This is a genomic window from Leptothoe sp. ISB3NOV94-8A, assembly GCF_043421595.1.
In the GTDB taxonomy this organism is placed as follows: Bacteria; Cyanobacteriota; Cyanobacteriia; order Phormidesmidales; family Phormidesmidaceae; genus Leptothoe; species Leptothoe turfae.
Genome location: NZ_JAXSQW010000001.1, coordinates 6,976,426 through 7,034,096, shown reverse-complemented (window position 1 = coordinate 7,034,096; position 57,671 = coordinate 6,976,426). Strand labels below are relative to the sequence as shown.

Below are 57,671 nucleotides of genomic sequence, written 5' to 3'. Positions count from 1 at the left end.
CTTCAGCCTCAGTGGTACTCAGCTGCGTATTGATAAAATCCGTATGCGGAATAAAGAGCTGATTTTCTATGGTGTGGCACACATCAACCAGTTTCCAGGCTGCAAGTAGTTAAGTCCGAAACCAAACTATCTCATAGGAAATTCAAACTACATTCTGGTCTGTTTCTATGAGCCAGATTTTGGCAGACCCTGGAATTAGGAACACCCTTACAGGTCGCATCCACTCGATCAGTCGAGCTATTTCTTCAACATCACATCTGTAGCATATTTCTACTACTAAACTTAAATATCTAACCCTTCTTTGATTCAGGTATTTCTGAAAAACCGCAAAATCATTGCAATACACTGATTTTAACCAGATTTAGAAGCTTGTTGACTAGCCTCTGGAATCTGTGACGATGATCACTATTTTTCCTCAGCCAAGCTCAGAAAGCCCTTACGAAACCTTCAGTTACCCGTCAGATAAGGTTCAGCTAGGCCCGGCATCCTGGTAATCAATGGAGCAAATAAATAATTCATTGATTTATCAGGGAGCATCAACCATGAAACGCACACGTCTTTCCGCTTTGACTGTTCTGGTTGCATCCGCTGCCCACTGGTCAGTCAACGCTAGCACTCTCGCCCCCATTGCTGCCGCTGCTGAACCCACCAGTTTCAATCTGCAACAGCAACGCCTTGAGGCACTCGATCACCGCACCAAGACCACGGTTCATCACAAAATTCAGGTTGAATATCTCAACAATCAGACAAAAACCATCGAAGCCATCCAAGTGGCTCGTCTGGACGCCCAAGATGATCGAACCAAGGCCATTGAAAATATTCAAACAGAACGGCTAAACGCCCTAGACGCTAGCACTAAAACCGTAGTCCGCTAATGGATACGACTGCCTTATCAAGTTTGGGTGCCCGGTGCAAACTCCGTTTATCGGTGAAGCTTTATTCCCAGGGCACTCTTTCCTCTCCCAACAACCTTCACACACCAACCCAAGCCTCTGTCATACCGACAGAGGCTTTTTCATGTGATCAAACACACAAGGAAAAACAAAAAAGATCACAAAAACCTTTTAGGAATATAGCTGAAGGAGCCTGTTTATATATACAGAGCACCACTGAGCTCTCCTTATCTCTCCTAATCCTTTAAACAGCAAAGTCCATTGCCCCTGGCAGCGATGTCAGGGATTTTTTTAGATAATCGCCAGAATAACTCGCAGCTAGTGCCCTGGCCAGGTAAAGCGACTCGTCGAAACTGACCACCCAACCGTTTTCGCTAATACTAAATCTGTTGAGCGCTAATAGATATCTACGCTATAGACGTCAATACAACACAGCCCTATAGGTATCCGAACACACAAAAATTCTTATAACATCCATTTTTTAAGGCTTTATATTTCTAAAAAAAATTAAAAGTTATTGGAATAATTCAGAAATATACATTTCTTAATAAAAAAGGATGTTTTCCACAGGTTTCTCCACAAGTTTTCCACAGGTTGGGATAAGTTCTCCCCAGATAGGAACCAAAGTCATGCAAATTCAAAACATCTGTGGAAAACGTCCAATTGACCAGAATCAATTCGTTTGAGTAACTGCATGTAAACAAAAGAACAGCTCAACCCTAATCATCTCGTTAGGCCAAAATCTTCTTAGAAAAATCTAAAGAGTGGGGAGCATTGCTAATTTCTGAGAGCTCCTGCACAATAAAGCTCCACTGACCTAAGTGACCTAGTGATTCTTCTTCTGAGCACTGTCTTCAGGGTGCGGCTAGCATTTGCGTTAGCCATGACAGTCCCTTGAATACTAGGTACTAGTTTGTCATACCTATATCTTCTTGAAGGAGCTTTAAATCTGATGCCCCCAGTTACAGCCCCTGTTACTGTCACCCTTATGGTAGAGATTCCAGAAGATTTGCATCTATCGATCAAAGACTATTTAGATACCCATGAAATGTGGAGTCAGGAACGGATGATGCAAGCTGCTCTATCCTTGTTTCTGCTACAGAATGGCGTAAATCACCCCCATATCAATCGACTCTACCTAGATAGCCTATTTGGCTATACCGCCTAATAGTGATGCGATAGCCATCGCAGTCTTATTTACCTGTTGAGTTTCACTCTAGTAAAAAAGTCTCTGGCCAATTGGCCAGAGACTTTTTATGTCTTTGGTGGGAGGGCTAACCATGAAAGTCAAGAGTTCTCTAACCAACAAAATTTTGTTGTCTTAGAGTCTCTACTAACATAAAAGCATTGGCAAACTGTTACTGCTATGCATGGGTTATGTCCTGGTTAGGATCAAGCCATAACTAACTTCCAAGAGTAAATGCTGAATATGACGGTCCATGGAACGTCTGTACATCCAAAATTTGGAGGTTAATTGATTTTGCTTACTTAGATGCTTCCTTAGAGTAGATGCGCTGAAGAGGGACCTAAAGATGAACCCTAATGACTCAGACCAGTGGCTCAAACCAAGTGTTAAATTTTGAATGGGTGATCAACAGGTAAATGCTTGATTTCAGATTTTAGATTTTGAGTGAGTGGTTGAAACAAGCAAGCTGAGGGATGCTGAATGGAGACGTTTGATTGGATCGTAATCGGCAATGGACTAGCAGGTGCATCCCTCAGCTATGAGTTAGCTAAGTTAGGACAATCGGTATTACTAGTGGATGATGGTAATCCAGACAGTGCCACTCGCTGTAGCTATGGGGGAATTGCCTATTGGTCAGGCACAGATGCCACTACTAAACAGCTTTGTAAAGCGGGCATTGAACGCCATCGTCAGCTATCAGATGAGCTGGGTAGAGCAACGGAGTTTCGAGAACTCGATCTACTGCTTACATTTGCACCTGGTGTGGATAGCACAGAGTTGGAAGAGCAGTATAGTCGGTTTGCGATCGCACCCCACTTAATCACACCTCAAGAGGCCCAAGCCCTTGAACCCCAACTCAAAATTGATGCCATTGGCGGAGCTTTCACCGTCAAGCATGGCCATGTCAACCCGATTAACACCTTAGAGGCCCTCAATCAGGCCTTTCGCTGTCTGGGAGGACAACAACTTATAGCATCAGTCACTGGCTTAGTACGGATCAACGATCGAGTCACTGGCATAACCACACCGACCCAGGCCTATGCCGCAGGGAACATTGCCGTGGCCGCTGGAGGCTACAGCCGACGATTACTCAAAAACTCACAGCTTGCCGTTCCGCTATATCACACCCATGCAGAAATTGTTGCTTTACCCACCGTCGAGCAGCCCCTACGTACCTTGATCATGCCTGCGGTAGCCAATCGGTTTGAGGCTGAAGCCAAAGCCAGTGACCCAGTCACTGACGGTCTCTGGGATGGCCCCCCCTATGAAATTGCCCCCCCGATTTTGGATACAGGAGTAATTCAATTTTTAGATAAGTCAACCTATATCGGTCAAATCAGTCGGTTTCGCACAGATTTGGTAACAAACTCCATTGATGCGGCCCAAAGTGACGCTAAAATGCGTCAAGCTATCACTGCACAGTTGCCCTGTTTGAGAGACATCCCGGGCCGCTGGCGACACTGTGTAGTCACCTTTAGCCGCGACGGACTACCGCTAATTGGCCCCATGCCTGGCGTTGCAGGATTACATATTTTTTCTGGCTTTACGAGCCCGTTTGCTATGCTCCTGCCCATTGCCCAACGATTTGCCCAATGGATCGATAGTGGACAAAAAACGACCCCAGATGGCTTGGTAGAAAAAATGCTCGTCACCCGTTTCGAAAACTCCTAACCCTATCGATACAGCAGCTCATTAATATAGGGTTGCCCTAGTCGGCAACCCTGCCATTTAATGCTGTCTGGGCCAGCATATTGAGAACTACTTGGTAGGTGGTGGCACCGTCATAAAAGTGATACTGGACTCGATCCGTGGTGCCTCTAAGATCAAAATCAATTAGACAGCATCAAAACAACAACCCATGACATGTCATCATCGTCTGTATTAATCACTGCTTTTATCTATGATCGCTGAGCTTACTATAGAAAATAAGCTATGATTCATGTAAGTCAGCAGGGCTGTAGGCTCCATTGTTGGCATTGATCATTTGCTGCCCATATCTAGTTCAGGGGTTCAAGAGTCCATGACGGTAACTGCTTATGCCACTCCGGCATTCTGTGACGGTATTCAATATTTTGGTGAGGCCCCTGCTGAAATGGCGGCCTACTTAGACACGGCTGCCATTGGTGAAGGGGATGTTGCGATCGCATCCCCCAGTGATCCTAAAGCCGTATATCAGACTGTTCTGGCTGCGGATGCCCTGCGCTATTTAACGCTACAAATGACCGCCAGCAAGCAGTCGGGTCACCCCGGTGGGTTTGCCAGTGTTGCTGATGAGATTGCAGCCCTGATCATGCTCGGCTACAAGAACTTGATTACAGAGGTGGGCCACCATGCCCCTGGTTTCTACAGCACTGTCTTTTTAGACCGCTCGTTAGAAGCTATGGAGATTAAGACGGTCACTCAACTTTGCGATCGCTTCCGCGAAACCCACGGTTTACTGGGCCACTTATCGGGACAGATCCCAGGCCTGTTAAATCCTGCCGGTCCTCTAGGTCAAGGCCAACACTTTGCCATGGCTGGAGCCAAGCTCAACCCAGGCACCCTCTTCCCCGTCACCATTGGTGATGGCGGTTTGGGCGAGCCTTACATCATGAGCAGTATGGCCCACTTCAACACGGCCTATCCCCAGTCCACCAACTTCCTGCCCATCTTGGTGTGGAACGGATTCTCCCAAGAGCACCACAGCATGGTGTCAACCCAGTCCAATGAAGCCATGATTGCCTACTGGCAAGGCAATGGGTTTAAAGACGTGATTTTGGTTGATGCCAAGGATTATGACGATGCCGATCAGCCAGGTCCCTATGTAGACAGCACGGCTTTCTCACTAAAGCAGCGCATGGCCTTTACCCAGGCACTACTAGAAGCGACAGATAAAGCTGCAAAACAAGCACTTTCTGGCACTCTCACCGTTCTCATCGTTAAGCAGCTGAAAGGGGCAGGGGTACACAAGCGTGGCGCTAAGTCCCACAATCTCTATCCCGGAGACACCCTAGACAAAGACTATATTGTCAGCGCTTTGCAAACTCGGGCATTACCTGCTGTTGGGTGGGAATTGGTGCGCACCAACTTTGAGCGATCCAACGGTGGTCCCAACGTTAAGACGGCGGTTACAGAATCAGAACTTGCTTTAGCAGACTTAGGCCAGCTCCCCCTCAACGAGTTCCCAGTGGGGGGTGATAAACAAGTGGCCACCACTGCCATGGGCTTACTGGTAGGGCACGTGGGTCAGCAAGACTCTAACTTTGTTGTCACCAATGCAGACGGTAATGCCGCCTCGGGAATTAACAATATTAACCAGGCCCTGAAGATTGTTCACCCCACCACAGATGATCTATACTTCCAAGGCCCCAATGGTCAAGTTTATGAGCCCCTAAGCGAAGATGCCTGTGCTGGCATGGCCGCTGCCCAGGCCCTATTCGGGGGTCGTAGTTTATGGTGCTCCTATGAGTCCTTTGTCATTAATGGCTTGCCCATTTGGCAAACTGTCACCCAGGCCATGGCAGAGTTACGCAGAAATACCCCCTCTACCATCTGTCTGTTTACTGCAGGAGCGCTAGAACAAGGACGCAACGGCTGGACCCACCAACGTCCAGAAATTGAGAACTACTTTGCCGCTATGATGCGTAACGGCAATGTGTTTCCCTTGTTTCCTGTTGATGCCAACAGCATTCAAGCTTGTTATGAATGGGCTGTAGGCACCAGCAATAAAGGCATTACCATTACAGCCAGTAAATCTCCTTTACCCATTCGCACCACGCTGGCCCAGACCCATGAAGCCTTAAAAAGTGGTGCCATTGTCCTTCAAGAAACACCAGGGGAGAAAACTATTGTCTTTGCTGTTGTGGGCGATATGATGCTGCTGCCAGTTATGGAAGCGGCTGAAACCTTAGCTCAAGCAGGCATTGGTTCTAAAGTTGTTGCCATTGTTAGCCCCAGACGACTCTATCGTTCCACCGACGTTGCTTGGGAAACCTGCCGCAATGGGGATGACACATTCTTAAGTGATGAAGACTTTGCCACCCTATTTGCAGGCGATGCTCTGTTGGGTGTCACAGGTGGCTCTAGCGCCATGTTGGAGCCGGTCATGCTACGCAGCACGCTACCCCGTGATGTGATGGCATGGAAGCGTGGTGAAACAACAGCCAACGCTGGTCAGCTGTTTGCCTTTAATGGGTTAACGGCAGAAGCATTGGCACACCGGGCAAAATCCCTAATGGCTTAAGGGAGGGATTAGTAAACATGGATCGAGGAGGAAGGTTTTCCTCCTCGGCCTAAAAGGTAGTGATGATGGTTTACTTGCTCGCATATACCCGATAGCGAGGATTTTCATACACCACTGGTAAATCGACAAGATGTTCAGCATTCGTGACAGCATACTGGCCTTTGTACTTGTCCATCAGGGCCTTTATTTGGGTGGCATCTAAGTTGTTGTAGGCTGCAGTCAGATCATTGCGGATAAGACGGCGAGTATCTTTACGCAGGTCGACATAACTCAGCAGGTCGATACCGCCACCTAGATCCGTAATGCGGGTAAACCAGGCATCAACATCTGCAGATGAAGCACTGGGTACAAATCGAAACTTAGCGACTGATGGATGGTCAGAAAGCCAGGGTAAAGCACTCAGATCAACCGGAGATGAGACAACAACGTCACCATCGGGAACATGTTGTTTAAGCCAGTTAGCCGTGGCAATCATTTCGGGATTTACGCCTTGGGCTTTACTAGGAAAGGTTTGCAAAGCCATGCCTTTGTCATAAAACCGGGTGGCCTCAACACCAAAGCCAAAGAGAATTACCAAAGTAATTGCGATCGCACCCATGGGATACCGAAACAACAGCTGTTCTAGAGCCAACGCCAAAAAGAAACCCGTGCCTAACGCCAGCATCAAGTCGCCAACACGAAACGGGTAATATTGCAGAATTTGGCCATTGCTATCAAACGGAGCCACTAATAGACCCGCGCCAAACAAGATGAGCGTACACAGAATAAAGCACACAAAGTCTGCACGATGCTTGGCAATGGTCTTGTCTTGCGGTGTTTGTTTGGGGTGCGATCTCAAAACATAAACAACACAGCCTGTAAAAACCAGCAAATAAGCCAGCAAATATAACCACTCATCCTGGGGCCAGGCAAAGGGGTTCACATGATGGGGGTTACGCAAAAAAGAATAGATATAGGACGGAGAGACTCCCCCCCCTTCAACCGGTCTTAGCAACTGGGTGAAAACAGCTATCCAGGCAAAGATCCCCGTCACCAGATAAATGGGAACTGCCGCCAACCAACGGCGGCCATCCAGCAAAACCTTGGGCTGACGCCATAACAGCCACAACAAAATAGCAATGGATGCCCAGCCACCCACCAACGCATGGAATGATGCAGCAATCCCTAACAACGCCACCATGCGCAAATATCGACCGGAAAACATGGCCGACAGTGCCATAAAAATAGCGCTATAGGCAAAAATCTTAGGTTCAATGCTCCCTAGTAACCACTCCCCAGCGATTACCCCCTGGGGCCTACGCACATAAACAAACAGACCAATGGCCACCAGCAGGGTTAGCAAACGAATCCCCAAACTGCGTGCTAGGGTCCACAGGCCAATCGCTAGGGCAAGATAGCCCAGAATCCGTCCAATGATGGATGTGGCTAAAAATCCAACCGTCGCTGTGAGGTGACCAAATATAAGTTGAAACAGCAGCCGATAACCGGATGGCTCACTGTAGTAAATATCGTTTGCCAGCCAGGTGGGGTCTGCAAAATGACGAGCCATGGGCAAATGATGTAACTCATTGACCGAGCCCATATTGCGGATAAATAAAAACTTGAGACACAGAAACAGCGTAATGGTGGCAACGGGCAGTACCCAGGTTTGGATTGCAGACTGTTTCTGACTCAAAGAATTCACAGGTATCTCAATTGAACAAGCTCACCTGAAATCCTACAGTCTCAGGCGACGCCAGTGTACCATTCACATTTGAATACATTGGCTAGCTGATACCCCATTGGCTGAGCGAAGCCGAAGTCAACAGGGTATCAGTAACTAGCTGGGCGAAGTCGAAGCAGCCTTAATTCGCTAGCACACCAGGCCAATTGGTATCAGCTTTGGCAATGTAACCAGGAATATCTTGGGCCCAACGCTGTTGAATCTTATCGTTGTAGTTCAGATATAGTTTGCCATCGACAATCTTCCAGGCTGTGGGTTCAATGGGGGCAGTGCTACCCTGGCTGACGGCATAGGCGCAGAAACCACCATACTGGGGGGCATATTCCTCAGGGTTAGCGGCAAACAGATCGCGGTTCTCTGCTGACGCAAACTGCCAGGTTGCACCTTCCCAATCATGGGTAAATTCTTCACTACCCGGCGTATAGTCACCCTCAGTAAAGTAAGCCACGGGATCGGCTCCACGAATCGCAACATTATCTTCAGCAAATACGGCATAGGTGGGTGCTGCAGCCTGTTCGGTGCCCGCTGGAGCCGTTGTAGATGTAGTAGTGGATGTGGCACAGCTAGCCAACAACATTGTGCTAGCAAGGGCTAGAGGAAGCAGAATTGAGCGTTTCATCGCACAGTGAACTAAGGGTCACTTCAATTAATACGCACTCAACCTGAAAACCGACTGAGAAATATAACTTAATTGGCTGAAGTTCTGGGTTATTAGGTATTGGTTATGAGTTGTCTATCGATCTTGCCAGTGGGCATTGGAGAGTAAAAAGGTCTGACAGTCCCTGACTGAGGCAATGGATTAGTAAACTTCATAGTTAGCAGGCTGTCAGCTAACTCTTTATCGACTGCTGTGGTTAATTGGATGGGCATACTTTTTTTCAGTAATATTGGCTCAACAAGTACATTCGAACTAGTACAATTGCAGTCTGGTGAGGCAGTAGCGGCAGTATGGCTGGAACATGGACATCTGAGCAAGTGCTGGCACTGTCGCCAGATGCGGGTTCCACAAAGCGAGGGAAATCCCTGGCCAATGTGTCCAAGTGGCAGTTGCTGGGTCATGCGGGGCAGGCTGTGTGGGGTGAGTGCAAGGGCAGTGGTAAAAAGCCCTATCGCACTCAGATTGACCTGAGCGAACCGGCCTTTCGCTGCAGTTGTCCTAGCCGCAAGTTTCCTTGTAAACATGCATTGGGTTTGTTTCTGCTCCTGGTAGAGCAGCTTGAAGCGTTTGGCAACGATCCTCCCCCCGATTGGGTAACTGAGTGGTTAGAAAAACGCGCTCAAACAGCAAACCGTCAGCAAATTAAGCACAAGAAAGCGGCGGCGGACCCAGCAGCCCAGGCTAAGCGAGCCGAAAAAAGAGCGGCAAAAATTGAAGCTGGACTAGAGGACTTAACTCAGTGGTTGGCGGATATTATTCGCCAGGGTCTGGCGGCTTGGCCAAACCAGCCCTATAGCTTTTGGGATCAGGCGGCAGCCCGATTAGTGGATGCTCAAGCACCAGGATTAGCCCGACGAGTACGCAGTCTAGGTAGCATTCCCCATTCAGGCCAAGGTTGGCCCGAGCGCATGCTAACGGCACTGGGGCAGTTGCATCTGCTGGTGGAGAGTTATGGCAGATTAGATAGTTTGACACCCGCCATGCAGGCGGAGGTGCGATCGCAAATTGGCTGGCCCCAAACCCAAGATGACTTGCGGCTGCGGGTGGAAAAAGCGGATCCGCTGGTGGACTGTGTTGCTGACACCTGGCAAATTCTGGGCAAAGTTGTGATTGAAGAAGACAAGTTGCAAATGCAGCGTACCTGGCTGTGGGGTTCTGAGAATCAAAAATCTGCCCTCGTGCTGAACTTTGCCCATGGGCGACAGCCACTGGATGTCAGCCTGATACCAGGCAGCAGTTTCAGCGGTAACTTAATTTTTTATCCAGGAACTGGGCTACAGCGTGCTTTTATAGACCTGCGGGAAAACACCACCGCCCAAGTACCACCGCCCACTGGAAACACCATTGCAGCTGCCATCGGTCACTATGCCCACAGCCTCAGTCAAAATCCCTGGCTAGAGAGATTTCCCCTAACCCTGGCCCAGGTTTGGCCTCTCCCCAGAGAAGATAGCTGGTGGTTACGAGATGCAGCCAGGAAAGTTCTCCCCATTGCACCCGGGTTTCAACGCGGGTGGGAGTTATTGGCCTTAAGCGGTGGCTATCCGCTAACGGTCTTTGGCGAGTGGAATGGCAGCACATTTCTGCCCCTCAGTCTTTGGTCTGGGCAGCAATTTCACCCCTTAGGAGACTGACAATGGAATACTGGAAAACCCTCTTAAACACCGCCTTAATCGGCACCGATCGTCAGTCTCCTAATCCTCCTAAAACGGTAGGTACACTGACGACGGCCCTGGGTCAACTCAATTGGCAACAGCCTGAGCGCTCTATCTTGTCAGCAGCTGGTGCTATAGCTCTTTATCAACAGGTGGGGCAACTACCGATAACGGTAGATTGGGCATTACTAGACCCCTGTGCTGATGAAGATTTACCCTGCTGTTCTGCTCAAACCGCCAGACATTTAAATACTATCTTGGCCGAACATCCAGCCATCATGCCGGAATTGTTGAGGCTACTCACGCAGTCTCAACAGCGTGTCCCAGAACAGTTGTTGCCTAAACTCCTCCATTTTGGGCGACAACGATCAGAACTTCGTCCGCAGATTACAGCCGTTATTGGTAAGCGAGGTCAATGGTTGGCCAGCCAAAACTCAGCCTGGGAATATGGCTCAGCCCAAAGAATGACTGAGTTCCATGCAGATTCAGCCGCTTGGCGCGAGGGTAGCCGTAGTGAGCGGGCTTTATTTTTACAACAGTGGCGCGAGACAGATGCTGATGCAGCTAGAGAAGCGCTAGAAGCTGTGTGGTCCTCAGAGTTAGCCAAGGATCGAGCAGCCTTAATCTCTTCCCTGGCCTGCAATTTATCCATAGCCGATGAACCTTTTTTAGAAAAAGCACGTTGCGATCGCGCCCAAGCTGTACGCCAACAGACCGTTGGGCTACTGGTAAAACTGCCAGAGTCTCACCTATGTCAGCGCATGGCCGAACGAGTCAGTCAGTTTATATCGCTTCAAGCCAGTACTTCAGAATTAACTATCAAGGTGACTCTCCCGAAAACATTTGAACCGGTGTGGGAAGAGGATGGAATCACATCCAAAACAGTAGCTGGGCTGGGAGAAAAAGCGAGTTGGCTATATCAGATGCTCACCAGTGTATCCCTGCACCATTGGCATGGAAAACCAGCCGCCATTGCCTACGCCATTAAAGAACACCAATGGCAAGACATGCTGCTCAAAGGATGGGGCGTCGCCGCCCTACGCCAACAAAATACGACCTGGGCCAATGCCCTAGTTAAGGAGTTTGACCTGCAACAGATCGATGAACGGTTGTTGTCAGACCTGTTGACATTATTAACGATCGAGCAGCAGGAAACAGCCTTAAGGGAGAAAATACCCAGCCAAAAAGATGACATCATCCATTGGCTACATCAAGTGTCTAGATGTTCTCAGACGTGGAGTTTAGAGTTCAGTCAGCTGGTGTTAGAGAAAATTCTCACGCTAGCTAATAATAGCGATCGCAACAACTATGGATTGCATTACTTATTAAAAGAAATAGCCATTGTTCTACATCCCGATTTGACCCCAGCCATTGCTGAGCCCTTAACTCAGATGCCTGAAAACGACAGTCGGTTTTATTGGATAAAAAGCGCATTGGATGAATTCCACGAACATATGCATTTTCGATACGAAATGCATCAGGCATTTAAGCCCAGCGGTTAACCAACCCCACTTACACCCCTCCCAAGAGGGGAAAAGTCATCCTATGGCAACTCTACTCTTTACCTTCTATTCTCCACTTTTTATCTAACCCTCCCATGCCAGCAACAAAATCAACAGCTCAGTCCGCTAAGCATAAAACCTCCAAGTCAGAGACAGCAGAAACTATTCTGCGGCAACACGCAGAGGAACAGTTTGCCAATGAACTAGCAGCCCTGGCTGACGCTGATGACCGACAACGACCGCCTAATTGGCAGCTGTCGCCCTGGGCAGTGGCCACCTATCTAATGGGTGGAACGCTGGATAGCGGAGCGGAGATTTCCGCTAAGTATGTGGGCAGTCGACGGCTGATGGAGGTTGCGATCGCCACACTTGCCACCGATCGCGCTCTGCTCCTTTATGGCATTCCTGGAACTGGCAAATCCTGGGTGTCCGAACACCTAGCCGCTGCCATTGCCGGAGACTCCACCCTACTGATCCAGGGCACAGCAGGTACCAGCGAAGAAGCCATTCGCTACGGCTGGAACTACGCCCAGTTGCTAGCCAAAGGACCTTCCATGGATGCCATTGTACAAAGCCCGCTGATGAACGCCATGGCAACTGGCAAAATCACCCGCGTAGAAGAACTCACCAGGATTCCAGCAGATGTGCAAGATACATTAATTACAGTCTTATCAGAAAAGACATTGCCCATCGCTGAACTGGGGGAAGAGGTACAAGCCCAAAAAGGATTTAACGTTATTGCCACCGCCAATAATCGGGATAAAGGGGTAAATGAACTCTCCAGTGCCCTCAAACGACGCTTTAATACAGTAATTCTGCCCGTACCTAGCCAGGTAGAAGAAGAAATTCAAATCGTACAAACCCGTGTGGAAAGTCTAGGACAAGCGTTAGAGTTACCGGCTGAAACACCTGCTCTCAATGAAATTCGACGGATCGTTACCATCTTCCGAGAGCTGCGTAATGGAGTAACCGAAGATGGTAAAACTAAACTGAAGTCTCCCAGTGGCACCTTGAGCACAGCGGAGGCAATTTCTGTTGTGAATAGTGGTATGGCCTTAGCCGCTCACTTTGGCAACGGCAGCCTCGACGCTGAAGATTTAGCAGCAGGCATACAGGGCGCAGTCGTAAAAGACCCTGTACAGGATGCCGTGGTCTGGAAAGAGTATTTAGAAATCGTGGTGAAGGAGAGAGATGGATGGATGGATATTTATCGCGCTTGCCGGGAGTTGGCTTAAATCATTATGAGCATCCATATTTTTGGCATTCGTCACCACGGTCCAGGCTCTGCCAAAAGTCTTTTAAAATCACTCCACACCCTGCAACCCGACATCGTTCTCGTAGAAGGTCCCCCCGAAGGAAACGACGCTCTTGCTCTCCTTGCCCATGAGGACATGCAACCGCCTGTTGCCCTACTAATCTATGCCCCTGAACAGTCAGAACAAGCCGCCTACTATCCCTTTGCAGTGTTTTCACCTGAGTGGCAAGCTATCCAGTACGGGCTAAAGCAGAATATTCCCGTACGCTTTATGGATTTGCCCCAGACACATCAGATAGCGGAGCGGCTAGCGCAACAGCAGCCTAATGCAAAAAGTGAAGGAGAAAGAAGTGAAGAGGCAAAGAATGAAGATTCAGACAGAGCATTAGAAGCAAAGGGTCAGTCTGATGGTTCTCCCAATTCCCAAGCTCCTGTTCGATCAATTCCAGCAGACCCGTTAGCTTGGTTAGCTGAAGCAGCGGGCTACAGTGACAGCGAACGCTGGTGGGAACATATGGTGGAGCAGCGTCAGGATAATACCGAGATTTTTGAGGCAATTTTGGAAGCAATGTCGACGCTGCGGCAAGAAATTGAGCAAACCCATCCATCAGATCCTGAAAATCCACGAGATCGTCGAGAAGCACAGCGAGAAGCCTATATGCGCCGCACGATTCGTCAGGCCAAAAAAGAAGGATTTGAGACAATCGCAGTGATTTGTGGTGCCTGGCATAGTCCGGCTTTATGTGAGCCCTTACCAGCTCAAAAGCACGATAATGCCTTACTTAAAGGGCTACCCAAGCTCAAGGTAAAGGCCACCTGGATTCCCTGGACCTATGGAAGATTATCCAGCGCTACTGGCTATGGGGCTGGTATTCACTCTCCCGGTTGGTACGACCATCTTTGGCAGTCGTCCCGCCCTCAAAAAATAGCCATTGGTTGGATGACCCAGGTAGCAAGATTATTACGCCAGGAAGATATTGATGCTTCTTCTGCCAGTGTGATTGAGGCAGTACGATTGGCGGAGGCCCTGGCTGCGATGAGAGAGTCTGCGATGCCGGGTCTGGACGAACTGAATGAAGCCACCCAGACCGTACTTTGTTTTGGTGATGCAACGCCCATGCAGCTGATTCACCAAAAGCTGATTGTCAGTGAGCGGCTAGGGCGGATTCCAGCAGAAACACCCTTAATTCCGCTGCAGCAAGACCTACAGCGCTTACAAAAACGCTTGCGACTCAAACCAGAAGCCAATGAACGCCTTCTCACCCTAGATTTACGTAAAGACATAGATCTAGAACGTTCCCATCTGCTGCACCGTTTGAGTCTGCTAAATATTCCATGGGGCCAACCCCAAACCACCAGCGGTAAGGGCACCTTCAAAGAAGCCTGGCAACTACGTTGGCAACCTGAGCTCAGCCTTGCGGTAATTGAATCGGGACGTTGGGGCAACACCATCGGAGCAGCAGCCCAGACCTATGTCAAGTATCGGGTAGATATCGCCCCTGATTTGCCAGCGTTAACTAATTTGCTAGATAACGTACTGCTGGCCGCACTGCCCGATGCTGTCACCTATTTGCTGAGTCAACTGCAGGCAATGGCAGCAGTGTCCAGCGATATAGCCCACTTGATGGCAGCACTACCACCGTTGGCAAATGTGTTGCGTTATCGTGATGTGCGCCAGACAGATGGGACGATCGTGGCCCAAGTGGTAGATGGATTAGTGGCACGGATCTGCATTGGCTTACCGGGAGCCTGTGCGTCTTTAGATGATGATGCGGCAGCGGCCATGCTGAAGGCGATTAATCAGACAAATAGCGCGATTAAACTACTGCAAAATGGGCACCATGGCAGGGCATGGTCGGCAGTGTTGTTAGTGCTATGCGATCAACAATCGCTCCACGGTCTCATCGCCGGACGCTGCTGCCGCTTGCTCCTCGACGAAGGCAGCCTAGAACCAGAAAAGGCTGCTCAGCGCATGGGCCTAGCCCTTTCCCTAGCGAATGAGCCGCCACAGGCTGCCGCTTGGGTTGAAGGCTTTTTACAAGGTAGTGGCTTGTTGTTGCTCCACGACGACATCATTTGGCAAGTCCTAGATGACTGGGTGACTAGCTTAACCAATGAGCAGTTCACTGCCCTATTACCACTGTTGCGTCGCACCTTTACAGGTTTCTCACCACCTGAACGACGACAAATGGGAGAACGGGTGCGGGCTGCGGGCTGCCAACAAACTCAAGTCACTGCCGTCACAGATTTTGACACAAAGCGTGCTGAATCAACTCTGCCCCTCATCGCCCAGCTTCTAGGTCTGCAACTATAATCGCAACCCCATGGTCAGTAACTCTCAAGACACAGGTAAAACAGAACGGCTCAGACGTTGGCGATTGATCCTCGGCGGTGGAGATGCTGATGGTATCTGCAGTGCTGACGGTGAAGGAGGGCCGAACTTAGGCAGTGGTGATATGGCTATGGATCAGGCCCTCGCCGCTCTCTATGATGACAAACAAGAACGCCGAGGTGGACTAGGCGGTTCTGCCCCTAAAGTAGCCCGCTGGCTCGGGGATATTCGGCAATATTTCCCTAGCTCAGTGGTGCGGGTGATGCAGCAGGATGCGTTAGAGCGATTGAACCTGCATCAAATGCTGCTGGAGCCAGAAATGTTGTCAGCGGTTGAAGCGGATGTGCATTTGGTGGCTAACCTAATGGCGCTGAATGGAGTGATTCCAGAGAAAACTAAAGAAACAGCCCGTTTAGTGGTGCGTAAAGTTGTCGATGAGCTGATGCAGAAGTTGCAGAATCCCATGCAGCAAGCGGTAATGGGTAGCCTTAACCGCAGCCAGCGCAACAACCGTCCTCGCCATAGCGAAATCGATTGGCATCGCACCATTCGAGCTAACTTGCAACATTATCAGCCAGAGTATTCCACCATCGTTCCTGAGCGGCTCATTGGCTTTGGCCGTAAACGGTCTGCCCTCAAAAGTATTATTCTGTGCGTTGATCAAAGCGGATCGATGGCTCCTTCTGTAGTCTATGCCAGTATTTTTGCCGCTGTATTAGCATCTATTCCTGCAGTGAGAACCCAGCTAGTGGTATTTGACACAGCAGTAGTCGATTTAACCGAGTTATTGCAGGACCCGGTTGATGTTCTCTTTGGCACTCAGCTAGGTGGTGGCACAGATATCAACCAGGCCCTTTCCTACTGTCAGAGCCATGTGCGACAGCCACAGGAGACTATTTTGGTATTGATCAGTGACCTGTATGAAGGTGGCAACAATGACGCCATGATTAAGCGTGTGGCATCCTTGGTTGCATCAGGTGTTCAAATGATTACCCTCTTAGCTTTAAGCGACGAGGGTGCTCCATGTTTTGATCATCGCAATGCAGCAAAATTTGCGCGTTTAGGAGTCCCAACATTTGCCTGTACTCCTGATCAGTTCCCTGATTTAATGTCTGCGGCCATTAGTCATAGCAACATTAGCCAGTGGGCAGCCAAGGAGGATATTGTGACAGCTTGATTTATTTACAGAACGTTCTCCCAAAGAAGACAGGGGCCAAAAGTTAGGAGTCAGTAAGTTCCTTGCTACTGACTCCTGATTACGTTCGGCTAAGACTTTGACGGTGAGGATTCGATGGTGAGTTCAACCAAACCATTCATGTCGAAGTCTGATGCTCCACCTAACCAAGATTTCTCAACTTAAGTTGATACCCTCAGCATTGAAGAGAGTCTATTGTTTCAAGGACAATAACCTTTCAGGCTGTTTTGTAGTGCTAGATGTTTCTTCAGGAAGCGTCTGAATAGCTTGATCGCAAAAATGCTTTACAAACTCTTGGGCTTCAATCAGATTATTCGGATATCTAATCTGCTCCCAGATATAGCCATGGAGATTATGGATATCTTGATAGTAGAAGCCATGTTCTGCAAGGTAAGTAACGACGTCCCACAGAGCCTGGTTTGATCTGCTGGGTGAATGAAACTTAACACCCATTTGATAAGCGGTATGACCACAGTGGGGGCATAGCCGAATAAACCCTGGAAATTTACCTGGGCGTTTAAATGTGGTGTGGCAATCAAAACAAGCGAAAGGGGCGATGCCATGCATGGGAATAAGTCCTTTGCTGTCTTTAGTATGTGACCTCCTGACGTTCTTATTATGGCGCAACTATTTTGCTTAGATCATGACAAATTAATAACTTGTCAACCAAGCTAGATAGCTGCATTTTTGTCATAGCATTGTCCCCAGGCTATGGAAAGAGGTCTTGAGACTGATGCATAGTTGTCCCATTCACCTAAGCACAGCGCGTAATTAGCTTAGGATAAATTCTCTCATCTCTCAATCCGTGAATGGACGGAACATAAGGATTTCCAACAGATCCGTGTAATCTCTGATGCCTTTAGGGGAAGTCTCCTGCGCAGAATAATTACTAAATCTGTTTCAGCATTGAGTATTATAAGCATATGTCATGCATGCCAGTCATCGTCGATCTAGATAAAACAATTAAGCATTACAGAAAATGTCAGTTCACTGGAATTTTGTCGATTAAGGCTGCGACGATGGCTCCATGGCTTCTATACTTTTTAGCTGGACAAATAGTTTGGGCTAATACGCGCACCCATGCCCAACGTCGTTGGCATAGGCATCTTTTAAAGCATTGCCCAGAATTAATTAAGCAAGACTCTGGTGTGGACCTAACCTACAATGAACTAGCCAGATTAGTGATGCGGAAACAATTCAGCAGAGAGCGTTTTTCTGAGCTTGCCGCAGGCTGTATTTCAGAAATTTTATTCGATATTGTGCAGCAGGGAACTCTACATTTTCAAACATCTAGAAAGCTACTAGTGTACCAAACAAGTCCTCGAGATGCAGCCAAATTCCCATGCATTAGTCTGCAACATCTTCCAGTATGGGAACAAGCACAACAGGACTGGAAGATGTGGAAACAGGCAAACTTAATTGATATTTTGCCTAATCAAGCTCCTACGATCAAACAACCTCAAAAATTACAAGAACATACATCATCAGCCACATTTCGAGCTTTAACAGGTTTGCTTGATGGTCAACAAACACTCCGAGATTTAGAATTAAGGGTTAAACAACCTTTGACCCCTTTGACGCTATCTATCTTGCCCCACATACGCAATAATTTTATTCGCATGGTTGCCATTGATAAGCTGGATGATCAGGCGGCCTCTGCCCATGGCTCTTCCTCCGCTTATCAAACTGTCGGTGTTTCACGCCAGACTACAAATACTTCTTCCCATGAGGTTTCATTGAATTCATCGGTCAAGCCATCTGGGAATAGTCCTACGGTACTCTACATTGATGATAGCCCTGCAGATAGCCAGGCCATGGGACAAATTGTTCAAACTGCTGGGTATCGCTATGTGAATATTGCAGATCCCTTACAAGCGTTACCACAGCTTTTAGAAGTCAAACCTGAGTTAATCTTTTTAGATTTAGTCATGCCCATTGCCAATGGGTATGAACTGTGTGCTCAGATTCGGCGAATTTCTGCGTTTCGAGATATTCCGATCGTCATTGTTACCAACAATGATGGTATTTCGGATCGGGTACGTGCCAAAGTTGTAGGTGCCTCCGGTTTTATGGGGAAACCGATTAGACAGACGCGAGTATTAAAAGTACTCAAGAAATATATGCAAAACAATAAAAATACAGCACCCACTTTTCAACAACAGTCTCAGCTTTCTCCTTCAGTCTGATAGCAGAATATCTAAGATTTGATATAGAACATTTAGTTTGCAAATTCCTTTGATACGCAAATCTACCCACTAGTTTGAGAGGTTCTATGGTAACAGCTTTAATTGTAGAAGATAGTTTGACGGATAGAGAACATCTCACCCATTATCTCCAGCAGTCAGGGATAACGGTTGTAGGTGTGAAAAGTAGTGAAGAGGCCCTACTGGAGGTCCAAACTAAGTTACCTGATATGGTTTTCTTGGATATTGTTCTTCCAGGGCAAAGTGGTTTCGAATTCTGTCGCGATCTCAAGACCAACGAGCAAACGCAAAATATTCCCGTTGTCATCTGCTCAACAAAAAGTACAAAAGCTGATAAGCTTTGGGGCTCAATGTTAGGAGCTGATGCTTATTTAAGTAAACCGATTGATCAGCAACAGCTGGCGGTCACACTGCAACAAGTGATGAGTTAGGTAGAAATCCTAGATATACCTCCAGCATGAACACACTACAGTCTCCTTTGCAGGAACAACTAGCTCAAATTGATCCATTGGGATTAGACCCAATTCCTGAAGATACTCGTCAACGTTTTCTACGGTTTAAGCTTTTAGAAGAACATAGAACATTATTGTCGCTACAGGCTATTGCAGAAGTCCAGCAGTTAAAGACCTTAGACATTTTGCCCATTCCTGAAGTATCGAATTCTATGTTGGGGGTATGCAACTGGCGCGGTGAGATTCTCTGGCTTATTGATCTCAACGCATTAGTCGGCAATCGTCCCTTGTGGCATCAAGCTCCGTTGCTTGAACAAGCTATGGTTATTGTGGTGCAAAGAGCCCCAAAAACTATCGGATTAGTCGTAGAACAGGTGGATGATATAGAGCTGATTGAGCCTCAGTCAATTTGTCCGAAAACAGATCTGTGTGCCCCAACTTTGGCTCCCTATGTGACGGGCTGCCTTGCTAATCACCAAGGCGTTATTCTCGATACTGTAGCCATTATTGAGCATATGTATCAGGCCCCTCCTTAGGTAAGTATCTCTTCGCGAAACCAGCGGTCTGAGCATATCTATAGCTGCTTTAAAGCATTGTAAGTTTACTGAGTTTTCCTATGTCAAATGCTGCAAATACCCACCCAGATAAACACTCTAAAGATTTAGAGTCTAGTCTTGATCTAGATCTCTCCCTTGAGAAGGTTGACCTGATGTCTCCTGAGTTGATATTCCCTGATCAGGACCTAACTCTGGAGGAGATCACTCCAGATGAGGATGTTCTAGAACGATTGCCTGAAACGACAACACCTCTGTCCTTGGCTATGGATTCTGTACCATTTGCTCCTTGTCAGGGTAGACGGCCATTTGCGATCGCGAACACCATGGCCCAAGCCAGTAACCTGGAAAACCTTTATCAAATTACTGTTACCGAACTACGTAAACAGATTGCTGTAGACCGAGCCCTTATCTATCAATTTCAATCGGCTACTCATGGTACCGTTATTGCCGAATCCCTCACTTCTGGCTATAGTCCAGTTTTAGGGGAGCTACTAGCCGCCTTATCCTTTGGTGAAACTACTACTCAGCACTATCAACAACAGGCTGTTATCAAGATTAATAATATTGCAGAAGAAGCCATCACACCTTACCAAGCCCAACTTTTTCAACGCCTTCAGGTCCAGGCTAGTCTTGGCCTACCCCTCTTTTTAGAAAATCAGCTATGGGGCTTGTTGGTCGTTCAAACGTGTACAAGACCTCGTCAATGGACGGATTCTGAAATTGCTCTACTCTATCAAGTCGGTACTGAACTTATCCTCAAGCTTCAACCATTGCGGTTTCAATCCGAACGGCAATTGATCTTTAGTCTGAGCGATAAACTCCGTCAAGCATCCGATCAAGAAACCATCTTTCGGAGTGTCACTCGAGATGCTAGAAAGCTCCTAAATGTAGATCGCGTTGCCATTTGTCAGTTTCGTCAAGACTATAGTTTTCAATTTGTCTTCGAATCAAAAGTGGGGCAAGTAGCCTCGATGCTCGATGTTGTTTTAGCAGATAGCCATCTGCAAAAGCATGAGGGAGGAATCTTTCGGCAATCTGACCCATTTGTTGTTAGCTATGTCCAAAAGGATCCAACGCTCACTCTTTGTCATGTTGAGAATTTAACCGATTTTGACATAAAAGCCTGTGCCATTGTAGCCATTTATCAGGGACAGAAACTGTGGGGTTTGTTGGGAGCCTATCAACATAGTGGTGCTCGATATTGGGATGACAACGACGTCAAACTACTGACTCAACTTGGTAATCTTGTCGGGATTAGCCTACATCGGACAGAACTTGTGGAAGAAATGGCCAGAGCATCCACAAATCAGGAGGCCTTACCTGACATCATCAATAAAATTAGCAACACGGCCTATACTGAAAAGATTTATCAAACAGCGGTGCAAGAGGCTCGTAATCTTCTTAATGTAGAGCGCGTCTGCATTTACAAATTTCGCCCAGACTATTTTGGTGATTTTATCTATGAATCTGGTACCGGTGGGTGGCCATCATTGGTAGGAAGCGCTTGGGAAGATAGCTACGTTCAAGAGAATCATGGTGGACGATTCCGCAACACTGAGCAACCGTTTCTAGCAGATGACATCTATACCGCTGGATTAAGTGAATGTCATATTCAGACTTTAGAGCACTTTGGCGTTAAATCCTTCTTGATTGTGGCCATTAGACAGGGAGGTAAACTTTGGGGGCTATTAAGTGCCTTTCAACATAGTGGACCTCGCCATTGGCTGGAAAGTGATGTCAAAGCTTTACAAGACATCAGCCGCGAAATGGAGGCGAGTCTGAAAGGGGCTGATTATGTTGCCCAGTTGCAAGAGCAATCGGCTCAGATGACTAAAGCGGCTCAAATTGGTCGTGCAGTGTCCGATATTATTCCGCAAATCTTGCAAGCACAAGAAACTGAGCAAATCTTAAAGGTGACACAGCGAACAGCACGGCAGTTACTGAAATGCGATCGCGTCGCCTTCCATCGATTCAATCCTGACTGGAGTTCTGAACTTCTCTGTGAATCGAGTATCCATAGTCAGAGCAATGCAGATTTAAAGGAGCGTCTGCATGCAATTTGGCCAAAGCACAATTTGCAGAAAACACAAGGAGGTCCCTACCGCAATCAATCCAGCCTGGTTGTCAATAATATCTATGCCGCTGATCATGCGCCATCAGAAATTGACATGTTGGAGGAATTTGGCATTAATGCCTATATGACAGTGCCCATCTTTAAGAAAAATCAACTCTGGGGTGTGCTGAGTGCGTATCAAAATGAAAAACCACGTTCGTGGGCTGAAGCTGAAGTTAATGCCCTCAAACAAATTGGCCTACAGGTAGGGACTGCTATGCAGCAAGCAGATTACTTAAAGCGCCTGGCTCTTACAACCCAGCAGGAGCAACTGATCAGTAATATTATTGATCGTCTCCGCAAAACAACCAATTTACCTCCAACCCTGAAAACAGTAGCCCGTGACATTCGTGAAATGCTTCAGGCTGATCGAGTGGGAATGTACCAATTTGATCCAACAACTAACTATAGTGTCGGTGAGTTTGTTGTAGAAGACGTTGCTCCAGGGGTACGATCTGCGATGGCCGCCAAGATACAAGATCATTGCTTTGCTGAAGGTCAGGCAGAAAACTATCAAAAAGGCCGCTATTGGGTGGTTAATGATGTTAAAACCCTGGATCTACCCAATTGCTTAGTCGATCTACTGGCTGACCTACAGGTCCGGGCCAGCTTAGTCGTTCCCTTACTCAAAGGCGATGTGCTTTGGGGCTTATTTGCCATTCATCAATGTCAAGGGCCTCGCGAATGGCAAGACATCGAAGTAGAGTTTGTTCATCGGATTGGAACTCAGTTCAATTTAGCGCTACAGCAGGCTGATTATCTAGAACAACTACAGGAGAAAAATATTGCGTTAGAGGCAACCGCAACACGAGAAAAGCAATCCAAAGAAAAGTTACAGCAGCAGGTTATGCAACTATTGACGGACGTACGCCCAGCTTTAGAAGGCGATCTGACTGTACGTGCCCCTGTCACAGATACTGAAGTAGGCACCGTTGCCAGTGCCTACAACAATACGCTGCAAAGTCTCCAAAAAATTGTTCTAGAAGTACAACAAGCTGCTGCCCAACTTGGGCAAACCTCTCAACTTAGCGAAGCATCTGTCAGCTCCTTAAATACAGAAGCCCAACAGCAAGCAACCTCACTTGAGCGAGCGCTAATGCGGGTACAGGAGATGATGAACTTTACTGAGACCGTTGTCAATGACGCCCAGCGAGTAGAGGTTGCTGTCCAACAGGCAAATCAGACTGTACAGGTCGGTGATACAGCCATGAACCATACGGTGGACGGTATTATGGCTATTCGCTCTACGGTGGCCGATACCAACCAACGCATTAAGCAACTGAGTGAGTCATCGCAAAAAGTCTCTAAAATCGTTAGCCTGATTAGTCATTTCACCACTCAAACCCAGTTACTAGCGCTTAATGCCTCTATTGAAGCTACCAGGGCCGGTAAGTATGGGCGAGGATTTGCCGTCGTTGCTGACGAAGTACGCTCTCTTGCCCGCCAATCTGCAGAGGCAGCTACTGAAATTGAGCAACTGGTTCAGGAGATTCAAGTCAATACAGCAGAAGTGTCGACGGCAATGGAAAACGGTATTCAGCAGGTAGCTACTGGAACCAATCTGGTCAGAGACGCTCGCCAAAACCTAACAGCGATTGTAGAAGCGACCGGTCAGATCAGTGATCTAATCCAAGGAATCACTCAAACCACCCATCAGCAGGCTACTGACTTCAAAGAAGTGGCTGTCAGTGTGACTGAAGCGACCGAAATTGCTAACCAAACATCGCATAAATCAGAACAATTGACTCAGTCAATTCATCAATTACTAGCTACCGCCCAGACCCTCCAGACAAGTACAGGTAAGTTTAAGGTCAGCTAAGAGAGATTTTTGGGTTTCTGTTTTTGATTCTTGGTACCAGTCAACTTGCGGTTTTAACCAATCATGACTTCAGCTTCAGCACTTAACCAGCAGGTTCCTGCCTACTTTCTGCAAGAGGCTTCTGAACTACTACAGCAAATAGACTATGAGCTGCAAACTCTACGTCAGGGGTTTGGTGTTCAGAAAATGCACAGCTTAATGCGGGCAGCTCATACCCTAAAGGGAGCGGCGGCTAGTGTTGGGCTGGATGCCATCAAAACCACAACCCATTCTCTAGAAGATGCGTTCAAAGCATTATGTGCCCCTGATGCCAATTTGACACCAGTTGTAGAAGGACTAATTTTTGAAGCTTACGATTGCTTGCAACTTCTACTGTCAGTTCAGCTGACTAATTCTGAAATTGATGAGTCAGAAGTGCTGGACCGCATGGCCAGTGTTGTGACCCAACTGCAAGAAAACCTGGGCGATCAGTTTGGTCAGGATGGTTACCTGCCGACATCGACTGACCTGGGATTTGATATGACCCAATCCATTTTTGAAATGGGTGTGAATCAACGACTCGATGAGCTGGAAAATGCTCTTAAAAAGCCTGATTCAGAGAGTTTAAAAGCTCTTCTGCAATCCCAGGCAGACGTATTTTTTGGCTTAGCAGAGTCTTTGAATCTACCGGGATTTGGAGAAATTGCTCGGGCTACCGTAACCGCCGTAAAGAATCAACCCAATCAGGTGGTGCAGATAGCTAAGATTGCTCTCAAAGACTATCGTTCTGCTCAAACCTTAGTATTACAGGGCGATCGCAACCAAGGTGGAACGCCTAGTAGAACGCTGCAACAGTTTTCTAAACAGAATTCTTCTAAACGAAGATCTAAAAAAAGCAACCAGCATCGCCAATCCAAATCCTTCTCAACTCACCAGAAACCATCTAAAAGCTGGGTTAATGGGCTATGGACATGGTTAAGCCAGCCCATTGGCCAGACTAAATCGCTAGCCAACAATTCCTCCCAGTTGGTTAAACCTGAGTCAATAGAATCCCTAGCATTGCTAGAAAATGCCAGCCGTGATCAGATAGTCATTGTCCAGACTCCAGATACTATTTGGGATACCCCACCATTACCAGATACGGTTGCAACAGATGCTAAGCAGCTCCCATCTCCAGCAGCACAGATTCAAAATGATGTCTCTGGTTCAGAACCCAGTCTTTTGTCGCAACAGCAGGCAGAACAGTCCGAACCCATTGTGCCTGCCAATGAACTACCCCAAAACACAGCCACCCTGCGAGTATCTATCAATCATCTTGAACAGCTCAACCACACTATTGGAGAACTCTTAACTCAGCAGAGCCGTCAGGCACTGTGCAATGAGCACATGACAGCGGCTATGAAGACCCTTCTGACTTGTGTGAGTTTCCAACAGCAGCAGTTACGTAAACTTCAGCGTCAATCTGCCTACGCCTCCACAGCGCTTCAAACATTGCAACTCAAACCAGCTGAACAACAGTTTGATGCTCTAGAATTAGATCACTACAGCGAACAGCAGCTGCTGGTACAGGCGACGCTCGACACGATGGTGCAGCAGATGGAAAGTGCTGAAGCCATGGAATTATTTATCCAGCAAAATAATCAAAGCTTGGAAAAGCAACAGCGCCTGGTCAATGATCTACGTGAAACCATATTAGAGGCAAGAATGCAGCCCCTCGGAAATGTGCTGCATCGCTTCCATCAAGTTCTAGCTCGTTTAACAACACAGCACAGTAAGCTGGTCACCTTAAAGATCGAAGGCGAGGATGTTCTTGTTGATAAAGCCATTGTTGATAAGCTGTATGATCCTCTACTCCATTTAGTACGCAATGCCTTTGACCATGGTATTGAGTCACCGGAAATGCGTCAGCAGCAGGGCAAGCCTGAAACAGGAGAAATTAAACTCTCTGTTAAACAAATAGGTCGAAACCTAGTTATCAAAATTCAAGATGATGGACAGGGGCTCAATCTTGATGCCATTCGCCACAAAGCCATTGACAATCAACTCATTACAGACATAGAAGCTCAACACTTAACAGCAACCCAAATTAGCGATTTAATTTTTGAACCCGATCTATCCACTGCTAGTCACATTAACGATCTATCTGGACGTGGCGTTGGGCTAGATGTTGTTCGCACCCAAATCCAAACTCTACGGGGTACAGTTACCGTGACCCATCAGCACGGGCAAGGAACCTGCTTTACCATCAAAATCCCTGCCAATTTAACCATTGCGAAACTGTTACTCTGTCGCGCCAGGGAACGATTATACGCGCTGATGACAGATACTATCGAACAAATTTTAATCCCCCGCGCTGAGCAGTTAAAAACTCGGAATAACAGAAAAGTGCTCAGTCTCCAGATTGAGGAGAAAGACCAGTTAATTTTAGTTGTCCCACTATCGGAAGCCCTTACCTATAATGGTTTACTCCCAATCCCCCAGCAGCCAGACATTAATAAAACCTCAGGCATCTTACCAGTTATTTTGATCCGATACAAAAATCGTTTAGTAGGTCTAGAAATAGACCATCTGATTGGAGAACAAGAGTTGGTCATTCGCTCTTTAGGCACCCTTGCAACAATGCCCAGCTATATTTATGGCTGTAGCATTCTTCCAGATGGTCACCTTAGCTTAGTGATAGATGGCTCTACGCTCATACTAAAAGTTCTCCAGAACTTTTCTCAACATGCAATCAAAACAAGCAACAGTAAAGGAGAACAAATAGCACCTCGAAAATCCCATGTTACTAAGCAAACTATCCTGATTATTGATGACTCGATTACGGTTCGTAATACCCTTACGAAAGCTCTACAAAACGCTGGCTATTGGGTCTTGCAGGCCAAAGAGGGTAACGAAGCTCTACAAAAGCTCCAGCACACTGATGTGGCCGCTATTTTATGTGACCTAGAAATGCCTGGCATGAATGGTTTTGAGTTTTTAAAGGCTCGGCAACATACGCCTAAAATTGCTTCAGTGCCTACCATCATGCTAACGTCACGTACCGGGATGAAACATCGGCAACTGGCCCAAGAATTAGGTGCCACTGGCTATCTCACAAAACCATATATAACACCACAGTTATTGACAACACTAACCAATGTTTTGGAGCAACAGCTAGAGAAGAATTATGGGTAAAAATACGTCGAAAATCATAAAACTTGTCACCTTTGAAGTTGCCGATTATTGGTTTGCCTTACCAATGAAGGCGATCTTAAAGATATTGAACTGTCCATCATCCAATGAAGGTGGCATCATTCCGCTCGGAATTGTGCAACTGGGTCCCCATACAATCCAATTGTTGGATTTACATAGCGTATTTTGCCTAGATGCCTATGCCACATCACCACGCAAAGCTCAGTTTTTAGTAGTATTACGGGGTATTCAAAATAAGCTTTGGGGGATTGCCTTAGAGTCACCTCCAGATTTGGTCGAATTGCCTATTAGCGAATTTCAAGCCGTATCTACAGACAGACGCTTGACGCCTAAAAAGCAGTGGATCAGTCACATAGCTATGCTTTCTGAACAGGAAAGGAATCATACTCTGTTATTTTTAGATCTAAAAGCCGTGTTTCAACAAAAACTAGCCAACTCTTAAGAAAACAGTTAGCTCCATCTTCTCCTTTAGGATTCATTGAATGACGATCCAGAGGCATCAATACCAAGTTCTTTTTTGCTCTTTTTTAGATCCTTCCACAGCTTCCTAATCTGCAAGTAAGCCTCCATCGAAGTTAGCTTACCACCGGTTTCCAGGGCACAAATAATATCAACACGTTGCGAGAATTCTTGCAGGTTCGCATTAAAAGCCAACCGTTGTGGAGAAAACTTGCCATAATAACGACTGCGAGGATATAAGAAATCATCTATTTCATGCTGTTTATATGATTCAGAATTATTCATCTTAGGATTCTTAATAACTACACTTTAGGGGGCTAGCAAACACCTAAACTCCTTAGGTATGAACTAACATTTCGGAACTGTCGGCATGCTATTCAGATATAATTGCCGTACGTGATATTACGCAGTGAGTAAAGTAAGGAGTTTCCTCGTTACGTCGTCGTTGTCTATAGAGCCCAAAGTTAACAATTTAACCAACAATCTGTCGATAACGAAAAATTGACATTCCTGCTTATTGGAAGCTGATTACTATCACAGTCAGAAAAAATAAGGAAACTCAACTCCTTGCGTTTCGTAACATAATGTGACAGCCCTTCTAAGGGAAAAACGTTTTACTGGTCACAGTATTATATATACGTATAGACGGTTGAGTATAAAAATAGCCTCAGTTCCTTAGTGAACTGAGGCTAAGAGTAAAATCTACACTAGTTTTTCGGTCGACGGCTTCTGCTTTATCAGCCTTGTTCTATAGAACAGGAGACCTAAAACAGGTCTTGGTCAGTCACTGCCCCCTGGCTGCTAGATGAAACTAATGTGGCATATTTTGCTAGCACACCTCGCTTGTAGAGAGGTTCGGGCGCTGTCCACTGCTCCCGTCGCTTAGCAAGTTCTTCATCAGAAACATTTAACTGCAACAGTAGTTTCTCGGCATCAATGGTAATGGAATCGCCTTCTTCTACCAGACCGATGGTGCCACCAACTGCCGCCTCAGGCGCAACGTGGCCAACAACCATACCATAGGTACCACCTGAGAAACGACCATCGGTAATCAAACCAACCGAGTCTCCCAGGCCAGCACCAATGATGGCTGAGGTGGGTGCTAACATTTCTCGCATACCTGGCCCTCCCTTAGGACCTTCATAGCGCACAACAATCACATCGCCTGCTTTGATTTTGCCTGCCAAAATCGCATCTAGACAATCTTCTTCAGACTCAAATACCCGCGCAGGACCAGTGATAGTAAACTTTTTGATACCGGTAAGTTTGGCCACCGCACCTTCCGTGGCAAGGTTGCCCTTTAGAATCCCCAGGTGACCATGGGCATAGAGGGGTTGGTTAAAGGGACGAATCACATCCTGGTCAGGGCTGGGCTGTTCGGGCACATCCGCTAGCACTTCTTCAATGGTTTGGCCGCTGACGGTAAGGGCATCACCGTGGAGCAACCCTTGTTTGAGTAACATTTTCATGACTAGGGGAATACCGCCTGCCTTGTGTAGGTCAGTGGCCACATAACGCCCGGAGGGTTTAAGGTCACAGAAAACAGGAACGCGATTACGGATGACCTCAAAGTCATCAAGGGTGAGCTCAACACCCATGGTGTTGGCAATGGCCAACAGGTGCAAGACAGAATTAGTAGAACCACCTACCGCCATAATTACAGAGATGGCATTTTCAAACGCTTTGCGGGTCAGAAGCTGGCTGGGTAAAATCTGATTGCGGATGGCATCTACCAGTACATAGGCCGATTTTTCAGTACTGTCGGCTTTCTCTGCATCTTCGGCTGCCATGGTGGAAGAATAGGGCAGGCTCAGGCCCATGGCTTCGATGGCGGATGACATGGTGTTAGCGGTGTACATACCGCCACAGGAACCAGCACCAGGGCAAGCGTTTTTCTCAACGGCCATCAGGCGCTCTTCGTCGATCGTACCGGCGCTGTACTGACCAACTGCTTCAAAGGCACTGACTACGGTGAGGTCTTCGCCGTCGAGGTGGCCGGGTTTGATGGTACCGCCATAGACAAAAACGGCGGGGATATTCATGCGTGCGATCGCAATTATTGCTCCTGGCATATTCTTATCGCAGCCACCAATAGCCAATACACCATCCATACTCTGACCGGTGCAAGCGGTCTCAATAGAATCAGCAATCACATCACGGGAAACCAGAGAATACTTCATCCCCTTGGTACCCATGGAAATACCATCACTGATGGTGATAGTGCCAAACATTTGCGGCATTGCCCCAGCATCCCGCAGAGCTGCTTCACCCCGCAGAGCCAGAGTATTAATCCCCATATTACAAGGGGTAATTGTGCTATAGCCATTAGCTATTCCAACAATGGGCTTATCAAAATCATCATCTCCAAAGCCCACGGCCCTCAGCATGGCACGGTTGGGTGAACGCTGTACCCCTTGGGTAACGACGCGGCTTTTACGGTTGTCGGCCATGGTTAATTCCTTAGCGATCCATACAGACCCTAATTGTTACAGATTAGGGCAGGAGACAAATTATGCTACGGCGGCTAAAAAATATTTTCATTGCCCTTTACGATTGAGCCATCAATGGATCTATATCAACATCCGTCACACAGGGCTCTAATAAATAAGTAATCATGGGTCCTTTACCTTTGATGACGATTGGACCACGCTGATGAAACTCATAGCGTTCATCCAACTTCTGTAGACGTTGATAGGTAGCCTCGCTAATTTGAATGCCATTGGGCACACCGTGGGATTCCATGCGACTCGCTGTATTCACCGTATCGCCCCAAAGATCATAGGCAAACTTCTTTAGGCCAATCACACCAGCCACCACTGGACCGGTATGAATCCCGATACGTAAGGCAATATCTTGACCGGTTTCAGCATTAAAGTCCGCCAATGCTGTTTGCATTTCTATGGCCATGGCAGCAACAGCTGCTGCGTGGTCAGCCTGGGGTTGTGGCAACCCTGCTGCCACCATGTAGGCATCACCAATGGTTTTGATCTTTTCTAAACCATGGTTCTCGGCTAACTGATCAAAGCGAGAGAATACTTGGTTGAGTAGATCAACAATGTTGGCTGCTGGCTGGGTCTCGGTAAGCTGGGTGAAGTTAACAATATCTGCGAATAATACTGTTACCTCAGAAAAACTTTCAGCGATAATATCTGGCCCCTGTTTCAATTTCTCAGCCACTGTTCGAGGCAAAATATTCAGCAACAGTCGCTCAGACTTTTCTTGGGCCTCCAACAGCTCACGATTAGTGGCAAAATTTTCCCGTGATAGTTTTTCATAAAAGTAAACCGAGCAGTTGCAGATACAGCAGATCCAAAACGTGTTGAGCAACAGGCTAGCAGCAGGCAAACCAGGGGTTACCACCTGTAACCCTAAAAGGGTATTGACACCAAAGTAGTAAACAATTACCCCCAGCTGAGAGATTAGATGGAGGGGCCAACCCACTGGCACTAGAGTAGCTTGAGTAATAAAGGAGAGTGCCCAACTAAAAAGATCAGGCTCGGCAATGGGGGTGTTGCTAGCTAAACCAGTGTAGGTTTCATGGAACCGATGCAACAGACTAATGGACCATGATGCCAGCAAAAAAACACCAATAATGCGACGAGGTCGATAGATATTTTTGCGAATTAGCCATAGGCAGAAGAACAACAACCCCATCCGTATTAGATTCGTGATGATCCAAAGCAGTACAAAGGGATCGTGCCCCTCAGTAACGTACGTCAGGGTGTCTAAGGGCAAAAATGTGACAAAATAAAACAGGCCAAACAGAATACCCAACCGCAACCGCCGCTGCATAAATTGATGACGCCAATGGGCATAGGATGCAAATTCGTGGATGGGCTTTATTCGGGAAAAACCAAACATGGTAGAACAGCCCAGAAGCTGGGTGCTGTTGAGTTAAAGAACAATCAAGCTGACAATCTACAGGCACGGTAATTGTGGCACATAGATTCAAACCATATGTCTGCTGATTCCTCAGACCATGTCATTTCTTCACACCCATTCGCCAGACGTCTGTAACTTTGTCGCATATCGCAGAATTTGCCAAATTTGTAGCAAAATACTCGCCCCCAGAACAATGTTCTGGGGGCGAGTATCTAAGAACTTAGAGTCGTGGTCTGAATCTATGCGGCAACTTTCATTTTGCCAGCTGTACCCATAGCCATCAGCATGTGATACGTGATCAACAACTGAGTCAGAGCTAGGGGATAGCTCTGTAGAGTTTCACCAGTGGTGCCAACAATCTTACCGACTTCCTGGTTGCCCTCCAGACTACAGAACTGCCCCAGATAAGGAACATCGCTACAAAGAATGCGCTCAAGCTGCTGCACCTGGTCAGGGGTAGCATGACCATCAATAGATAGCACGTCTACGGGCTTACCCATATCACGCTCTAGACCCAGACGAATGGCTTTACCTAAATCACTGTCTAATATATCGGTAAAATCGGGGTGCGGGATCGTGGGACGCAACACCAAGTTTACGTTGAGCAGTAGATCGTTAGCCTGCTCTTCAGGCGCATCTGGTGGATAGAAAGTAACAATTACATCAGCCCACTTACGCTGGGGACGGATGAAAGCCTCAGAGTCAGGCTCGCGTGCAGCTAGTGCAGCTAATACGGCAGCCTCATCATAGCCACGCTTGCGGGTATCACGCTTGATTTTCCACTTGGTGCGTAGGTCTTCGGGGGGCGCAAGGTAAACCTTTACGTCATAGGCGTCGCGAGCAATCTTACTGGAGTAACCCAGCAAGCCTTCAACGATAACAAACTTCTTGGGCTCAATGTACTCAGGAGCATCAAACTCACCAGTAGTGTGGTTATAGATGGGCTTAAGTATAGGTCGGCCTTGGCGTAGTAGCTCTAGATGCTGTTCAATGATGTCAACGTAATTGCAATCGGGGTGAAGTGCAGAGATCCCCATTTCCTTACGCTGTTTACGGTCGTAACGATGGTAGTCATCGGTACAGATGGTCGTCACATCATGCTCACCGAGTACCTGGGCGATCCCACGGGTTAAGGTAGTTTTACCAGCGGCACTGTCTCCGACAATACCGAGGATAATTGGGCGCTCTGCCATGGACGTATCTCCTGCTTCTTTAGACTTTCTTAAACTCAGTCGTTAGTTTTATCTTATGCACCAACGGTACTGGGCTCAAGATTTTGTGTCAGAGAATACGGCTTGCAAACACCAGAAACCATTGAGTAAAAATACTCATAATCATTGAGAATGAAAGCATACAAAGGTCACTACGAGACTTAAAGTATGTAAAAAAAATTTAGATTTCATAACCTAAATAGGGTTTAGTCCGTAATGCAGTCTAGTCCGTGACAAAGGACACTTTCAGGCGATTACGTCCACGCTTAGTCGCCAAAGCTAGAAATTCTTCCGCTTTGCTAAGTAGCAATTGCTCACTTTCGGTCGGATGGTCAGGGTCAGTGACCACGCCACCGATATTGACGTCGATATTAGTCTGCGCACCATCCTGCAGGGTTATCGGTGCATCGGTCAGGGCTAATCTAAGATTTTCTGCATATTTCGTAACGGCTTTAACATCTAAACCAGTGAGGCTACAGGTAAATTGCCCTTGGTTATTGCTAAACAGCCAGGAATCTACCGTCAGGTTTTGCTGTAGCACCTGAGCGATCGCATTCCATAGGGCCTGATCTTGTTTGAGGTCGCTAGGCTCAGGTTGCTTACGCTGGGGCTGAATCAGCAGTAGCCCTACGGATTGAAACTGATGATGAAGCGGCTGCATTTTCATTCGCTGGAGTAGGGCTCGAATGACACGCGAAACCACCGCATCACTAACTAAACCAGTGGTGTGATCCAACAGATCCAGGGATTCCAAAAGGTGGTGATAGCTCTGGCGTAGATTTGCGTTTTTACGCGCTTGATTGTTGACTTCTTGCTGCTTAGCTAAAAGCTGATCTTCTAAGCTATGGGCCTGTCTTTTCCCACGGGAAATGCGCCATTCTCGCTTGAGAAATGCCGGAATGGTGACTAACAGTCCGAAAAGAACGCCCAAGCCTGATGCCAGCAACAGAGCAGTGGCCAGGTGCTGCTGCTCTAGTTGCCAGATAAAAAAGTTGATGTCGATCAGCTGGTCATTTTGCAGGGCGAATGCGATCGCAAAAAACGCCACTACCAGAGCAAAAATAAGAAATAGCGCCATAGCAGAGGTAACCAGTAGTAGGAGTTGACCCAAGCCTAGTGAAACCGAGCATGCGTCCACATCCACCAAAATTGAGAATTTCTTCAATTTTCACACCCGGTGGTGGGTTGTTCCAGTCCCTGCAAAATCAAGATAGTTGCATCAAAATCATAGGTAATGTGTTGCACGAGGACATCTGCGATGGCTGAGTTAACTGGTCCCTGGCTAGGGTCTTACTGGCAGGCAAACTCCCCCACCCGGTTTGAAGCCACCTTTGTCCAAGCGAACAATAGTATTAGTGGTCGCATTGTGGATGATGGGCCCTTAGGTGAAGCCCAGGTACACGGACAAATCACTGGCCGCTATGTGACGTTCACAAAAAAATATTTCAACACTCCCAGTTACGCTATCCAATACACCGGAACAGTGTCAGAGGATGGTGATCATATCAATGGCCACTGGCGACTCGATTCTAAGCATAGTGGCGAATGGGAAGCCCACCGCAGCGATAACGATCTCAGTAAAGAACTACGTGCAATATTGTCCAAAAACGCACCAGAATTGGCAACTACCCCAAATTAATTACCCTCCTGTAGGGTCGTTGCATGCAACGACCCTACAGGGGATAGATAGTTTCTAGACAAAATCGTTATTTGTGGAATGTGTCCTATAACTTCAGCATTACCTGAGGCAAAATTTCAGCGGGCACCTTATTCAGGGCATTTTGCTGGCCATCTAACCCTAGCAGTTCATAGTGGGCAGAAACATTGCGCACCAAGGCTTTGAAGATGGGCTCATAGCTAGATGCCGTTTTGGTAATTTGTTTGAGGGCAGTGACGTAGTGCACTAAGGCACGGTCCAGGTTACCGACAATCAGAGCTCTGTTATCGGTAGCTCGGGCCATTCTGTCATAAATACTGCCTAAGCAATGGCGAATCGAAGCGAGGTCAAGATTATTGGGCGCTAATTCTGAGGCTTTGAGGGCAGCTTCATAGGCAATTACAGCATTTTGCTTATAGCGCCCTTCAGGATCGGCTGGTGCCTCAGGATGGTTTGCTAATTCCCAAAACGCTGTGCCCAAATTGTTATAGGTACTGGCACAGGCCGTCGGATCAGTGCTGGGGGTACGATAATTCAGCGCATCCCGGTAAGCGGCAATGGCATGTTTGAGTAAAAATATAGGACGTTCATGACGCGACAAACTCCAGTAGGCAATGCCTAAATTGTTTTGTACCGCTGCATATTCTAATGGGGACGTTTCGGGGTGATGACAGCGCAAAGCCTCGTTATAGGCGGCAATTGCCCGATGCAGCTGGGGCTTGGGTTGTTCATAGTAGGCCAGCTTCCAGTACACGGAGCCCAGGCTGTTCTGCAAGGTGCCATATTCTTCAGGATTGCTATCTGCCGAGCAAAATGGTAGAGCCTGACGATAGGCGGTGACAGCGTCCTTCAGGTGGGTAATGGAGTCGTCGTAATTGGCTAAGGCACTATATACTGCCCCCAAATTGCCGTACAGGCGGCTGGTGGTTTCTGCATCACCATTGGCACTCAGGCCTTCTCTATACAGCTTCACACTGCGGTTCATGCCCTCAACCAGGGCCGAACGCTCACCTTGGAGCTGAGCGTTGAGCCAGTGCAATGTGCCTAAATCATTGAGACCAGCAGCCCGTTGAGTATCCTCCGTTGGCAACCAGTTTAGGTAGAGTTCAAAGGTTTCAATGGCGGTTGCCAATAGATTGGGGGTCATTTCCCCAGCTTCAATGCGATCGCGATAATGATTGCCAAGGGTATGGTAAGCCTGGGTAATCTCCTCAGGTGTGGCCCCCTGCTCTTCTAGCTGAGCGAGTGTTTCCAGAGGATGCTCCAGGGTAGTCACGTCTACGATTACGGATGGGCTCTGTTCTGGCTCAACATCAGTAGCCGCAACATTAGCCGCTGCGGGCTGCTGGTCTCTCTGAGCCAAATCCTCACTGAGAATCTGCCAGATATCAGCATTTTGAGCAGTGGACACCCCTCCATAAAGCGCATCCGTCACCTGGTGGCCGGTATTAGCAATCTCTGGAGCAGAGGACACAGGCTCACCCACAAAGGTGAACACACCACTACGCCACTGCCAAAACTCAGGGGCAGACTGTTGCAATGTGCGATACCAGGGCCATGACAGCCACAGCACCAAGCTGCTTTCAAGGTGGGGGAGCAAAGATTGAATATTTTCAAGGGATCGCAAAAAGTGATTTTGCGATCGCATCGGCTGGTGGGTCATCGCCTCTAAACCAACAATCTGTAGATGGGGTGTGGGTTTGGGCGCTTGCTTTAGCCAATGCACCAGCTGTAGCATCAAATCGGGCTGACTCGGATCAAAGGCAAGCTTCGCTAAGGTTACTGTCCCAAAATCATCCAGGGTATTATCCGCTGCTGTTAAATCCGCTTGCAGTCTGGAGACCAGCTGTGTCTTCAATGTGTTGCTATCGCAGACCGCAATCAAAAGCTGGCGTCTGAGATTAAGCTGGAGTGCTGTTTTAAGCCCTTCGTACTGACGTTGATTTAACCCCAAAACTTTGCGAGATTTGAGTTGTGTGGCCACCATAGCGTAGGAAAAATGTGTGTGATGTTGAAGTGGGGCAACAGAAGTGGAGGCTTAGGCCTTGGCAGTATCCGACGATCGGAATGCTTACGTGGCCCGTGTTATGCCCTAATAAGCACAACAACTAAGTACCAATCTTTTCCCTAAAAAAAAGTCAACATCAGGAATAAGGTGACGAATTGGATCATAGGTAGTTGATTCTGCCTGAGACCTTTACGCTACTGTAAACTTGATTTATCACACCACCCGCGACGATACCGTTTTTCAATGGTGCAGTCCAATCTGTTTATAAGGTGAACTGAACGCTCATCCATGTCGATTACGGTAAAGTACTCCATCCGTCAGCATCAAAACTCTGTCATCTGTGAGTTGGCTGACATCATTGAAGAGACCTGGCAACACCATCTTGTCCTCTCGCCTTACAATCTCCCCAACGATCTGGGCTATGTAGAAAGCCGTCTAGAAGGCGAACGACTTGTCATTGAAAATGCCTGCTATCAAACCCCAGAGTTTCGTAAACTTCACCTAGAACTAGCGAAGGTGGGTCCCAATCTCGACATTCTGCACTGCGTAATGTTTCCTCGCCTTGAGTATGGGCTACCGATGTTTGGCTGTGACATTGTCTGCGGTCGCGGGCAAATTAGTGCAGCCGTTGTGGATTTATCCCCCACTAATCCCAACGGCTTGCCCATTGCCTATACCCATGCCCTTAAGGGTAAGGGAACAAACGGCTATAGCCATCCACGGGAACTCCCTAGCTGGGGCCACATTTTTTCGGACTATTGCTGTTTTGTAAAACCCATAGGTCCTCAGGAAAATCATCGTTTTCTGGAGCAGGTGCGCTACTACCTGACCTTGCACTGTAAACAAGCAGTTGCCATGACTCCCACCCCCCATAAACGGGCTGAGATCTTGGCAGGTCAGCGCAACTACTGCACCCACCAGCAGCAAAATGACAAAACCCGTCGCATTTTAGAAAAAGCATTTGATCCTGTCTGGGCTGAACGCTACATGAAGACGGTGCTATTCGATCTATCGGAGGAATAGGTCTGTAAAATTTCCGTAGTTTTTTCTGTAAGTTATGCCTTCAATATCAGTTCCCCTGAGTTCAGAAATCGTTGTTACGTCTCCAACCGTAGGGCAACTGATTGTCTTTACAGGCCCCAGTGGCGTGGGCAAGGGAACGTTACTACGCCAGTTGCTCAAGCATCATCCGGACATTCAGCTATCGATTTCAGCAACCACTCGCCAACCTCGTCCAGGTGAGGAGCATGGTAAACATTATTACTTTGTTTCACGCCCGGAATTTAAAGCCATGGTTGAACAAAATCAACTACTGGAATGGGCTGAATTTGCGGGTAATTTTTATGGCACCCCGCGTCAACCCTTAGAAGCGATGATTTCCCATGGCAATGTGGTGATTTTAGAAATTGAGTTGGAAGGGGCCCGTCAGGTGCGCGCCACGCTACCAGAAGCACAGCAGATTTTTGTCTTGCCCCCCAGCCTCCAGGAACTAGAAGATCGCATTCGTCAGCGGGGTCAAGATTCGGAAGATGCGATCGCAAAACGTCTGGCGCGGGCCAACGTTGAAATTGAAGCTGCTGAAGAGTTTGATATACAAATCGTCAACGACAACCTTGAACGAGCCACCCGTGAGTTAGAAAAGATCCTATTTACTCCGCGTGTCTTGAAGGAGGAACACCCGCCATCACCACAAGAGACTCAACTACCGACTTAACCAGGGGCGCAGTTACCGTTGAACCATAGGCATCTTCACCCAGAGGTTCATCGATCACAGCCAGCACCACATAGCGGGGATTCTCCCCTGGCACAATGCCCACAAAGCTAACGATGCGACCATCGCCATATTCACCATATTCATTGGCTTTTTGGGCAGTCCCTGTCTTACCCGCTAGCCTATAGTTGGCGATGCGAGCCGTTTTACCAGACCCAGATTCCACAACGGCCTCCATCATTTGGAGGACTGCCTGGGTCGTGTCTTTAGAAAACACTTGTTTGGCAGGTGGTCGCTGAGGCTGCCACGTGGGGTTTCCTTCCTGGTCAATCAGCCCCCTGACCAAATGGGGTGTTACCAACTCACCGCCATTGGCCAAAGCAGCATGGAGCTGTACCAACTGCATCGGATTGAGAGAAAATCCTTGGCCAAAGGACGTGGTTGCAGCTTCCACTTCACTGTTAACAAACTGAGAGCGACTTTTGAGCTGGGCGGTGGCCTCGGCAGGAAGCTCAATGCCCGTTGCATTCCCTAACCCTAATTGTGCCAGCCAGTCGTAGTACGTCGAGCGTTTTAACCGCTCCATAATGTGAACCATGCCCACATTGCTGGAATGGCGCAAAACATCAGTGATGGTGATGGATCCCCGTCCTCCCACGGCTTGATAATCAACATTTTGAATCGTCCATCGGTCATATTGCAGACGACCTTCGTCATAGACGTAGTCACCAGGAGCAATTAAGCCTTCTTCGAGTGCGATCGCAACATTGATAGGCTTAAAAGTTGAGCCCGGTTCATACAGATCGCTGATCACCCAATTCCTAAACTGCGCAACATTCGCCTCATAGTAGCGATTAGGGTCATAGGTGGGCGTCACAGCCAACGACAACACAGCCCCATTACGGCTATCCATCACAATTAAGGCCCCCCGCTTGGCCCCATATTGACGGACAGTTGCCTCTAAATTTCGCTGAGCAATGCGCTGCAAACGACTATCCACAGTCAGCTGTAGCCTGAGCCCATCACGATTAGGCAACTGTTTCGGCGTATGGGGCAATGGCACATTATCCAGCTTATACAGCAGCCGATCCTGGAGCATGTACTCCAAGCCAGCCTGGGGTTGCCCTTCCAAATTGATATACCCCACCAGCTGAGACATCAATGTTTGCTGTGGATAAAAGCGCTGCTGACTAGGCAACAATTCCAAACCATCTAACCGTAGATCACGAATACGCTTGGTCAGCTCTTCTGAAACATCTACAGCAACCTGAATACCCGTTTCCTGCTCTTGAAAACGCTGCAGCAACGTATCTTGGGGTTGACCCAGGGCGCTTCCCAAGGTTTCAGCCATCTCCTGGCGAGAGCGACTAAACAGCATGGGGTGAGCATAGATGGTATAAACAATCCGATCCACCGCCAACACATTCCCCTGACGGTCCACTATCGGACGTCGTGATGCCCGAGGAACCTGGGGTACATTTTGTCGCTGTTGCTCAGCCTGGAGCTTAAGTTGGTCACCAACCACTAACTGCAACCGAGCAAGACGCGCACTTAGGCCAAACATCACCAACACCATAAAGGCCCAGACCGTGACAAGGCGAAATCGTGGCGAAGACGTATGACGAGGGCGACGACGACTAAACGGACGGCGCTCCGGACTAGATGGCTGCGTAACCATAGATATTAGGCGAGCACAATAAGCATACAGAAGGCGCTCACATCAAAAGACCTCACTGACCTAATAACCCAGGGGATGGGGCATGGGAGAAGGAGCTTCAGGCTCAACAGAGGGCTCAACTGATGGACGCGCCGGAGCAGGTGACAAGAAGATAGCACGCTTAGGCTCAAACGGCTTAAACCCAGCAGAGGGAGACTCAGCCTGCTCAGCCATATTATTTTTCAACGTTGCATTGGCAGTAGTGACCTGTTGGATCGAGGCCTTGAGCGTTTCCAAACGCTGAAATGAACGAGATACGGTTTTATCTAAATAAACTGTCCAGCTATAGACCACTAAGGCCGTTGCAACTAAGCCACCGGTCAGAACAGTAGACCCCTGCTGCACTCCCACTAAAATTTTGAGGCCGAGCGGCAGCCGAGGCGCTCTAGGCAGTTGCTTGACCTCAGCAGGCGCGTGCACCTCATTGGGCACTGCTGCCACAGACGGAGCACCCGAATTCGCGGCAGCCTTAAAAGGATATCTCGCCACCGAGGATGAAGCTGTCTTATTGACGGGATGCAGTAATACCAGATTTCGCTTCTTAGAGCTCTTAACGCTATTACTCTTATCTCGATCAGCCCTAACGGCAAAACCCACTCGTTTACTCCTCACTTTAAGCGTCGCCCCATGCGCCAGAGCGATGATCACTCAAAACGCACTGTGGTTACCCACATTCAAATAAAGATCTACAGGCTTCCATAAGCAAACCACAGATCCGAACACAGACAGAACAAACCTGCCCACGCTCCACCAAAAAATAGCAGAAAAGGTCAACTTATCAAGTATTTTTTGGCACTCAATGTAAAATCACAGCCAGCCAGCCTGACTATTTCTGCCAAAACCATCCCAAAGTAAAACTAAGAATAGCTGATTTGCAGTTTATAAATTGAGCCTCATGCTACAGGAGCACTTTCCAAAGAACAAGCCCTCAAAAATATCTGATAGCGACTTTTTAAATTGATAGGAAGTTTTAGTCAAGCAACTGTAGAGCTTAAAGCGAAAATGGGCAGTATTCCTGGAGGAATACTGCCCATTTTCTAAGCAATTGAGAACTTGATTAGCTTAATAAGCAATCAACTCTATTCAGCTGCAACTAGTTCAGTGCTGCCCCGACGACGACCGCGAGTCAAACTATTAAACAGCATCTGACCAATAGCTTTAACCAAGTTACCCTCAAGCTCTTGGAATAAACGCATGTTGATCCCAAAAGCATCGTTAGCTTCCTCTACAATGCGATCAGCCATCGCCTCATCAACAGGGGCGGCATCAATAGTGCTGCGGTACTTATTCTTAAACGCGCCCTCATCGGGAATCGTGGGAAATTCGTAAAACGCTACACCTTCATCATCCGCCAAGTTCATGGCACGTTGGGCAATGCTCTTAAGGATCTGGCCACCCGATAGATCACCTAGATAGCGAGTATATGAATGACCTACAAGCAATTCAGGTGACTCGTTAGAAATTTCACGAATCCGATCAACATAAGATTGACCCACTGGAGAAATAGAAACTTGCTCTTGCCAGTTAGGACCGTAGTAGTAAGCTAAATCAGTCTCAAGGGTTTCTTTACGGTATAGCTCAGGGTAGTAGACCGCTGAAACTACCGGATGATCCTTGTGGCGCTCCAACTCTTCTTCCATTGCAGCGTACACATAGTAGAAGTTAGCCACTAGCTTACGGTAGGACTTCTTCTCAACAACGCCACGCAAAAAGCAACGAACAAAGCCCACATTCTCGGCCATTGTGTGCGCTTTCTGCGTACCTTTCTTGAGCTTCTCGGCTAAATTGCTGCTCATACTAAATATCTCGACGTTAAATGAATTTAATATCGTCCGCCGTACGCGTAGGACGACGAGCTAAACGAGTTTGAACGGCTTTATAGAGTTAACAACGTCTCCAAAACGTATCTATCAAGCCTGTTTGGGAGATAGGGACATCGCCACAATTGCTACCGTAGACCGTTTTGATGAGCCAATACATTACATTTTTTTACGCAGAAGTCAGGCAAGCCACAGTGATTTTTGGTCCCAAAAAGCTAAAAACCTATTTCTGCATAGGATTCATGACAATGTGTCAACGTGTCTTTTTTGTAGCATTTCGAAATCTTTTGAAATTTAGGCCAAAGATTTCTGAAAATTTAATTGCAGTCTGGTTACAGAATGATTAGCCAAATATAGGTCCATACCCCCTAATCAAAAAAGCGATCAAGGGCTGCTTTCAATTCAGTCAGCTCAGCTTCAATATTGCCTTCAGTGACTGCACGGCTGATGCATTCACTCAGATGTTCGTCCAGAATGAGGCGTGCCACCCGATCAAGGGCTCCTCGCACCGCAGCAACTTGTACTAATACATCTGGACAAGGTCTACCTTCATAAACCATTGTCTTGATGCCACGCACATGCCCCTCTATACGAGATAGGCGGTTAACAATGCGTTTTAGAGATTCCTCACTATGGGTGTGGCCGTGGGCGGCATGGCCATGGCCATTGGCATCATGGGAATGGGAAACAGCGTCTGAAGAGGTGCTCAAGGGCTAAAACAAGTAGGTGGGCTAAAAAGAGTCAAAAAATAACGAACACCTCCACCGGAGATGTTCGTTAATTATTGTTACGCCTGCATCAGGTTTTGTCATCCTGGTTAGGTTCTATGTATTCAATGCCGCAGCCAGCCTAACTACCAGGCTTAAGACCAATGACGCTGGAAAAACGCATTCTATTGCCCCTTTAACCAACGAGCAACATCCTTAGCGTGGTAAGACAGAATTAAGTCAGCCCCAGAGCGCTTAAAGCTCATCATGGTCTCCATTACCAGCTTTTCTTCATCTACCCAGCCATTTAAAGCTGCTGCTTTGACCATGGAGTATTCTCCAGAGACATTGTAAGCAGCTACCGGTAAATTGCTCGCTTCTTTGACGCGCCAAATGATATCCATGTAGGCAAGGGCTGGCTTCACCATCAGCATGTCAGCGCCTTCGGCAATATCTAGCTCAATTTCCTTGATCGCTTCTTTACCGTTAGCTGGATCCATTTGATACGTGCGGCGATCGCCAAATTGGGGGGCAGATTCAGCCACATCCCGGAATGGGCCATAGTAAGACGATGCATACTTGGCGGCATAGGACATAATCGGAATATTCTCAAAGCTGGCATCATCAAGCCCTGAGCGGATAGCTCCTACAAAGCCGTCCATCATGCCAGATGGAGCGATGATATCTGCCCCTGCATTAGCCTGGGAAACGGCTGTTTTCTTAAGCAGTTCTAGCGTGGGGTCATTTAGCACTCGACCCGTCAAGTCTCCCACCTCTAGATAGCCACAGTGTCCGTGGGGAGTATATTCACAGAGACAGGTATCTACCGCCACGATCAGGTCGGGAACAGCCTTTTTGACGGCTTCTGTTGCTTTCTGTACAATGCCGCAGTCATGCCATGCGCCGGTGGCATCATCATCTTTTCCTTCAGGGATACCGAACAAAATAATTGAGGGAATCCCAAGGTCGTAGACTTCCTTGGATTCCTCTACAATTTTGTCCACCGATAGCTGATAAACACCGGGCATGGACTTCACTTCATTAGCAACGCCCTCACCAGGAACCGCAAATAGCGGATAGATGAAATCACTGGTGGTAACAACATTTTCGCGAACCATACGGCGCAATTGTGGATGGCTGCGCAACCGGCGGGGGCGATGAGTGGGAAACATGTCAGTTCTTAAAGAAAGCCGTATAAAAGGATTAAGTAAACAGTCTAAAACCTGCTCGGCTGTCTACTTTCAGTCAGATTAGAAAAAGTAACGTTCTCGTCAAACGATAAAATAAGCCACCGTCGCCGTGAGGAATATGTAGGTGTTTGCAACGGCAGAGTTGCTGTGGGCGTTAATCGGCTTGATTCTAACCATTGGAGGCACATGGCTAGAGGTCTTTATTACCAATGGGCCTTGGAGTTGGGCCAACGGTGTGGAGGTGTTTTCTTTAGGCGTGAGTTTTCAAGTGGGAGCTGTATTGCTTATCGGCTGTTTGGGGGGGCAAAATGCGGCTGCGTTGTCCCAGGTCGCCTATCTGAGCTTGGGCCTTTTTCTATTCCAGGCCTTTGATCTGCAAGTATTTACCCAGGGTGGTGGGTTGAGCTATCTCAGGGAGCCCAGCTTTGGCTACTTGTTGGGCTTTATCCCGGCAGCATGGGTTTGTGGATACCTCGCGTTCTGGGAAACCCTGAAGCTAGAAACCCTAGCCTTAAGCTGTTTAGGGGGGTTACTAACAATTCATGCAGTGGGATTGGTGTATTTGCCCCTAGCCTATGTATTACAGTGGACAGGCGACAATGCGCCATCATTAATAGAGGCCATTTTCACGTACTCGATTGCACCTTTCCCAGGACAGCTAATTTTAGTCTGTGCAGTTTCAGTACTGGCCTATGGTATGCGTCAGATCATGTTCTACTAGCTTCAGCACCGTCATAGCAACATGGGCAGATTACGGAGAAAACAGATCAATCGCCTGTTTTGGGTGGCTGCTTTTATCGGACTCTTATTAGACCAAATCACCAAACATTGGGTTGTCCAGAACTTTAATTTGGGCGAATCGGTCACGATTATTCCGGGGGCTCTAAATTTTACTTACGTTCTAAATCGCGGTGCGGCCTGGAGTATTTGCAGTGGAGAAAACTGCCGTTGGATACTGCCGTGGTTGTCAGTTATCGTGAGCATTGGAATTGCTGGCTATGGTCTCTTGTTTCGGATTGAAGATCGCTGGGAGCGGGCCGGATGGGGATTTATCTTAGCCGGAGCCTTGGGTAATGGCATTGATCGCGTCAAAGCAGGGGAAGTAGTGGACTTTATTCAGGCCTTTCCCATTACCCGATTTCCGGTCTTCAATCTGGCAGACATCTGGATCAATGTAGGGATTATTTGTTTGTTAATTGCTATTTTGTTGACACCAAAACACGAACCAAAACGTCCCTAGACAAAAACTACGGGAAAATCACGCCACCTTTTTATAAGCGGCCTAAAATAGGCCGTATTCCTATCCGCAATTCTGGGTGTGTTAGCTGTAGCTGTAATAGCTAGATCAGGGGTCAATGATTGAGGGGTTATAGTGAACCCATATTTTGAACATCCGCATTTTCAAACACTCTACGTCTAAGGATGACTCAGCCACCCCGTCATAATTCATCGACGACGCCTCCTCGAACCATCTTGGGCACGATGACCCAGGTGATTCAGAATGTGGCTCGGGTAGATTTCAACAAACTGGCGTTAAAACCAGGTGCTCGGGTACCTAAGCTGGTGGTGGACTATGACAACCAGCGACAGGTGTATGACCTGGTGGGCGATCATTATGTGCTGGGGCGTAGTTCTAAAAACTGTGACATTGTAGTGCGCAGTCCACTGGTGAGTCAGACTCATTTGACCTTGACTCGCGATCGCAACCAGCCTGGCAACCCGTTTGTTCTCAAGGATCAAAAATCCACCAACGGCACCTACTGCGGTCAAAAACGACTGAAAACCTTTAAGCTCCGAGATGGCGATGTGCTGAGCTTAGGTCCCAACGAGCTGAGCGATGCCGTTACGGTACGCTTTCAAAACCCAGCACCCTGGTATCTCAAAACCATTCGCTACGGTCTCTATGGCATCACTGGCAGTGTTGCTCTGACGGTCTTTTGGGTAGTTGCGCTTGAATGGCCCAAAATTCCGATTCGACCCATACCCGAATCAGTTCAGGGACCTGTCTCCATCCTTGGCAATGAAAATGGTGATCGTGTGCTGCTGAATCCCATCACGAACCAGGCGCACATCGAAAAAACCAAACTGCGGGAATATTCCAAATATTTGCCTCAAGCCGTAGTCGCGTCAGAGGATTCTCGCTATTACTGGCACCTGGGTGTGGACCCCTGGGGCATTGCTCGAGCGGCTAAAACCAACCTGAGAAGCGGCACCATTCGAGAAGGCGCTAGTACTCTGACTCAGCAAATGGCCCGAAACATCTATCGGGAATATGTGGGCAGTGACGATAGCGCCATGCGCAAAATTCGCGAGATGATCGTCGCCCTCAAGCTGGAAACGTTTTACAGCAAAAATTACATCATGTTGCTGTATCTCAACCGAGTGTATTTAGGCAATAACCTCTATGGTTTTGAGGATGCCTCCCAGTTTTACTTTGATAAGTCTGCCAAAGACTTAAATATCCAGGAAGCCGCCACCCTGGTGGGCATTTTGCCCGCGCCCAATGCCTTTAACCCCGTCCAGAGCTACAATGACGCGCTAGACTACCGCAACCGTGTGATTGAACGCATGGTGGCCCTCGGCATGATCAGCCAGGAAGACGGCCGCCGTGCCCGTCGCTCACGCATTGAGATTAGCCCCAAAGCACGGGAACAGCTCCAGAGCATTCGGGCCCCATATTTTTATAGTTATATCTTTGATGAGCTAGACCAGGTTCTGGGCATCAGCTTTGCCCAAGAAGGTAATTTCTATGTAGAAACTAGCCTGGATTTAGCGATACAAAGCCAGGCAGAAACGTCCATGCGCTCAGGCATTGCCAACCTGGGTGGCCAGCATGGTTTTTCCCAGGGAGCCCTGGTCACCCTGAAAGCATCCACGGGTGAAATCCAGGCCCTCGTCGGCGGCGTAGATTATAGCCAAAGTCAGTTTAATCGAGCTTCTCAAGCTGTTAGACAACCTGGTTCCACATTCAAAATTTTTGCCTATGCCAGTGCTCTAGAACAAGGCATTCCCGCTAGCACCAGTTTTAGCTGCAACGATATGAGCTGGGGTGGTCAGTTTTATCAGGGGTGTCGTTCGGGTGGTGGTGCGCTCGATATGTACGATGGCTTTGCTCTATCAGAAAATGTAGTCGCCCTACGGGTCGCGCGTGAGGCTGGTCTAGACAATATTGTGAACTTGGCCCAAACCATGGGTATTGAATCGGAATTAGACCCTGTACCAGGGTTGGTGCTCGGTCAAAGTGGGGTGACACCATTAGAAATGACTGGATCGGTGGGTGCGATCGCAAACAATGGTATCTGGAATCGTCCCCACGGGATTCAGCGCGTGTTGGATAGCAGTGACTGTGAAGATAATAATGATCCCAGTACCTGCCGGGTCATTTTCGACTTTTCCCTTGATAACAGTGCCGATCGCGATCGCGATGTTCTTAGACCCAACACGGCTCGCACCATGACCTCTTTTATGCGAGGCACCATTAATGGCGGCACCGGTCGTAGCGCCTATTTAGGGTTAGGCGAGGCTGGCAAAACTGGCACCACTAACGATGGCGTTGACCTTTGGTTTGTGGGCTTTGTCCCTAACAATGATTTAGTCACTGGCATTTGGCTGGGCAATGACGATAACACCCCCACCAACAGCAGCAGTTCACAAGCCGCCCGGCTCTGGGGCAACTACATGGGCCAAGTTGTGAGATAAACCATCCCCTCATAAACATTTACCGTTTTTGAACAATTTAATTCGTTTAAACTGAAGCGTTGTACACAACATTAAAGGGTGAATGCAATGCTCGACGAACAGGCCAAAAAGACGATGCTGCGCAAAATTCCCCATGCGCTCTATATCTGTGGTGTCAAAGACGGCGAAGAAGTCAATGGCTTTACCGCTAGCTGGGTGATGCAGGCATCCTTTGCCCCACCGTTGGTTGTCAACTGCGTTAAAGCCGATTCCACCTCCCACGCCATGATCAAAGCTAGCGGCGTCTTTGCCCTCAGCATCTTAGAAGATGGCCAAAAAGAGTTAGCTCAAAACTTCTTCAAACCCCTACGTCGTGTCGGCAACAAATTTGAAGACATCGAATTTTACCCTGGTCCTGAAACCGGCTGCCCCATCATCAAAGACACCCTGGGCTACGTCGAGTGCAACGTGATCAGCACCGTTGAACATGGCGACCACACCGTCTTTGTTGGCGAAGTCATCGGCGCAGGTATTCATCGTGAAGGCGATGCGTTGTTGCTATCCACGACCGGCTGGAACTACGGAGGGTAGTGGAATTTTGAGTTTTGAGTTTTTAATTTTGAGTTCAAGGAATTAGCAAGGTCTATACCCAATAGAGGCAAAGAACTAAAAACGCAAAACCAAGGACTCTTTCACCCCAATAACATCGATTGTTTATTCTGCAATACCCATGCCCTTAATCAAAGTTCAAACCTCCGTCGAAGCCCCCTCTAAAGGCGCTGTGGAAGACATGCTCAAACAGCTGTCAGCTAGCCTGGCAAAACATTTGGGCAAGCCTGAATCCTATGTCATGACTGCATTTCAACCCAGCACTCCCATGACCTTCGGAGGTAGCACCGCTCCCACCTGCTACATCGAAATCAAAAGTGTTGGCACCATGGGCAGTAAAACTAAAACCATGAGCCAGGAGTTTTGTGCCCAGGTACAGGCCGCACTTGGGGTGCCTCCTGATCGCACCTACATTGAATTCGCCGACTCTGCAGGTGCAATGTGGGGCTGGAATGGTAGAACCTTTGGTTAATTAAAAAACAGCCATTTTAACAATGGCCCTAGACCGGTTCATCTTTTAGAATCAGCCATTGCAAAAACGCAAACAAAGGATCATTCTCAATTTGATCTACAGGCCTAAAGCCATCACTAAAATTGGCTTTAGGTTTTCTTTAAAAAGTTTTATCGTGGTTTTACGGTAGTGTGCCTAAGAATTGGTTACGTTAGATTTGTTATTGCAACACACTCTATATTTAACACCTTATGTGTAACCCACCCCGGCAGCAATGTCGGGGTTATTTATTGGGTTTAAATAATGACATTCATTATCTATCCATCACCATTTAAATGCGTAAAACATGATAAGTAACATTAATTAAAATCGTTCAGAATGGTGATCTAAGTCACAATTTACACACTTATTTCTGAACACCGACTAATAAAAAATAAACTTGATATATTCAAGCAACAAAAAGTAGATCCCCCTTTCTACATTGGTTTCAAGGATAGAGAAAACAAATAGCCAGATGACTTTAGCCAGTCTTTAAGCAAATTTACGGGGTATTTACGGTGTTGGGTACAGAAATTAATTACATTGAATATGTGCTTAGGGCACACCTTATATGAAACCCACTATGTGTAATCCACCCCGGCAGCAATGTCGGGGTTATTTATTAGATTCAGATATCTTTGAAAGTAGAGCTAAAAAGTATCAAATACATCAATTTTGATGCATTCAAAAACATGATCTAAATCACAATCAATGCTGACTTGACATCAATTTAAGGCGTTCATAAGAACGTGATTTAAGTCACAAAATTAGTAAGCGTCCCCTGAGCGGAGTCGAAGGAGATGCTGGCTGGGGGTGTTGGCTTCGACTTCGCTCAGCCAACGGCACTGATGAGACGGTTACCCAAATTATGCTGATCTGCGATTTTCCAGAGTTCCCCGAGTAACACCAAGTTGGTTAGATAGCTGTAGGGTTTGCCAAAGCTGACGCCCAGTTATGTCCCCCCTTAGCAGCTGTTGATAGCAGCTAAGAATCTGCTGGACCTGGTTCGGTGTCTCGTTAAGAAAATCAATGCGAAAGTGACGTGCTCCCTGCTCAATCAGGCGAGGGATAAATTCTGCACCGGTTTGGGCAACGCCATTGTAAAGAGTGTTTCGGCAGCCTGCATCAGCCTGGAGAACATGCTCAGTGCCCGTGCGATCGCACAGTACCACCTCATGTTTCTCGCACGGGCGACCACAGTTGGAAAAGTCAGTCCCATCAGATAGAAACGCACAGAAGACACAGTGCTCCATATGGAACATCGGCATATGCTGATGCACCGTAATGTCAAACCAATCAGCGGGTGTGGCAGTCAGCAGGTCCAGTAGCTGCGAGATATTCAGGTCATAGCTAGCAGTCAGTCGTTCTAGACTAAATCGAGTCTTGAAATAATCTGCCGTAATCGGATTAGCCACATTCAGGGAAAAATCTCCGATGCAGGGCTGGTGGGCAAAGAATTTTAGATGGTCGTAATTGCGCACCAGGTAACCATCGGCGTCCGACTGGTGCACCTGTTTGAGAATGTATTGTTCGCCTGGCTTGGTAATCCGAGGTGGAGCAACATAGATTTGGGCCTTAGGATTCAGCTCACGGGAAAGCGCCACTGCGTCCCGATAGCGCACCGGGTTTTCCAGCTCGCAATAAACCGTCGTAATATCCGCCGCCAAAACCGCCCGAAGTTGAGCAAAATTACGAACAAGAGGCAGTAACGTAGGTTGGATTGAGTCCCCAAAACCCAACAAACCCGCAGATTGTTCCGAAACCCCGACACCCGACGCCTCCACCAATTGCTCTGCCCTGCCGCACCCCAACCCCCCCGGCAACAAATCCCCATAGGTATGCGTTACCTCCAGCTTCCAAGCCTGCGGCTGCATCCGCTGCTCCAACAATTGCTCCACCAAATCCCGACGTAGGCGATTCAGCTCACTCACTGGCACCATCAGCCCTGCCGCCAGATAGTTAGTCAAAGCACCTAACTGAAATGGAGTGTTCCCTAACCGAGAAAGTTGTTGTACCAACTTTTCAGACGTCAGAGGCTGATTACGAGCCAATTCCAGCCGCTTTGCAGATGTAGCCCTGGCAATGTGGCCTTGGGGATCGGTGGCGATCGCAACCACCGGCTCTCCCTCCACACCATGCACTTCGATATCAATGGGCTGCTGAACCTGGGGCTGCTCACCGCTGTAGCTCTGGCGTAGGACCTTATCTAGCTCTGGGTCAGAGGTTTTCCAAACTTTATAGCCCGGTTTAACCTGACGCAAATCAATGCCGTGCTTAGAAAAGCTCAGACAGACAGTACGCCCCCGATCTTCCACCCCATAAATCCGCCCACCTTGGTCCGTATCGGGATGCCCAGAGTCAAACACAATGCCATCCCCAGCCTTAACCGGTACCTTGGGCCGTAGCTCCACCTGCTGCCTGGTCACCCGCACCACATCCCCCAGGTATACTCCCCGCTTCTTAGCAAACCGGGCATGGACTAATTTCTGGTTATTGATACCGCGAAACCAGCCTGTATACAGACCCCGGGAAAAGGCCATCTCCAGGTTATAGCGTTCATCTGCCGTTGGCTGATAGGAAATGGGTCGATTACCTAGCTTCAGAGATACCTTTTCTGTTGCGATCGCTGGAGAGACCGTCTGCAACGCCCGGTCTAATGCTTGACGATAAACACGGGTAACGTTGGCAACATATTCTGGGGCCTTCAATCGTCCTTCTATCTTCAAACAGCTCACCCCAGACTTAATTAAATCTGGCAACACAGGCAGTCCAGAGAGATCTTGAGGGCTGAGAAGATATTGCTTATCTCCTAGATCAACAAGTTCTCCATCAACCTTCATATCGTAGGTCATACGGCAGGCCTGGGCACATTCACCTCTGTTGGCTGACCGTCCACCGAGAGATTCACTGGTCAAACATTGCCCTGAATAAGCAACACATAGAGCTCCATGAACAAACACCTCTAGCGGCAATGCAATATCTTTTGTTTGTTGTTGTATTTTCTCAATATCTTTAAGAGAACATTCTCTTGCAAGAACAACTAACTGGGCTCCAAGATTGTTGGCAAACTCCACCCCCGCTGCTGAGGTCACCGTCATTTGGGTAGAGCCATGAATCGGAAAGTCAGGGGATAAATGGCGAATTAGTCGGCACATGCCCACGTCTTGAACGATGGCCGCATCCACCCCCGCAGAAATCATGGTGCGCAGGTAGCGTTCTGCTGCTGCTAGTTCGCCAGGAAAAATCAGCGTGTTAAAAGTGACGTAGCCCTTCACACCACGGCTGTGGAGAAATGCCATGAGTTCGGGCAGGTCGGCTTCGGTGAAATTTTGCGATCGCATCCGCGCATTAAACCGATCCAGGCCAAAATAAATCGCATCGGCACCATTCTCCACTGCAGCTTTAGCACAGTCCCATGTGCCTGCTGGCGCTAGTAATTCAGGGCCGTAACACATCGTCATACTCAAACCTATGGAACACCGAACCTATCCACTATTATGGCTTCCGCCATAAATCGCCAGCCTTGGTTATATCAGGCCATCCCCACAATTCCAATAAAATTTTCCAAAATAAGGGTATCAACATTGAAGGACTGAGTCATGAAAACTAGGTGGTTAGCGCTATCAATCGGCACAATCGCAGCAATAGCATTAACCCACACCGCCCAGGCTGTTGAGTTAGCCAACGGCACCACAGCTTTTTTACAACCCCCTCAATTCCTCAATGCGTTTACGACCAACGACTCAGTCATGCGTCGTAATGCCACGTATTTCTTTACCCTCGATCTGCCTGCCAATGCAGATGCCGCCTTGCAACGTGTGGTGATTGAGCCCCAAAATCTAACCCGCCATCTCCAACCCTATCGACTAGATCAGACCGTAGCCTTTTCAGAAACAGCCGGAGACGAGAGAAGTGAACTAGGTTTGGGTAATATTTCCGTCAACGAAGACACCAAAGCTGTAACGGTAGAATTTAATCCGCCCGTTACACCAGGCAGACAAGTAACCATCGGCTTACGTCCACAGCGTAATCCACGCTTCGATGGCATCTATGTATTCCGAGTGATCACTGTTCCAGAAGGCGACCAGCCTCAATCTCACATTGCTGGCCATGGGCGTCTTTACTTTATTGATAACGATAGCGATCGCCTTTACCCTTAGGCCGTATTCAGAGGGGAAAAACAATGTAGAGACGGTGCATGTAACGCCTCTACACCGTTAATTTTCATCCCCTATTTACCAAGGGCTTCATCCAATACCTTTCGAGCTTCTTCTGCACTAGCTCGCGCATCACGATAGCGCAAATTACTTTGGGCAAAGGTTTTAAGCACCTTAAAACCATTCTTTAATTCTTCCAGCTGCTCATCAGTAATGACATCATCAGTAAACAGTAAATCTACTAATTCTCTTACTTTCAAAGCTTCACTGCGGGATCCCTGCACCTTAATTTTTAAGTTAGCCAAGCTACTCAGGATCTGCACCGCATCAACAATTGCATTTTCCTCAGCGGTGGGTTCTGTCTTTTGTTCTTTCACTTCAATAAAATCCTTTGGGGTAAAGCCGTCATCTAAATCAGCCGTTAGCTTACCATCGCCCATCATCTCTAGAAGCTGATCCATTGCCTTTTCACGGGCTTTTGCCGAATCACGTCCAGAAACGGTGATCAATACATTTTCGGGACTTTGAGGAATCGTGTATTGAACCATGGGATAGTATATTTGTACCCACCAACAGTATCAATAATACTACCGGATAGTGAACCCCACAGCAAAAAGCTCTTGATCTAACGACCAAGAGCTTTTCAAATCTTAAAAGTTTCACCGCAACGCCGTCTTACCTCAGTTTTTGACCTGGAAAATCCAGGTGGGCCCGTGGTCGCGATTTATAGTTTCCGGGTACAAGCCCGGTATACTGCCACCGCGATCCTGTTCGATGCCCTTAAGTGAAAAGCATAGATCAAGAAACATTGTTGGCAGTCACCAACGTCGTAGTGAAACTAGAGTCATCATAACCAACTGTCCTGGTAAATCGACAAGGGTTGATCGATAGAGATGATTGAGCGGTTTTCCTCACCTCAATCACTATTTCAAATAGAACCCAAAAACGTGGGGACGTTCCATGGAACGTCCCCACGTTTTAAGGGGATTCGGGATACCAGAGGGCTTCTATCTGATGAATGAGTTGGTTGAGCTGATCGCGGGTATGGACGCGATCGCATGTCACCGTGACATGACCTAATTTTCGTCCCGGACGAGATTCCCCTTTGCCATACCAATAGACTTGGGCATTCGGCAATGCGGCTAAAGCCCCCCGCTGTTCTCTATAGTTTGATGTGGAACTTTCAAATCCAAGAAGATTGATCATCAGAGCCTGAGAGCATTTAAGAGCAGACGATCCCAGTGATAGTCCACTCACTGCCCGTAGCTGTTGCTCAAATTGGGACGTCACACAAGCATCCAGAGTGTAGTGCCCCGAATTATGGGTACGGGGGGCAATCTCATTAATCAAAACGCGATCATCAGCGGTTAGGAATAGCTCAATCCCAAACATACCAATTACGCCAAGCTGAGTTAATAACGTAGTGGCAATGTGAGCCACTTGCTGACACACGGGATCGCCAACATCTGCTGGTGCAATCACACGGCGACAGACCTGATCAATTTGCTGGGATTCAACCACAGGATAGAGGGCGATTTCACCCGTCTGAGAACGGGCGACCATAACTGCCAGTTCTCGCTCAAATGCTACAAAGGCCTCTAATAGAATTGGCTGATAGCCGAGTTTTGCCCAGGTAGCTTTGACAGCATCCAGGTCTTGCAAAATAAAGGTGCCTTGACCGTCATATCCATGGCGACGGGTTTTGAGGGCCAAAGGGAATCCAACAGTAGCAACGCTAGTTTCCAATTGGGGCAGATCGGCCTTTGAGTTTAGCGCGACAAACTTAGGAGAGGGCAACCCCAAACTCTGACAATACAACCGCTGATCATATTTATCTAACAGTGGTTCCAAACAGCTCAGCTGAGGATAAAACTGAGTGCCCTGCTTCTCAAGGAGTTGCAGCGCTGGTAGATCAATAAACTCGTTTTCAAAACTAATGACATCACAATGCTTGGCCAGGATAGCCGTTGTATCGGCGTCAGCCACTGCCCCAAAAACCACATGATCAGCAATGGCAACGGCGGGATCAGATTGCTCTGGCGTTTGAATGATCAAACTCAAATCTAAAGTTTTAGCGCCAGCGGCCATCATCCAGGCCAGTTGACCGCCGCCAATAATGCCAATTTTTTTTGCTGTCTGTCCCATAATCAACTTGAAAACTATAAAGGGAACGGTAAGGTCACCTTTTTTAACTGTCCCTTGTAACAGAACAAAGGATGTCTTTTTTAAGGATGATTGCCATAATATATCTTTACGTTTCGCCTTAGCTTAGATAGACTAATCCGTCCCAATCGCCCACACAATAGTAGCGCTCTGCTAACGAGAGAGCTTTTTTATCTATGACTCAGATGACGGTTAATCCCAAAACGTCTTCACTAGAATTGTTTTCTTGCCTCTTAAATCAACTATCCCAAGGCCCTGTTGTTTTGGCTATTGTGACAGCAACCCAAGGTCACGTAGATTCTCAAGTAGGCGATAAGCTACTGATCTGGGGTGATGCTCAAAGTGCTGGCAGCTTAACAGAAAACACTGTCAAAGCGACCGTAACTACCCAGGCATTTTCTGTTCTCAAAACAGGTATTTCCCAGCGGATGGTGATCGATCCCGGCAATAATATGTTTGCCGTCTCCTCGATACCTACAGAAGATAAATCCACAACAGATCAAGTTCATGTTTGGTTAACACGCTGGCAAGGAGAGGGTGCGATCGCAACCGCCCGAGCCATGCTATCTGCCCTCGAAGCACCTCACACCAGCCGACTTATTGTCCCCTTAGTAACAGGTCAATTCCCGTATATTATTGACCGCAACTCTCCATCATTACGAAACCTTCAAGGCCAGGATGCATACATAGAAGAGCTATAACTCATTTCCACTGCCCCATCTCCTCAACAACATTCTCAAAAAACAGAAAATAACAACTGAATATCTAGATTGGCGCAACCTCCCCTCTGGAGATATTCATCCAGCAGTGCGCTATATCTAACAAAATAGAGAAAAGCCCTGAAATGTCTGTAGACATTTCAGGGCTTTATCGTGATGAAATGGCATTAGTACGTAGCAGTTAGGCGTAGCCTCCAAATGCTTTCTGACAATACACTTAAACTGACTTTCGCTGCTTTCGCTTAGCTAACCACTGTTGAAACACCATACCAAAGAAAGGCATATCTTCAATCAAATAACGTCTCCACAGACGCTTAGGCTCAGACATTGTTCGGTACAACCACTCAAGACCCAACTCAGTCACAAACTCAGGAGAACGAGGCTTATGACCTGCCTCAAAATCGATAGCTGCACCGACTGCCAAAAATGTCTTAATGGTGGATAGTTTCTCTCTGTGCTTCACAATCCACTTTTCTTGCTTAGGCGCACCAACACCAACAACTAAGACATTCGCAGACGAAGCATTAATGCGCTCTATAATTGCTTCGCACTCCTCAGGGTTCTTCTCAAAGCCATAGGAAGGTGAGTGAGCCTCAACAATAATATCACGCCCAATACGCTCATTAATACGCTGCTGAGCCAGCTTGGCAACACCAGGAGCCGCACCCAACAAATAAATTTTCACGTCAGGATTTTCGCGGTGATAATCACAAAACCAGGGCAACAAGTCAGAGCCTGAGATTTTGTCACATATGGGCGTACCTAAAAATTGAGCCGCATACATCAGGATCTTGCTATCACAAACGCGATAGTCCACAGCCTTGTACACGTCACGAAAGTCTGTATCGTGTTGCAGCTTCATCAAGTGATCCACATTGGGTGTAACCACAACTCCGCCGTGAGCATCTAAACGCTCTAATAGCTCCTGTCGGGAAAGGTTGTCAATCTCAACGTCTAATATATTGACCTTAGGCACTTTATCGGTAGTTAGGGCAGATACATTTGTATAAGAGTCTTTGAAATTATGGTCTGAAGTGACGACAGAAGCTTGGTACTGCATGATTTTCCAGAAGGCTACCTTACGACTAATACAAAAACATTCACAACTGAGGTCGAAGACAAGAACAATCATTCAAATGTCCTATACAAGGAACTATTTGCCTGTCAACCTGAAGGCCTGTTGGTGAAGGGAGATGACACCTGAACAACCATTCCAATAGCGTTATACCACTGCTGTAATAGTCACTCCGTGCCTTGCATGAACTCATCGAATAAACTTAATGGGATAATAAAGAACCGATGAGAATACATACATACCCACACAAGCACAGCAACAATAGTCCCCAAGCAGTAGTGGCAGACTAAAGTTTTAGCCTCTCATACTGCTAGAGCAATTAGCAAACAGCTTTCCGAAAAAACACTGTAGTGATAATGCCCAACCTACTTTAGTGACTAAGAAGTCCTAACAATAGTTTCCTGCTGGAGGGCAAATAAATTTACGTATGTAGCGGTTGCTTTACTATGTAGCTTGTGCACTCATTTGAACAAATCGTCGAAAATTCTACAAAAAGAACATCCACCTCAACAAAAGATCGGTAAGAATCTCAACAGAACTATACATAGTCTTTAAAACTGAGGCTTTCACTACCCAACTTTTTCATCTACTACAGCCTTAGCAGTCCTCTTTTAGGCAAAATCCATCGAAATACTTACATAAAATTCATGCTCAGGTAGATTGTTCTTACAACAACTTTTTACAACGCCACCAATCACTATTGACAAAATCATCAAATAACAGTTGTGCCATTAGCTCAGCAGCACTTGCTTCAGCATACTTAAAGCCTTGCCGGTCATGAACAGGACAAATGTGCCAGAGAGCTTGGTGGAAAAAGCCTGCGCTGATCTAAGTTGCAACAATTTGAGCCCTGAATAGTGATAGTGGCATGATGCCAATCCCACCATTCAGGACATCGATGTCGGTTCACTCTAAACCCTAAAACCCCAGAATTCCTACGCCCAGGCCATTAAGAACCCTCCATAGCGATAGGATCGAGCACATGAGGTTTGTACAGGTACCGCCTTGATGAGCTTGCTATCGGATCGCACAGTTGCCATGACCATGACCATGACCATCTAAGCCGTGATCATCGCTATCGAAAGATATGCGCTATCGGCCCAGATATCATCATCCTTGATCGCTATGGAAATGCCCTCAAGCATTCTTAAAAGCCGACAGGCACAGAACTATCAGCACCCGCAAGATAGTTCTGTGCAACTTCGCTAGCATCGAAAGCTTGATTATAAATTGCAACTAGGTCATAACTACCGAGCCAGGGCCGCCCCCCACCTAGCTCATTGGCTAAGGCAAACTGGTACTGGTCATTCCAGTTTGAAAAGTCACCATCAATGATGTTGGAGCCAACTAACTGGTTGTCAACGTATAGCTGAGCCAGACCATTGGCATCGCGGGAGTAGACGACATGGCTGAGGTCCGTCTCGACGGGTGAGCCACTGGAGGTGACAGTTTTTCGGGTGCCATTGTTGCCAGTGGTGGTGGTG

At 47.6% G+C, this 57,671-nt stretch carries 45 protein-coding genes and 1 other RNA gene (2 of these 46 only partly in view); 26 read left to right on the top strand and 20 right to left on the bottom strand.

Annotated elements, in window-relative coordinates:
- From SPB21_RS30295 to SPB21_RS30275, 5 genes are all read left to right on the top strand, one after another.
- Positions 1-109, top strand: partial view of an LmeA family phospholipid-binding protein gene (locus SPB21_RS30295; protein WP_499868631.1) — the 3' end only. The gene continues 647 nt to the left of window position 1, outside the view; only the last 109 of its 756 coding nucleotides appear in the window; the start codon falls outside the window, past its left edge; the stop codon is at positions 107-109.
- A gap of 433 nt (positions 110-542) precedes the next feature.
- Positions 543-875, top strand: coding sequence for a hypothetical protein (locus SPB21_RS30290; RefSeq protein WP_250565066.1), 333 nt, complete (start codon positions 543-545; stop codon positions 873-875).
- Positions 876-1,845: 970 nt separating this feature from the next.
- On the top strand, positions 1,846-2,061 hold the full coding sequence (locus tag SPB21_RS30285) for a DUF2811 domain-containing protein (RefSeq protein WP_163667003.1): 216 nt from the start codon (positions 1,846-1,848) through the stop codon (positions 2,059-2,061).
- Positions 2,062-2,559: 498 nt separating this feature from the next.
- Positions 2,560-3,750, top strand: coding sequence for an NAD(P)/FAD-dependent oxidoreductase (locus SPB21_RS30280; RefSeq protein ID WP_499868629.1), 1,191 nt, complete (start codon positions 2,560-2,562; stop codon positions 3,748-3,750).
- 349 nt (positions 3,751-4,099) lie between these two features.
- Positions 4,100-6,301 carry a phosphoketolase family protein gene (locus SPB21_RS30275; RefSeq protein ID WP_499868627.1) on the top strand — a complete coding sequence of 734 codons (2,202 nt, stop codon included), beginning with the start codon at positions 4,100-4,102 and terminating at the stop codon, positions 6,299-6,301.
- A gap of 70 nt (positions 6,302-6,371) precedes the next feature.
- Here SPB21_RS30275 and SPB21_RS30270 read toward each other — a convergent pair whose 3' ends face one another.
- Positions 6,372-7,985: an LTA synthase family protein gene (locus SPB21_RS30270; protein WP_163702774.1), complete on the bottom strand. Its 1,614-nt coding sequence runs from the start codon at positions 7,983-7,985 to the stop codon at positions 6,372-6,374.
- Positions 7,986-8,145: 160 nt separating this feature from the next.
- A complete protein-coding gene (locus SPB21_RS30265; RefSeq protein ID WP_163702775.1) occupies positions 8,146-8,643 on the bottom strand; it encodes a YHS domain-containing (seleno)protein in 498 nt (165 codons plus the stop codon).
- Positions 8,644-8,972: 329 nt separating this feature from the next.
- Between SPB21_RS30265 and SPB21_RS30260 the strand changes: the two genes are divergently transcribed.
- From SPB21_RS30260 to SPB21_RS30240, 5 genes are all read left to right on the top strand, one after another.
- Positions 8,973-10,313 (top strand): SWIM zinc finger family protein, encoded by a 1,341-nt coding sequence (locus tag SPB21_RS30260; protein WP_499868626.1) that lies wholly within the window; start codon positions 8,973-8,975, stop codon positions 10,311-10,313.
- Positions 10,314-10,315: 2 nt separating this feature from the next.
- Positions 10,316-11,836, top strand: a complete 1,521-nt coding sequence (locus SPB21_RS30255; RefSeq protein WP_499868625.1) for a DUF5691 domain-containing protein — start codon at positions 10,316-10,318, stop codon at positions 11,834-11,836.
- Between the two features lie 95 nt (positions 11,837-11,931).
- Complete coding sequence (locus SPB21_RS30250; RefSeq protein WP_499868624.1) at positions 11,932-13,071, top strand: ATP-binding protein; 1,140 nt, start codon at positions 11,932-11,934, stop codon at positions 13,069-13,071.
- Between the two features lie 6 nt (positions 13,072-13,077).
- Positions 13,078-15,405: a DUF5682 family protein gene (locus SPB21_RS30245; protein WP_499868623.1), complete on the top strand. Its 2,328-nt coding sequence runs from the start codon at positions 13,078-13,080 to the stop codon at positions 15,403-15,405.
- A 10-nt stretch (positions 15,406-15,415) separates the two neighbouring features.
- Positions 15,416-16,600, top strand: a complete 1,185-nt coding sequence (locus SPB21_RS30240) for a VWA domain-containing protein (protein ID WP_499868622.1) — start codon at positions 15,416-15,418, stop codon at positions 16,598-16,600.
- 210 nt (positions 16,601-16,810) lie between these two features.
- On the opposite strand, the gene SPB21_RS30235 is transcribed toward SPB21_RS30240, so the two are convergent.
- Positions 16,811-17,185, bottom strand: coding sequence for a zinc ribbon-containing protein (locus SPB21_RS30235; protein WP_163702779.1), 375 nt, complete (start codon positions 17,183-17,185; stop codon positions 16,811-16,813).
- Positions 17,186-17,637: 452 nt separating this feature from the next.
- Between SPB21_RS30235 and SPB21_RS30230 the strand changes: the two genes are divergently transcribed.
- From SPB21_RS30230 to SPB21_RS30205, 6 genes are all read left to right on the top strand, one after another.
- On the top strand, positions 17,638-18,804 hold the full coding sequence (locus tag SPB21_RS30230; protein WP_250565990.1) for a response regulator: 1,167 nt from the start codon (positions 17,638-17,640) through the stop codon (positions 18,802-18,804).
- Positions 18,805-18,890: 86 nt separating this feature from the next.
- Complete coding sequence (locus SPB21_RS30225; RefSeq protein WP_006517848.1) at positions 18,891-19,253, top strand: response regulator transcription factor; 363 nt, start codon at positions 18,891-18,893, stop codon at positions 19,251-19,253.
- Positions 19,254-19,279: 26 nt separating this feature from the next.
- Positions 19,280-19,810 carry a chemotaxis protein CheW gene (locus tag SPB21_RS30220; protein WP_163667026.1) on the top strand — a complete coding sequence of 177 codons (531 nt, stop codon included), beginning with the start codon at positions 19,280-19,282 and terminating at the stop codon, positions 19,808-19,810.
- 80 nt (positions 19,811-19,890) lie between these two features.
- Positions 19,891-23,763, top strand: coding sequence for a GAF domain-containing protein (locus SPB21_RS30215; RefSeq protein ID WP_499868620.1), 3,873 nt, complete (start codon positions 19,891-19,893; stop codon positions 23,761-23,763).
- 63 nt (positions 23,764-23,826) lie between these two features.
- A complete protein-coding gene (locus tag SPB21_RS30210; RefSeq protein ID WP_499868619.1) occupies positions 23,827-26,916 on the top strand; it encodes a hybrid sensor histidine kinase/response regulator in 3,090 nt (1,029 codons plus the stop codon).
- Positions 26,909-27,376 (top strand): chemotaxis protein CheW, encoded by a 468-nt coding sequence (locus SPB21_RS30205; protein ID WP_163702782.1) that lies wholly within the window; start codon positions 26,909-26,911, stop codon positions 27,374-27,376. Before SPB21_RS30210 ends, SPB21_RS30205 begins: the two co-directional genes overlap by 8 nt.
- 26 nt (positions 27,377-27,402) lie before the next feature.
- On the opposite strand, the gene SPB21_RS30200 is transcribed toward SPB21_RS30205, so the two are convergent.
- The 5 genes from SPB21_RS30200 to SPB21_RS30180 form a co-directional block, all read right to left on the bottom strand.
- Complete coding sequence (locus SPB21_RS30200) at positions 27,403-27,678, bottom strand: DUF7219 family protein (protein ID WP_163667034.1); 276 nt, start codon at positions 27,676-27,678, stop codon at positions 27,403-27,405.
- Positions 27,679-28,157: 479 nt separating this feature from the next.
- Entirely contained in the window at positions 28,158-29,843 is a 1,686-nt protein-coding gene (ilvD, locus tag SPB21_RS30195) for a dihydroxy-acid dehydratase (protein WP_163667036.1), read from the bottom strand.
- Between the two features lie 97 nt (positions 29,844-29,940).
- On the bottom strand, positions 29,941-31,254 hold the full coding sequence (locus SPB21_RS30190) for an adenylate/guanylate cyclase domain-containing protein (RefSeq protein ID WP_163667038.1): 1,314 nt from the start codon (positions 31,252-31,254) through the stop codon (positions 29,941-29,943).
- Between the two features lie 260 nt (positions 31,255-31,514).
- Entirely contained in the window at positions 31,515-32,468 is a 954-nt protein-coding gene (locus SPB21_RS30185; protein WP_163667040.1) for a phosphoribulokinase, read from the bottom strand.
- 241 nt (positions 32,469-32,709) lie between these two features.
- Positions 32,710-33,564, bottom strand: a complete 855-nt coding sequence (locus tag SPB21_RS30180; protein WP_163667042.1) for a lipopolysaccharide assembly protein LapA domain-containing protein — start codon at positions 33,562-33,564, stop codon at positions 32,710-32,712.
- A 180-nt stretch (positions 33,565-33,744) separates the two neighbouring features.
- Here SPB21_RS30180 and SPB21_RS30175 point away from each other — a divergent pair, with 180 nt between their 5' ends.
- The gene (locus SPB21_RS30175; RefSeq protein WP_163667045.1) at positions 33,745-34,125 is read left to right on the top strand and encodes a hypothetical protein; all 381 of its coding nucleotides are present in this window, start codon (positions 33,745-33,747) and stop codon (positions 34,123-34,125) included.
- Between the two features lie 85 nt (positions 34,126-34,210).
- Here the strand turns inward: SPB21_RS30175 and SPB21_RS30170 are convergent, their stop codons facing one another.
- Positions 34,211-36,130, bottom strand: coding sequence for a tetratricopeptide repeat protein (locus SPB21_RS30170; protein WP_499868615.1), 1,920 nt, complete (start codon positions 36,128-36,130; stop codon positions 34,211-34,213).
- 309 nt (positions 36,131-36,439) lie between these two features.
- On the opposite strand from SPB21_RS30170, the gene SPB21_RS30165 reads away from it, so the two are divergent.
- Positions 36,440-37,174 (top strand): phycocyanobilin:ferredoxin oxidoreductase, encoded by a 735-nt coding sequence (locus SPB21_RS30165; protein ID WP_163667048.1) that lies wholly within the window; start codon positions 36,440-36,442, stop codon positions 37,172-37,174.
- A gap of 34 nt (positions 37,175-37,208) precedes the next feature.
- Positions 37,209-37,865, top strand: a complete 657-nt coding sequence (gmk, locus tag SPB21_RS30160; RefSeq protein ID WP_499868613.1) for a guanylate kinase — start codon at positions 37,209-37,211, stop codon at positions 37,863-37,865.
- Here gmk and SPB21_RS30155 read toward each other — a convergent pair.
- The 5 genes from SPB21_RS30155 to hemB all read right to left on the bottom strand — a co-directional run bounded on the left by SPB21_RS30155 (position 37,801) and on the right by hemB (position 43,278).
- A complete protein-coding gene (locus tag SPB21_RS30155; protein ID WP_163667052.1) occupies positions 37,801-39,540 on the bottom strand; it encodes a peptidoglycan D,D-transpeptidase FtsI family protein in 1,740 nt (579 codons plus the stop codon). The genes gmk and SPB21_RS30155 overlap by 65 nt on opposite strands.
- A 60-nt stretch (positions 39,541-39,600) precedes the next feature.
- On the bottom strand, positions 39,601-40,176 hold the full coding sequence (locus SPB21_RS30150; protein ID WP_163667054.1) for a hypothetical protein: 576 nt from the start codon (positions 40,174-40,176) through the stop codon (positions 39,601-39,603).
- A 482-nt stretch (positions 40,177-40,658) separates the two neighbouring features.
- On the bottom strand, positions 40,659-41,375 hold the full coding sequence (locus tag SPB21_RS30145; RefSeq protein WP_163667056.1) for a biliverdin-producing heme oxygenase: 717 nt from the start codon (positions 41,373-41,375) through the stop codon (positions 40,659-40,661).
- Positions 41,376-41,767: 392 nt separating this feature from the next.
- Entirely contained in the window at positions 41,768-42,109 is a 342-nt protein-coding gene (locus SPB21_RS30140; protein WP_006517865.1) for a metal-sensing transcriptional repressor, read from the bottom strand.
- 182 nt (positions 42,110-42,291) lie between these two features.
- Positions 42,292-43,278, bottom strand: a complete 987-nt coding sequence (gene hemB, locus SPB21_RS30135) for a porphobilinogen synthase (RefSeq protein WP_499058100.1) — start codon at positions 43,276-43,278, stop codon at positions 42,292-42,294.
- Between the two features lie 142 nt (positions 43,279-43,420).
- On the opposite strand from hemB, the gene SPB21_RS30130 reads away from it, so the two are divergent.
- The 5 genes from SPB21_RS30130 to SPB21_RS30110 all read left to right on the top strand — a co-directional run bounded on the left by SPB21_RS30130 (position 43,421) and on the right by SPB21_RS30110 (position 48,055).
- Positions 43,421-44,017 carry a biotin transporter BioY gene (locus SPB21_RS30130; RefSeq protein WP_006517867.1) on the top strand — a complete coding sequence of 199 codons (597 nt, stop codon included), beginning with the start codon at positions 43,421-43,423 and terminating at the stop codon, positions 44,015-44,017.
- A 21-nt stretch (positions 44,018-44,038) separates the two neighbouring features.
- Positions 44,039-44,536, top strand: a complete 498-nt coding sequence (gene lspA / locus SPB21_RS30125) for a signal peptidase II (protein ID WP_163698498.1) — start codon at positions 44,039-44,041, stop codon at positions 44,534-44,536.
- 182 nt (positions 44,537-44,718) lie between these two features.
- Positions 44,719-46,995, top strand: a complete 2,277-nt coding sequence (locus SPB21_RS30120; protein ID WP_163667062.1) for a transglycosylase domain-containing protein — start codon at positions 44,719-44,721, stop codon at positions 46,993-46,995.
- Positions 46,996-47,082: 87 nt separating this feature from the next.
- Positions 47,083-47,565: a flavin reductase family protein gene (locus SPB21_RS30115; RefSeq protein WP_163667065.1), complete on the top strand. Its 483-nt coding sequence runs from the start codon at positions 47,083-47,085 to the stop codon at positions 47,563-47,565.
- 139 nt (positions 47,566-47,704) lie between these two features.
- Positions 47,705-48,055, top strand: a complete 351-nt coding sequence (locus SPB21_RS30110) for a phenylpyruvate tautomerase MIF-related protein (protein ID WP_163667067.1) — start codon at positions 47,705-47,707, stop codon at positions 48,053-48,055.
- A gap of 884 nt (positions 48,056-48,939) precedes the next feature.
- Here the strand turns inward: SPB21_RS30110 and SPB21_RS30105 are convergent.
- A complete protein-coding gene (locus SPB21_RS30105) occupies positions 48,940-51,534 on the bottom strand; it encodes a U32 family peptidase (RefSeq protein WP_499868609.1) in 2,595 nt (864 codons plus the stop codon).
- 138 nt (positions 51,535-51,672) lie between these two features.
- Here SPB21_RS30105 and SPB21_RS30100 point away from each other — a divergent pair, with 138 nt between their 5' ends.
- The gene (locus SPB21_RS30100) at positions 51,673-52,233 is read left to right on the top strand and encodes a DUF2808 domain-containing protein (protein WP_163667073.1); all 561 of its coding nucleotides are present in this window, start codon (positions 51,673-51,675) and stop codon (positions 52,231-52,233) included.
- A gap of 71 nt (positions 52,234-52,304) precedes the next feature.
- Here SPB21_RS30100 and SPB21_RS30095 read toward each other — a convergent pair whose 3' ends face one another.
- From SPB21_RS30095 to SPB21_RS30085, 3 genes are all read right to left on the bottom strand, one after another.
- A complete protein-coding gene (locus SPB21_RS30095; protein WP_006517873.1) occupies positions 52,305-52,778 on the bottom strand; it encodes a BAR domain-containing protein in 474 nt (157 codons plus the stop codon).
- Between the two features lie 107 nt (positions 52,779-52,885).
- Positions 52,886-53,069: non-coding RNA, 6S RNA (gene ssrS, locus SPB21_RS30090), on the bottom strand.
- A 139-nt stretch (positions 53,070-53,208) separates the two neighbouring features.
- Complete coding sequence (locus tag SPB21_RS30085; RefSeq protein ID WP_499868607.1) at positions 53,209-54,375, bottom strand: 5-(carboxyamino)imidazole ribonucleotide synthase; 1,167 nt, start codon at positions 54,373-54,375, stop codon at positions 53,209-53,211.
- Positions 54,376-54,569: 194 nt separating this feature from the next.
- Here SPB21_RS30085 and SPB21_RS30080 point away from each other — a divergent pair, with 194 nt between their 5' ends.
- On the top strand, positions 54,570-55,094 hold the full coding sequence (locus SPB21_RS30080) for an XdhC family protein (protein ID WP_499868606.1): 525 nt from the start codon (positions 54,570-54,572) through the stop codon (positions 55,092-55,094).
- A 235-nt stretch (positions 55,095-55,329) separates the two neighbouring features.
- Here SPB21_RS30080 and SPB21_RS30075 read toward each other — a convergent pair whose 3' ends face one another.
- Entirely contained in the window at positions 55,330-56,088 is a 759-nt protein-coding gene (locus SPB21_RS30075) for a WecB/TagA/CpsF family glycosyltransferase (protein WP_499868760.1), read from the bottom strand.
- 1,246 nt (positions 56,089-57,334) lie between these two features.
- Positions 57,335-57,671 carry the 3' end of an Ig-like domain-containing protein gene (locus tag SPB21_RS30070; RefSeq protein ID WP_499868604.1) on the bottom strand. Its footprint extends 1,604 nt past the window's final position, so only the last 337 of its 1,941 coding nucleotides appear in the window; its start codon lies beyond the right edge, outside the window — the gene reads right to left on this strand; it ends in the stop codon at positions 57,335-57,337.

What these genes read in the sequence shown, in the direction of transcription:
- SPB21_RS30280 (WP_499868629.1), top strand. Translation starts at nt 2,560, where the DNA reads ATGGAGACGTTTGATTGGATCGTAATCGGCAATGGACTAGCAGGTGCA.
- SPB21_RS30170 (WP_499868615.1), bottom strand. Translation starts at nt 36,130, where the DNA reads ATGGTGGCCACACAACTCAAATCTCGCAAAGTTTTGGGGTTAAATCAA.
- SPB21_RS30275 (WP_499868627.1), top strand. Translation starts at nt 4,100, where the DNA reads ATGACGGTAACTGCTTATGCCACTCCGGCATTCTGTGACGGTATTCAA.
- SPB21_RS30175 (WP_163667045.1), top strand. Translation starts at nt 33,745, where the DNA reads ATGGCTGAGTTAACTGGTCCCTGGCTAGGGTCTTACTGGCAGGCAAAC.
- SPB21_RS30105 (WP_499868609.1), bottom strand. Translation starts at nt 51,534, where the DNA reads ATGACGATGTGTTACGGCCCTGAATTACTAGCGCCAGCAGGCACATGG.
- SPB21_RS30255 (WP_499868625.1), top strand. Translation starts at nt 10,316, where the DNA reads ATGGAATACTGGAAAACCCTCTTAAACACCGCCTTAATCGGCACCGAT.
- SPB21_RS30210 (WP_499868619.1), top strand. Translation starts at nt 23,827, where the DNA reads ATGACTTCAGCTTCAGCACTTAACCAGCAGGTTCCTGCCTACTTTCTG.
- SPB21_RS30180 (WP_163667042.1), bottom strand. Translation starts at nt 33,564, where the DNA reads ATGGCGCTATTTCTTATTTTTGCTCTGGTAGTGGCGTTTTTTGCGATC.
- SPB21_RS30155 (WP_163667052.1), bottom strand. Translation starts at nt 39,540, where the DNA reads ATGGTTACGCAGCCATCTAGTCCGGAGCGCCGTCCGTTTAGTCGTCGT.
- SPB21_RS30205 (WP_163702782.1), top strand. Translation starts at nt 26,909, where the DNA reads ATGGGTAAAAATACGTCGAAAATCATAAAACTTGTCACCTTTGAAGTT.
- SPB21_RS30220 (WP_163667026.1), top strand. Translation starts at nt 19,280, where the DNA reads ATGAACACACTACAGTCTCCTTTGCAGGAACAACTAGCTCAAATTGAT.
- SPB21_RS30225 (WP_006517848.1), top strand. Translation starts at nt 18,891, where the DNA reads ATGGTAACAGCTTTAATTGTAGAAGATAGTTTGACGGATAGAGAACAT.
- SPB21_RS30290 (WP_250565066.1), top strand. Translation starts at nt 543, where the DNA reads ATGAAACGCACACGTCTTTCCGCTTTGACTGTTCTGGTTGCATCCGCT.
- SPB21_RS30085 (WP_499868607.1), bottom strand. Translation starts at nt 54,375, where the DNA reads ATGGGACAGACAGCAAAAAAAATTGGCATTATTGGCGGCGGTCAACTG.
- SPB21_RS30250 (WP_499868624.1), top strand. Translation starts at nt 11,932, where the DNA reads ATGCCAGCAACAAAATCAACAGCTCAGTCCGCTAAGCATAAAACCTCC.
- SPB21_RS30285 (WP_163667003.1), top strand. Translation starts at nt 1,846, where the DNA reads ATGCCCCCAGTTACAGCCCCTGTTACTGTCACCCTTATGGTAGAGATT.
- SPB21_RS30230 (WP_250565990.1), top strand. Translation starts at nt 17,638, where the DNA reads ATGGCTCCATGGCTTCTATACTTTTTAGCTGGACAAATAGTTTGGGCT.
- SPB21_RS30235 (WP_163702779.1), bottom strand. Translation starts at nt 17,185, where the DNA reads ATGCATGGCATCGCCCCTTTCGCTTGTTTTGATTGCCACACCACATTT.
- gmk (WP_499868613.1), top strand. Translation starts at nt 37,209, where the DNA reads ATGCCTTCAATATCAGTTCCCCTGAGTTCAGAAATCGTTGTTACGTCT.
- lspA (WP_163698498.1), top strand. Translation starts at nt 44,039, where the DNA reads ATGGGCAGATTACGGAGAAAACAGATCAATCGCCTGTTTTGGGTGGCT.
- SPB21_RS30165 (WP_163667048.1), top strand. Translation starts at nt 36,440, where the DNA reads ATGTCGATTACGGTAAAGTACTCCATCCGTCAGCATCAAAACTCTGTC.
- SPB21_RS30265 (WP_163702775.1), bottom strand. Translation starts at nt 8,643, where the DNA reads ATGAAACGCTCAATTCTGCTTCCTCTAGCCCTTGCTAGCACAATGTTG.
- SPB21_RS30145 (WP_163667056.1), bottom strand. Translation starts at nt 41,375, where the DNA reads ATGAGCAGCAATTTAGCCGAGAAGCTCAAGAAAGGTACGCAGAAAGCG.
- SPB21_RS30260 (WP_499868626.1), top strand. Translation starts at nt 8,973, where the DNA reads ATGGCTGGAACATGGACATCTGAGCAAGTGCTGGCACTGTCGCCAGAT.
- SPB21_RS30185 (WP_163667040.1), bottom strand. Translation starts at nt 32,468, where the DNA reads ATGGCAGAGCGCCCAATTATCCTCGGTATTGTCGGAGACAGTGCCGCT.
- SPB21_RS30240 (WP_499868622.1), top strand. Translation starts at nt 15,416, where the DNA reads ATGGTCAGTAACTCTCAAGACACAGGTAAAACAGAACGGCTCAGACGT.
- SPB21_RS30095 (WP_006517873.1), bottom strand. Translation starts at nt 52,778, where the DNA reads ATGGTTCAATACACGATTCCTCAAAGTCCCGAAAATGTATTGATCACC.
- SPB21_RS30120 (WP_163667062.1), top strand. Translation starts at nt 44,719, where the DNA reads ATGACTCAGCCACCCCGTCATAATTCATCGACGACGCCTCCTCGAACC.
- SPB21_RS30245 (WP_499868623.1), top strand. Translation starts at nt 13,078, where the DNA reads ATGAGCATCCATATTTTTGGCATTCGTCACCACGGTCCAGGCTCTGCC.
- hemB (WP_499058100.1), bottom strand. Translation starts at nt 43,278, where the DNA reads ATGTTTCCCACTCATCGCCCCCGCCGGTTGCGCAGCCATCCACAATTG.
- SPB21_RS30215 (WP_499868620.1), top strand. Translation starts at nt 19,891, where the DNA reads ATGTCAAATGCTGCAAATACCCACCCAGATAAACACTCTAAAGATTTA.
- SPB21_RS30115 (WP_163667065.1), top strand. Translation starts at nt 47,083, where the DNA reads ATGCTCGACGAACAGGCCAAAAAGACGATGCTGCGCAAAATTCCCCAT.
- SPB21_RS30190 (WP_163667038.1), bottom strand. Translation starts at nt 31,254, where the DNA reads ATGTTTGGTTTTTCCCGAATAAAGCCCATCCACGAATTTGCATCCTAT.
- SPB21_RS30200 (WP_163667034.1), bottom strand. Translation starts at nt 27,678, where the DNA reads ATGAATAATTCTGAATCATATAAACAGCATGAAATAGATGATTTCTTA.
- SPB21_RS30100 (WP_163667073.1), top strand. Translation starts at nt 51,673, where the DNA reads ATGAAAACTAGGTGGTTAGCGCTATCAATCGGCACAATCGCAGCAATA.
- ilvD (WP_163667036.1), bottom strand. Translation starts at nt 29,843, where the DNA reads ATGGCCGACAACCGTAAAAGCCGCGTCGTTACCCAAGGGGTACAGCGT.
- SPB21_RS30110 (WP_163667067.1), top strand. Translation starts at nt 47,705, where the DNA reads ATGCCCTTAATCAAAGTTCAAACCTCCGTCGAAGCCCCCTCTAAAGGC.
- SPB21_RS30080 (WP_499868606.1), top strand. Translation starts at nt 54,570, where the DNA reads ATGACTCAGATGACGGTTAATCCCAAAACGTCTTCACTAGAATTGTTT.